Genomic DNA, 48,336 nt, shown 5'->3' on the forward strand with positions numbered 1-48,336 from the left:
GTCGCGGCCCCTGACACGCCGACACCGGCCGTGGTCGACGAGCGCGGGCGGTCCGCCCAGACCTTCCTCGTCGACGTCGTCGTGCGCTCGGGCGGGGCCGAACGACGCGTCGTGGCCCGCGGTCAGGACATCTACGCCGTCACCGCGCCACTCGTGGTGGAAGCCGTCGACCGCATCCTCACCGGCCGGACCCATGCGCTCGGCGTCGCCTCGGCGGGAAAGGTCTTCGACGCGCCCGACTTTCTTCGCGCGCTGTCCCCGCACATCACCCTGGAACCGCGTCCATAGCCAGCCGACCGGCGATTCCCAGTACCGGTCTTGTTCAGGTCGCCCATCGAAGCGCTCAGTCACACGAAAGCAAAAGTCCCGACCGCCTCTCGGCGGCCGGGACTTTTCTATTTCTGCGAGCTCTCGCGTGAATTCACCGACGAAAGGGCGAGCCGCTCTCCGTCGTCACGGTGCTGGTGATCGGCCCGGTCGCCTGTGTCCCGCGCCTGCCCGGCCGCAGCGGCCCGCCGCGTCTTCGTCGCCTCGTCGAGAGCAGTGTCGAGGCCTGGTGGATCTGTTGGAGGGGCCGGTCAGTCGGGCCGCCGGGGCGTTACCCGCGCCCGGCCGTCTTGGGCTCGGCCAGCAGCGTGGCCACGGTCTGCGGGCTCGGGCTTTCCGGGACCGGGGCGGTGGTCTCGATCCGTTCGCGTGTCTCGGTCGGCGGGTCGCGGGCCGTGGCGGCGGGCTGGTCGAGCCGCGCGGTGCAGGCCGGAGGCGGGGTCAGGTCGTCGTCCATGCCGCGATGATGGCTCGGGCGGGTGCCGTCCAAGCTGGAACGCCGCAGGACCGCGGCGGGGGCACCGAGCGGGTGGGACGATGCCCCCATGAGGATCCTTCAGGAGCGCTCGCGGATCTGGCGCGGTGAGGGCGGCCCGTAGACGTGGTGTGCGGGGTTGGGCCGTATACGCGACCTGCTCGCCGGCCGCTGGCCGGACGGGCACTTCCGGTACGAGCACGACGCCGGCCGTGGGGTGCTCGCCGATGGCGTCGCGTGCTCGCCACCGCCCTGTACCTCGTCGCCGCCGAGCCCGGCACCGACCCTGCCGACGCCACCCGCGACCAGGTCGAGACGCTGGCCCGGCGCCAGGACGGGGAAGGCGCCGGCGACACCGTGCGCCGCTGGGAGGAGCGCCTGGTCGCGCTCGGCCACGACCTCGCGGACGGGCGCGACCCGGTCAGCGCCCGGTGGCGCGTCCTGCGCACCGACAACAGCCCGGCCGACCGCCACGCCGACGCCCTCGATGACCCCCATGCCCTCGATGAGGATGTCCTCCACCGCCAGGGTCGCGGAGTCGTCGAAGGCCTCGACTACGTCCTCAGCGCCGACCTCGGCTTGCGGTTCTGACAAGCGCTGCTGCGCCGGTCGGGCCTGCGCCACGGCCACACAGTGAGGCACTGTCGGCCGGCTCGCCGTGCCCGGCCTGCCGCAGGCTCGACCCGCAGCCGTCTACGAGAGCGTGGGCCGGCGGCGGCGGGAACGTGCGGCGTGCTGCATCTCGGCTTCGGCCACAGGCCGGCGCCCCGCGGCCGGGTCCTGGCGGACCCGCTCCTCCAGGGCGGTGGACACCCGGTAATAGGTCTCGTCGTACGCCTCGATCAGCTGGTGGGTCCACATCCCCGGGACGACGTCCCGGCCGAGGAGCTCCCGCTCGACCCCGTCGGCCTGCTCCCCGTGCCCGGCCTGGCGCAGCATCCGCACCGCCTCGGCGAGCATCCGGTCGGCGCCGCCGGTCATCTGGTGCACCGCGTACAGGTGGCCGCGGGCCCGCTCGGTGTACTCCAGCGTCTTCGACAGCATCCCCAGCGCCTCGACGGTCGCGTCGTCCATCCCCGCCGGCCGGCGGTGTGCCTCGTCCGGCTCGTCCGGCTCGTCCGCCCGGCTCCCGCCATCCCCGGCCTCGCTCACCGCCGTCTCCTGCCGCACTCGGCGGTCCGATCTGCCGGATCGGCACGGGAAATGGTCTGTCTGTCCCGGCCGTTAGGATTCCAGGGCCCGCACCCGCGTTCCGTCGAGTGAGCACCTCCACGAGCAGCGGTGCGGGGCTGTGGATTCATTTGCGAGAGCCCATGAGACGGTCCGCAGGTCGCGGGCCGTCCGTGACCAGTGGAGTTCGAACAGCATGAGACCTGGACGTCTGCGCCCCCACATGTACATAGGAGCCCTCCTCACAGTCGGGTTCCTGGCTGGCTGCTCCTCGTCGGACGGGTCGGCCGAGCCGACGCGTCCGGAGTCGTCGTCCGGCCGGCCCGCGCAGGGGAGCGCCGGCCCGAAGGAGTCGTCCCCGGCCTTCGCCACCCCGGCCGAGTGCGACGGTCTTCAGCTCAAGGGCGGTACGACCTTCGCCGGTTCGGCCCTGTCGAAGTGTCTGGTGGCCGCCCTGAAGGCCTACGGATCGGGAACGGAGTCCGTGCAGTCGGGGGACGAGGCGGGGACCTCGCGGTTCGTCTTCGGGGACCATCCCGCGTTGGCCGGATCGATGGCGGGGCCGGAGGGGGAGAAGGCGTACGTCTTCAAGGGCGAGGACGAGTGGATCAGGACACCAGGGCTCGGCAAGTGGGTCAAGGGGGACAAGAACAGCAGCGACCCGCAGGAGCAGATCGTGGCTGCCACGGGGAAGCTCTACCGCGCGCTCGCCGATCCGGAGGTGACGGCCCAGATGGTCGCGTCGGCGCCGGAGTGGACCGTCGAGCAGGAGCGGCCTGTGATCTCCCTGGAGAACGGGGAGGACGTCACAGCGTGGCGGATCGTGAACATGAAGCCGTACACGTTCCTGGGCGCGGCCGTGCGGGAGCACATTCTCTGGTTCGGGGACGACTTCACGCCCTACGGCGGTCAGGCCGAGTCCCGGACGGGCGGCGTGCTGAGCACGACCACGCAGCACTTCTACGACCTGGGCAAGCCGGTGACGATCGAGGCGCCTGAGTAGGCCCGCGGGACCGCGGACCTGTCACGTCCTGCGCCCGGCGTCCCGGGGCGCGGGACGCCGGCGGACAGGCTCCTACAGCGGGACGACGACGAGGGCCGTATCGTCGTCGGCGCCCGCCGCCGGCAGCAGGGCGTCGGCGGGCGCCTCGGCCCCGCCCTGGCCCCGTGGTGGCGGGTCAGGGCGGCGGCGAGCCTGGAGAGGCCGGTGTCGATGTCCTCCCTGTTGACGGAACGGGATGCCCCGCCGGTGTGGTGATGGTCCCCCAAGACCGGCGCCACCTCGGACGACGTGGACCGTTTCCGGCAGGCGTTCTCCGCCGCTTCGATCTGGAGCACACCTTCCGCTTCGCGAAGCAGACCCTCGGCTGGACCGCTCCGAAACTCCGTACTCCTGAGGCGGCGGACCGCGGGACCTGGATCCTGATCACCTCCGATCGGCTCACCCCGGCCCGGGTCCGCCGGGGGTCCAGGAACATCCGCGCTCACCTCGCCTGCCCGACCCGTGTTCCCAAACCCCGTTGGCGCCGGGCCCGGACGGCCACCCGGCGCCAAGAACAAACACCGGGCACCCCGCTACGACGTCGGCAAGACCGTCAAACGCCCCGAGACCCTCAAGGCCATCGGCAAGCCTGGAAGACCGTGGCAGATAAAGAACAAGCCCACCGTTCCTCGCCGTGCCGGGCGAGGATGTCGCGGGCCCTGCGGGCGCGGTAGTCGTCCTCGACGGCGCGCCAGTCGCCGGTGATGAGGTACCGGCGGCAGGCCAGGAACAGCTCCGGGTCCTCCCCGATGTCGTCGGCGTAGACCGCCAGGACGGTCAGGGCGCTGCGGTCGGAGAGGTGCGCGGGCACGAGGCGTAGGGCGATCTCGCCCAGTGCCCGGTCGTTCTGTTGCTGCTCGGCGGCCAGGGTCCGGCCGGTGGTGACGTGGCGCCGCCATGTCTCGGTGTCGTATCCGTCCGGCCCGCCGGCGACGGCGAGCTCGGCGATCGGCACGTCCGGGCGCTCGCGTAGTTCGGCGACGGCGCCGGCGACGATCTCGCCGACCCGGCCGGGCTTCAGCGGCGCGGCGCCGGCCTCGGCCTGGGCGTCGGCCAGGCGCTCGGCGATCAGGGCGGTGAGTTCCGCGATCCGGCCCTTGAGGTCGACGACCGCCCGCACCGGTAGCACCAGGCCGGTGTCCCACGCGTGGGACAGCTCGGGGCCGGCTTGGCGGGCGACGACGCCCTCGATCGCCTCGGCCGCGGCCGCCAGGTCGAGCAGCCGGTAGGCGGTCGATCGGCTCACCCCGAACTCGGCGCTCGCGTACGCGGCCCATCCGCCGTACCCGGGGGCGGTCCACACCCGTGCCCGGTGCGCGGCGCGCACCCGCGCGGCCAGGACCAGGACGGCGGAGCGGACCTCCTCGATCGCATCCCGCAGTTCCCCGGTCAGCCGCCGGGCCTCGGCCTGCGAGACCGGGCCGACGAGCTCGCGGTGCCGGTCGCGCTCGCCCATACCCGGCACCTTCCCCGGACCGGGCGCCGGAACCCGCCGCGGACGGATCAGGCTGTGGCCGGGTCCTGCGCCGGGTCCGCCGGCCGGGCGGCCTGCTTCAGCTTCATGGCGGCCTCGTGCCGGTTGCCGGCCTTGGCCCAGAACGAGTGGGCGTACGGCTCGGCGCCGACCTCGGCGAGCGCGAACCGCTTCTCCTCGGTCGGGTCGCCGGTCCAGGCGGACTCGGCGGCGTACCACCGCCGCTGAAGTTCCAGCAGGTCAGAGGGGAACTCGGTGTCGGATACGAGCCCATCGAAAGATCGCACATCCGTGCGGCCGGCGGTGCGGCACCCCGTGTCGGGCACGGGGTGCCTGCGGTCAGCCCGACTCCGGCAGCAGCGGACCCGTGGGCCAGGCGTGGCCAAGGGCGAGCATCCCCCGGCGTACCGCTTCCAGGTCCGCCCGCGCGCCGTTGAGCCGCTCGGCCATCGCGGTCAGGTCCTTCGGGTGAGGTCCCTGCTTGCACAGCCGGCCGAACTCGGCCCGCACGTGCACGCCGACGGCCAGCGCTTCGCCGACGGTCACCGGCTCCCCGCCGCGTACGTCGGCCCACCGCTGCCGGGCACTTTCGGCCCGCTGCCGAGCGGCCTTGAGGGCGGCGTCGGCCGCGTAGGACTCGTGGAAGAGGAACTTCTCGGCGGCGTCGAGCGCAGCCCGGGTGTCGGCGGCCGTGGCCTGCTGGCCGGTCACGGTGCAGCCGTCCCGCGGCCGGAGCTCGACACCTTGAAGTTCCCGACGTAGCGATTCGCCGATCCCCGGTCGAGCGTGATGCCGTAGGTGAGCAGCTCGAGGAGCAGCGCCTCGGCGACAGCGTTGCGGTTGCGCGGGTCACCAGGCCGTACGCGCAGGCGATACAGCAGTTCCAAAGCGCCCTTCTTTGTCGCACAGGCCGCCAACCGCTTCCCCAAGGTCTCCTCGTCGTCCGGGGTTCGGGCAGGTGGCACGGTGACGGCTGCCGGGCCGGCAGGAGTGGCCGTCAGACGACTGAGTTGGGCCTCGATCACTGCGAAGGCGACGCCGGCCGGGGCGGCCAGGCTCAGCTGCACGCGCAGCTGCTCCTCCGCGTCGACCACAGCCACGCGGGCCTCAAGCACGCGGTCCACGCTCCGGACCAGCTGTTCTCGGGCGTTCTCGACCGGGGTGTCGGTTGCTGTCACGACCGACGAACGAGCACGGTCCTAAGAGGACACCGCCTGCGACCCGTCCGGAGGACAGACCCGGGTTGCCGGGCTCGGCCCACAGAGGCGGCCGGGGCCGCTGCCGTCGACACCACAGGGCCCGGCCCGGCGCTGGGAGATGCCGACAGGGAGAAGGTGGTGGGGATGAGCGCCCAGCCCGCCGAACACGGGCACGGCGGTGGCTTCGGGCTGCCGCCGATGAACACGGTGCGGGAACTGCGCGCCGCGCTGCGCGCCGGCCACGGCTACCCCGGCGACGCCGAGCGCCTGGACGCCGAACTCGCCGAGCAACTGCTGCGCCGCGTGCCGGTCGACCGGCTCGGCCAGGTCCCCGCCGTGGTGGACCTGGTCGCGGTCGCCGAGATCGTCGCCGCCTACCGCAGCCGCGTGCTGCTGGCCGCCGCCCGGACCGCCCGCCGACCCGGGCCCTGACCCGTGTTCCGCGAGGCGCGGCGTCGTTGGAGCGGGCATGGATGACGGCCTCGGGTTCGACCGGGTCCAGGTGCGCCCGGAGCTGGGCGCCGGCCCGCTCGGCTGCACGGGCTGCGCGCGGACGCTGCTGATGTTCCAGATGCTGGCCGGGCCGGGGGAGTCGGCCGCGCCGGGCGCCGGCCTCGACTGCGGGACGCTGACAAGCGACGTCGCCGCCCTGGTCGACCTGCCTCCGCCCTGGTCGACCTGCCTCCGCCCTGGTCGACCTGCCCCCGCTCGACGGCCGCCCGGCCCGGCCGACCGGACGCCACCGCCGAACCTGACCCGGCGGCACTCGCCACCCGCCCTGTTCCAGCACCGCTGGTGCGCCGCTGACCTTTGCCAGGTGACCTTGACCTGTGGGTGGGGCGAGGAGGCCAGTGGCCGCGTCAGGAGCGTCGCCGGCGGCGGACGGGTGTGTCGTGGACGGCGGCGGCGATCTCCGCGACGCAGGTCAGCGCCGGTTGTGCTGCTGCGGGGACTTCCCGGTCGGTCCAGCGGTGGAAGTAGGCCTGTGCGTGCGCGGCGAGTTCGTCAGGCCTGGGAACCCCTGTCGGGCGCAGGGCGATGACCTGTCCCTTGCCGACCAGGTGCAGTTCGAGCGGGCGGGCCGACGAGTCGAAGGCGGCCACGATGTCGTCGATGAAGTCAGGTTCGGTCAGCCCCTGGAGTTCGTTGTCGTCCGCGCACGGCATCACCCAGCCGTCGTCGTCCACCAGCAGGCACGGAAACCCCACAGGACTGATGTGTTCAACCGGAGGACGTCGGCGGCGGTGCAGGTGTTGCAGCAGGCGAGGACGGCGGATCGGCATAGCCCGATCATGACGGACCTCGGCCTGCCCCCTCCACTGGCGGTCACGATCAGGTGGCAATTGGTCACGATCGCCTGTCAGAGGTCAGTGACCGACCAGCAGGCCACCAGCGGGAGCCGGCATGTCGTCGAGGCCGTGACCGGGCTGCTGGCGTGCCACGAGCACCTCGGCGACGAGGTGCTGGCCCTGTGGGCCGCCGAGAAGGCGACCACGGCCGAAGGCCGGCTCGCCGCCATCCGGTGGATGCGGACCGGCCTGCGCGACGCCGTCGACCTCCTCGCGGAGGGTATCCAGTTGCTGACCGCCGTCCACGGCAGCGCCGTGCTCGCCATAGACGGCGTGGTGATGGCGCCGACGGCACTCCCGTGACCCTGCTGCCCGCTCTGCGCCCGCAGCAGGAGCTGCTGCTGGAGGCCTGGGAACTCGTGCATGAGTCGGTGGACCGCCTCGAGGGCAAGGTCTTCGCGGCGACGAAGCGCAGTCCGGGCCTGGCCGTCGCGCGGGTGCCGGGCCGGACCAGTGTCGCGTTGCTGAGGCTGCGGGACGGTGTCCTCGCGATCGGCTGCGAGCTGGCCGGGCGAGGTCTCGATGAAGACGCGGCGGAGTGCCGGCATTCTGCTGAGGTTCTGGCGCGGCTGGAGGCCCGAGTCTGCCCGCCGCCCGCCGCCGTTCCCCGGCCCGCGGCCGAGCAGGTGGTGGCCGCGATCCGGGCCGATCCCGCCATTGCCCAGGCCGCGGCTGGCGCCCTTCAGAGCGCCGACGGCTGAACCATTCACCAGGGGAGGGCGGCCCCGGTCGCCTACCGCCCCGGGGCGGCGCCGTCGATCGCGGCGAGCAGCCGGGCGTGGACGGCGGTGGCCGCTTCCCGGGTGGCCGGTCCTCGCTCTTCAACTGGGGGCGCGATCAGCTCGGCGGCCGCGGCGAGGACCGGTACCGAAACGGTCGCCTCGCGCAGGTGTCGGAGCGGGTAGGCGTCCCGCCGAGGTGGCCTGAGCACGGGTCGGTTGACTTCATCTCATATGGGATGAGTACTTATACGGATGGGAATCGGCTGATCACCGCCATAGGCTTTTCGCTGACCGAGGAACTGTCGGGAGGGGAACGCAGTGGGGCATCTCAAGGTCGATACAACGGAGATCCACATGTCCGCGGGGGTGGCGAAGGCCATCGGTGAGGATCTCCGGAAGCCTTGTCAGGCGGCCGTTACGGCCAGCCAGGCGGCCGCCGGTCAGCTGGCGGGCTGGTCGGTGGCGGCGCGGCTTGGCCGGGTGGCGGGGGAGTGGGCGCCCGTGCTGACGGGCGTCAGCGATCGCCTCAAGCAGACAGGCGACAACCTGACCGCCACGGCGCTGGCCTACAAGAGCAACGAGAACGCCGTCGCCACTGTGTGGACGACGCAGAAGATCAGCGAGGCATGGGAGAAGCCGGGACAGTGAGCAGCAACAGCAGCAACCTGTTCGAGCTTCTGATGCGCTTCGACCCGACCAGCCTGCACGATGCCGCCAAGGCGTGGCGCGATCTGTCCAACGGAGCGCAGTCCGCCGAAAACAGGCACCGTAGTCAGGTGAACGGTCCGCTGCGGCAGGCGAAGTGGGAGGGAGAGGACGCGCAGAAGGCGTTCTACGCCCTGGGCCGGAACGAGCAGATCCTGGAGATCCTGAGGGTCGAGTCCGGCGCTGTCGTGCTGACCTTGGACACGGTCGCCGAGCGGATGTACCAGGCGCAGACCAACCTCAAGAACGCGGTGCACCGCGCCGAGGAATGGGGTCTGACGGTCGGTGCCGACGGGACGGTGAACCTGCCGCCGCTGGGCGAGGGCGAGCGGAACGACCCGGATGCCGCATCCAGCTCTGAGCGCAGGGCGCTGACGACCCTGCGGGGGGACGTTCAGGAGCGGATCAACAAGGCACTGGCCGACGCGAAGCAGGCGAGCGAGCAGGGCGACCGCGCCCTCGGCAGGCTCGATGCCAGCATCCTGACCCGCCCGCGTGTGTTCGGCTCCGCTGCGGAGACCGCCAGCGATGTGCGGGAGGTGGCGAAGGACCTCGGTCTGGCCGACCCGTACGTCCCGGACAACAAGGACCCGCAGAAGTCCGCCGACTGGTGGAAGTCGCTGACCCCCGAGCAGCAGAGCACCTACGTTGCGCTCTACCCGGACCGGATCGGGCAGCTGGACGGCCTGCCCGCCGAGGCACGGGACGAGGCCAACCGGCTCGTCCTCGACCAGCAGTTGGACGAGCTGAAGGCCGGCAACGCACGCGGGAGCGGACTGACCGCGGATGAGTACAACGCCCGCGAACAGACGTTGATGAAGCTCAAGGACCAGCTCGACCAGCACGACAACGCGGCCGAGGACAAACGAGTGTTCCTGCTCGGTCTCGACGCCACGGCCTACGGCGGCGATGGCAAGGTGATCGTCGCGATGGGCAATCCCGACACCGCCGACCACACCGCCGTTCTGGTGCCGGGAACGGGAACGACGATCGGCAGTACAGGAGGCCAGCTCGGGCGCGCCAGTGACCTGCAGGAGGCCGCGAAGAATGCGTCGAAAGGGACGAATCAGAAGGTTTCGGTGATCTCGTGGCTGGGTTACGACGCTCCCGAGGTCCCGGTCGTGCAGGAGCAGAACCTCTCCGTGGCCTGGGATTCCCGGGCCAAGGACGGGGCGGAGGCCCTGCGCCAGTTCACCCACGGCACCCGGGTCGCCCAGGGCGACCATCCCAGTCACCTCTCGGTGTTCGGCCACAGCTACGGAACGACGCTCGTCGGTGCGGCCGCCGCAGGCGGGCAAGGACTCGGTGCTGACGAGATCGTCGCTGTCGCGAGTCCTGGAATGACCGTTGACCGTGCCTACAAGCTCCAGGTCGACCCGAACCACTTCTGGACCGGCAGAGCCGAAGACGACCGTATCGCTTGGGTCTCGGGGTACAGCCTCGGCTTCGACCCGATACGCGGCGAGTTCGGCGGGCAGCAATTCGAGGTCGACACATCCGGGCACAGCGGTTACTGGGACGACGGCAGCAAGAGCGTCGACAACCAGGGCCGCATCATGGTCGGGAAGAAGCCGACCATACTTCCCCGGCTGACCGCCAACCCGCCGGGTCCCCTGTGATCACCGGGTCGGGCCGGCCACGGCCCGGCTGCTCGGTCCTCACCCTGGTTCCAGCCGCAAGGAATTCCACTGTGCCATTCCCCCTGCCGCGACCCACTGACCGACCCGTGGGAGCCCGGCGACTCGGCGTCGCCGCGCTGGCGCTCTGCCTGCCCCTGCTCCTCGGAGGATGCATGTCCACCACGTCCGGCGCCAACGATCCGCTGCCCGTCAAGGCCCGCCAGGAGGTCCAGGACTGGGCGCAGCACATGACCGAGTACATGGCGCAGAGCGCCGGTGTCGCCCTCGACGCCGGCAGCGCCGAGCCTTTCTTCAACGACTGCGTCGGCAAGAACGACGAGGTCGCCCAGGACGGCCGGTACAAGATGTCGTACGCGGTCTACAGCTCCGCCCCGCTCGAGCAGCACCCTGAGGCGGTGCGCAAGGTCCGCACGATGCTCGAACAACAGGGCTTCGAGATCGACGGCTATCGGGAAACCACGGACGGCAAAGTGGACACGGTCCTCGACGCATCCCAGACGTCGAGCCGATACCTGATCACTGTCGAGACCACGACCGGAGGGCTACTGCTCTTCCGGGTCAAAACCCCCTGCCTGATGCCTCCCACAGCACCGGGGACGACCGGCTGACTTCTATGAGGCGTTCAGCCGGGACGTCGGCGGGAAGGGGGGACGATCCTCCTGCGCGGAGGGCTGTTTCAGTCCTAGGACTGTCCCACCCCGTTTTGCCTGGTCGAAGCATGCAGTAGCGGGCTGGGACAGCAGATCCGGGCGGTTACCGCCCCGGGGCGGCGCCGTCGATCGCGGCGAGCAGCCGGGCGTGGACGGCGGTGGCCGCTTCCCGGGTGGCCGGGTCCTCGCTCTTCAGCTGGGGGCGATCAGTTCGGCGGCCGCGGCGAGGACCGGTACCGGGACGGTGGCCTCGCGCAGGTGGAGGAGTTGGGAGGCGGCGCGTTCGCCGGGGGTGGCCTGGGCGCGTCGGGGATCAGGGAGGTGAGGCCCCGGGGCAGGGGCTGGCTGCTGGTCACCCGGCTCATCCTTCCGTGCCCCGGGTACCGGTGATCACCACGGCCGGTCGTCGGGTTCCTCGTCAGGCAGGGGGCCGTGGTGGTGGCGGGCGATGGCCTCCAGCAGTGTCCGGCGGGCCTGGCGCCGGCGGATGTCCTCGGTGCGGCCGGCGTCGGCGGCCCATTCGGGCAGCGGCCGGTCCTGCGCGGCCGCGGTGAGCGCGCGGCCGAGTTCGCCGATCGCGTGCTGCCAGGCGGCGAGCCGGCGGCGGAGCCCGCCGACGAGGTGGTCGACGGCCGCCGCCGGATCGGCGCCGAACGCGCGGGCCTCGGCGGCGGTCTCCGCCAGCACGTCCTCGTCCAGGCCGTCGAAGGCGTCCCGCCACCCAGCGGCCTCGGCTGCCGCCTCGAACCGCTCCAGCACGCCGCGCAGCGTGGCGTCGACGGCCTGCGGCGACCAGGGCGGCGGGGTGCGGGGCGCGCGGACGGCGTCGGCGAGTACCCGGGCGGCGCCGGGGCCGAGTGCCCGCCGGGCGCGGCGGGTGGGTGGAGGCGTTGTCACGCCGGTCGCGGGAGCGTGGGGTCGGGGGTGCCGTCGCCGTTCGCGCCGCCCAGGTCCTCGGCCACACGCAGGTCCAGCTCGGCGGCGATGAGGTGCAGGTGCTCCCACTGGTCGGGGTCGAGGCCGAGCGCGGGATCGCCGGCCACCCGCAGCAGGGCGGCGGCCGCGATGCCGGGGCCAGCGGCGGCGAGCGCGTTGTGCAGGGCCTGCGCGCGCGCCCGCTCGCCGTACCCGTCCTGGTAGTGCAGGGCGATCTCGAAGGACTCGGCGGCGTGGTCGAAGACGCTCTGGTAGGTGAGGTGGTCGAGCGGATCGGCATGGTCATAGCCGAGAGTCCTGGGCCGCCGCGCGGGGCACGTGCCGGCGGCGCCGGCGGCGGTGGCGATCCGGCCGGCCTCGGTGGCGGCGGCCAGCTCGCCGGTGAGCGCGGTGAGCGCGGTGAGCTCGGCCGTCAGGTCGCCCAGCACGCAGGACGGGAAGGCGGCGGCGATCGCGCAGACCGTGATCAGCGGCATCCGCTCGCCAGGGTGGAGCTCGGGCCGGGTGCCGGTGGTGTGTGAGGCGCCGAGCACCACGCCCGCCGCCAGCGTGTAGCGCAGATCCTCGGCCGGCAGACCGTCACTGCCGGGGACGATCTCGCGGCTGCTCGCCCGGACGATCGCCTCGGCCGCCCGCTCCAAGGCCTGGGCGTGCTCTTCCTCGCCTTGGCGGCCAGCCCGCGCACCCACGCGGCCGCCGCCTCGCCCGCACCGGCGGCCCGCTGCAGCGCGCTGCGCCTGGTCCTCGCCGTCAGGGGCCTCAGTCTGGTCGGTTGATGGGTGTGGGGCTGGCGGGGTCTGGTGCCGGATGGTCCGGGGCTTGGTGGTCGGGCGCCGGGGGGATCCGTGTCGAGGCGGGCCGTGGGGTGGTGGGGGTGTTCGTCCCGTAGGCCCGACGCCCTGAACCCCCACCCCCACCCCCGCCCCCTCCCTCGCGAGCCGGATCCGGAGCCGGAGCCGGAGCCGGAGCCGGAGCGGGATCCGGATCCGGAGTGGGAGCCGGAGCGGGATCCGGAGCGGGGCGGCCGGGGGAGGTGTGGAACGCGCCGTGGCGCGGGGCGGGGGTTCCGCCCTGCGCCACGGTTGTGCGTGGGGTGCCGCTCAGATCAGGCCGCTGACGGAGGCGAAGTTGCCGCTCGCGAGCATGGAGTAGCCGCTGGTGCTCACGGTGCCGTTGCCGTTGCCCGCCCACATCAGCAGCTGGCCGTCCGAGAGCTTGCCGGCGATGTCCGTCTTGCCGTCGTTGTTGAAGTCCCCGGCGACCAGGTCGCTGACGGAGGCGAAGTTGCCGCTCGCGAGCATGGAGTAGCCGCTGGCGCTCACGGTGCCGTCGCCGTTGCCCGCCCACATCAGCAACTGGCCGTCCGAGAGCTTGCCGGCCACGTCCGCCTTGCCGTCGCCGTTGAAGTCGGCGGCCACCATGTCGGTGACCGAGGCGAAGTTGCCGCTCGCGAGCATGGTGTTCCCGGCCGCGCCGTTGACCGTGCCGTTGCCGTTGCCGGGCCACATCAGCAGCTGGCCGTCGGAGGTCTTGCCGGCGATGTCCACCTTGCCGTCTCCGTTGAAGTCGGCCGCGAGCAGACCGCTGACCGCGCCGAAGCCGGTGCCGGGCCACATCGCGTAGCCGCTGGTGCTCACGGTGCCGTTGCCGTTGCCCGCCCACATCAGCAGCTGGCCGTCCGAGAACTTGCCGGCCACGTCGGTCTTGCCGTCGCCGTTGAAGTCGGCGGCCACCATGTCGGTGACCGAGCCGAAGTTGCCGCTCGGGACCACGGAGTAGCCGCTGGTGCTCACGGTGCCGTTGCCGTTGCCCGCCCACATCAGCAGCTGGCCGTCCGAGAGCTTGCCGGCGATGTCCACCTTGCCGTCGCCGTTGAAGTCGACCCTGGAGGCGGCGCCGCCGTTCGGCGGGGTCACCGCGTCGTCGACGATCTTCTTGTAGCGGAACGCCTTGTAGTCGCTGTTGGGGTGCGAGTCGAAGGTGGCGGCGTTGATGGAGATGTTGGAGTAGTGCTTCACCGGGGTCGAGCCGAAGGAGTAGTACGAGAACTTGGTGTGGGCGGCGTCGTCCCACTTCTCGAACAGGATGACGTGGTCGTAGAAGCTGTTCAGGATGTCGCCGGGCTTCAGGTCGGCGCGGGAGATCTCGGTCGAGTAGCCGGGCAGGGTCTGGGTGGTGAGGCTGGTGCCGAGGTGCCAGGCCATCGAGACGTATCCCGAGCAGTCGGTGCGGTAGTTGCGGCCCGAGGAGTCCGGGTAGCTCCCGCCCTGGTTGTACGTCAGCCCCTTGTCCAGCCAGTACTGGGCCCGGGCTATCACCTCGCTGCGGGTGATCTGGCCGTCCACCGTGGAGGTCGCGGCCACCGCGGCCGTGGTGGTGAACGCCGTGACGGCGACCGCGCCGGAGGCGGCGATGGAGGCGGCGAGAGCGATCCGGACGAGCTTGGAGACCTTCGAAGACATGGCAGTACCCCTGGGTGGCGTATACGGGTGAGTGGAGCCGGCCCGGCTGTCCTGCAGGAACAGCCGTGCCCGGTGGCCTGCGGAGGCTTGCGGCCGGTGTATCCGGCCGGCCTCCCTGGCGGCGTTCTCCAGCTTCGTCGCGGCTCAACGGGCGCGGAAGAGTCTTCGGCTGGACGGAACGGGCCCTGACCCGTTTCGTCCAGCCGGACGGCTGCCGGCTGCCGGCCCGGGGCGGTTGCCCGCCCCCGCACCCTGCCGGGTGAACGGACGGGCCGTCACGAAGGATCGAGGACAGGGGCCCCGGATGTTCCGATCCACCCGTGGGAAAGAAGGACCGCGGCAGCCGGAAATGTGGGCGGCCGGGACTTCCCGCAGGCTGCTGGAGGTTCTGACGGCCGTCACGTCCTTGAAGGATCGCCTCACAGGCCCTCAGGAACCGACTTGTCCCCAGCCCCGTGATCTTGGACGATCGCCTCATGCCTGAAGCCCCTGACACCCCCACCGCCTGGCGACAGCTACTGGAGTGCACTCCGGGGACCCGGCAAGGGGACCCGCTAGTCGTCGAAGCCGCGCATGCCCAGCCAAGACTCCGCAGCCTCTACCCATGGCCGAGCCACGGCACCCTGAAGTTCCTGCGATCCGCCCCGTCCTGGGATCGCTCGGACCCCGACGACCTGCCGTTCATCGTCTGCGGTGGGCCGCCCTACAAGGTCTACTCGACCGGATACGCCACCCTGCTCGGCGAAGCAGACACACCAGAGGAAGCCGCCGCCCTCGTGGTCGCTCATCTCCCGTCCGACGGCGCGAAATCAGACGAGTAGACCAGGCCAGCACCTGGGGAATTCCCTGACCGACACCCATGGGGAATTACGTGACCGTCCACACGGGTGCACCCTGGAACGGGCCTGTGGGGCGGTCGTCCTGCCCGCTGCCCGCTGCCCGCTGCCGCTGCCGGGTCCGCGCGGGCGCGCAGGAGCAAGGCAGCGCGTGCCGGTATTTGCGTTCCCCTGTGGCGTCCGGGGCGCGCGGACGAGCCGTTTCACCGGCGCGGAGCCGGCCGGCCGGCGGCAGCGCTCTCCGCCCACCTGAAGGCGGCGCCGGCCGGCCGGACGGCGGTGAGGACCCGCTGGGGCCCGACGGCCGACGCCCGGGAACGGGAGGCGACGCAGCGGCCGGCGGCGGGCTGCCCCGACGAGCGGCCGACCGTCACCCCGGCCCGCTGACCCGCCCGGCCCGCAGATTTGCGAACCATGTGCTTGGGACGGCTCTTTCCCCAGGTCGCCGACGGTGCTGGGGTGTTCGTCCGGTCACCTCGGAGAAAGGCCCCCGCGGCGCGCACGATCGTCGACGCGTTCCTCTGCGACTCCACGCGGGGCGATGACGGTCCGCCGGCGCACGGGCCCGGACCCGATCACCCTCCCCTGCACGCCTTCGACCGGATGCGGCGGCGCAAGATCCCGCGGGACAACCTCGACGGAGAGCCGAGCATCGTCGTGAACGCGAACGGCGACGTCCGCCTGCGCGTGGTTCCGGCCGCCCTCGGCGGCCTTCCACGGCCAGGATCCGGCGGAACGTGCCCCCTCTGCCTCCCAGAAGCCGGCCGCTGCGCTGTGCCGCTCGGCCGTCCCTGTGAAGCCCGTCCGGGTCGGGGGAGGACCGTCGGCGGGACCGGCCGTCGACGCCGGGCGCTTCGGCCGGTGGCGGCCGAGGAGTGTTCAACGGCCGCGTACGTGATCAGCCGCCGTCCCGCTGTTCCCGGCCTGGTGCTCCTGTGCGTTTCGCGCGCTCGGACCGGTCGCCTGCCGGTGGCCGGCGCCTTCTGCCGTCCCGGCCCGTCCGGTCCGGTCCCGTCCGGTCCGGTCCCGTCCGGTCCGGTCCGGTCCCGTCCGGTCCGGTCCCGTCCGGTCCGGTCCCGGCCCGTTCCGGCCCGTCCGGTCCCGTCCCGGCCCGTCCCGTCCCGTCCGGTCCGGTCCCGGCCCGTTCCGGCCCGTCCGGTCCCGTCCCGTCCTGTTTCGGCCCGGGGGCTTGTACCTCGTTCCGTCTTCCGGGGGGCGTGGGACGACGGACGCTGTCCGCGCTGACCCGAACCCCTGCTTGGGGTGGGACCGGCGGCGGCCGTGCACCCCGGGGAGTATCGCCCCGGGACCGGGTGCCAGGCGAAGCCCGGCCCGCGTGCCGTGACGGGCAGTGGTGCGCGCCGAGCGGGCCTGTCGGGTACGCGTGGATGCCGATGGCCGGGGCACCGGTGCCGGTGGCCGGCATCCCCCGGCCGAGCCGAACCGAGCCGAGCCGAACCGAGCCGAGCCGAGCCGAGCCGAGCCGAACCGAGGCCGAGCCGGGGCGGCTCGGCTCGGCCTCGGTCATGGGTCAGGGGGTGAGCCAGCCGGCGTGGGCGGCGCGGACGCCGGCCTGGAAGCGGCTGCGGGCGTCCAGGCGTTCCATGAGGTCACCCGCGATGCGGCGGGCAGTGCGCGGGGAGACACCCAGGCGCTTGGCGATGGCGTCGTCGGTGTGACCCTCGCCCAGGAGGGCGAGGGCGACCCGTTCCTGCGGGGTGAGGCCGTGGATGTCGGGCCGGGCGGTGGAACCGAGCGGCTGCGCGCTCTCCCACACCGTCTCGAACAGGGCGCACAGCGCGGTCAGGGTGCCCTGCCCGGTGAGGACGACGGCCCCGGCGGCGGTGTCGTCGCTGCGGATGGGGATGACAGCGGTGGCGCGGTCGACCACGATCATCCGGGTGGGCAGCGCGGGCGCGGTGCGTACCCGGCCGCCCTGGGCGGCGAGCCAGTTGACGTACTCGACGGTGTGCGGGCTGTTGCGCACGCTGTCCAGGTAGACGGTGCGCATCCGCACGCCCCGGCCCAGCAGGTCGAGGTCGAGGGGTTTGGCGGCCTTGATGTTCTCGGGCTTCTGCCCGCCGTCGGGCGCGAAGGTCATCACCTCCTCGCGCACCTGGCGGGTCAGTGCGGCGAGCCGGTCGCGGATGCGGTCGAGGCCGACCAACTGCTCGACGCCGGGGTGGCCGGTGGCCGGGCGCAGATCGGCGTACTCGGCGATCAGCTGCGCGGCCGCTGCCCGGGAGGCTTCGATCCGCTGCTGCTGGGCGGCCAGTTCCGCCTGCTGGCGGGCCATCAGGATCTCCATCCCGACCTCGGGGGAGACGGCGCGCAGTTCGCCCTCGCGGTCGGCGGAGGGGTGCAGCAGGCCCAGGGCGCTGAGGGTGTCCAAGCTCTGTCTGACCTGGGCCTCGGGCAGGGCGAGTCTCGCGCCGAGGGCGGCCACGCCGTCCTGCGGGTGGGCGAGCATTGTGCGGTAGACCTGCTCCGAGAGGTTGTCCAGACCCAGCGCGGTGAGCATCCCGTCCCCTGTGATGAACCCGTGTTCGATATTCACCTGATCATTTCACAATTGGTTCGGGGGCGGCCAGACGGCCTCGGTGGACGGTTCCGGCCAGGGACGCAACCGTCCATGTCCGTCCCCTTACAGGGCGATTGCCCGCTTCGGCATGATCGATCCATGTACCTCGTTCACGCCGCGCTGCGGCCCGTTTCGCGGGGCCGTCGGCTGCCCCGCGACGCCCGGGAACTCCTGCTGGCCGCCGCCCGCCCCGAGGAGGGGATCGAACACCTCGTCGTCCACCCGGACGCGGTCCCGGACCCGGTGCTCGGCATCTACCTCCTCGCCCGATCCCTCGCCGAGGCGGAGGAGCGCGGTGCCGTGTTCTGCCGCCGCGCGCTGGCGGCCGTGCCCGAGCTCGCGCACTGGAGGCCGGCCCGGGCGGCGGCCCCGCTCATCGCGCCGTTCTACGAACAGCTGCTGACGTGCCCCGCCGGTCCGGACGGTCCTGGCCGGAACGGTCCAGGGACGCTTCCGTCCAGTCGGGATCCCTTCCACCGGCCCTGACCAGCGACCAAGCTGGTGGTCGTCGGAAGGGAACACCGCCCGGACGACACGCCGGGAAAGCGTCACCGCGGGACGCCCACACCGGAACCACCCACCTGCGTCCCGTCGAGAGAGGCACCTCCATGTCCCGTACCACCGTCGTCGCCAAGGCCGCCGCGGTCGCCGCCCTCGCCCTCGCCGCCCTCGCCCCCGCCACCTCGGCCTGCGCCGCCGACCCGGCCGACACCGTTCAGCCGGCCGCCACCGCCCCGGCCGCCGCCCCGGCCGACACCGTTCAGCCGGCCGCCACCGCCCCGGCCGACAACATGATCTGGGGCTGACCCCGCCCGCCTTGGGGCATCACGCCGACCGGCCGCTTCCGCAGGGCAGCAGCCCCACCCCCGTGGCCGCTCAACTCCCCCCGCCGTAGCGCCCGCCGCCGCACCGCATCGCGGGAATCCTGATGGGCTGGTCCGCCGTCACGTGGGTCAGGTGTCCGTCCATCGGCAGGGGAGAGGACCTGGGACACCGTTGGCCGGGCCCGCGCAGCCGCAGGGCCGATCAACGACGCGCCGACTGCCTGCCCACGCCCACTCCACACCGTGCTCGGCGAGCTGTGTGACCCGGCCCGGAGTGAGCTTCGTCCGGCGGGCCTTCCGGCCGGTTGTCCGGGCCAGGTCCCCAAGGCGAAGCACGACACCACCATCTGATCCTCCCCTCCGCAGCCGGCCCCACGGCCCCCACCGGCTCCTTGCACGAGCGGGGGACCCGGGGCTCTCCCGCTCGACGAACTGGGCGAGCGCGGCCAGGCCCCGCCGGAACCGGTCGATGCAGGACAGTTCCGGCTGCGCCCCGGCGGCGGCCTTCGCCGCCACCAGCCCCTGGTCCTCCCCGACGCCGATCGCGGTCACCACGTCCTGGCCGAGCCCGGCCCAGCCGGCCCGCTGCGCCAGCACCCACCGGCCGAGCGGCTCGCCTTCGAAGACGACATCCCCGGGGCAGCTGCGCCCGGTCGACGCGGCCGTCGGCCTCCAGCCACCAGCGGCGGGCCGTGGCGTAGGCGCACTGCCAGGCGATCGGCCAGGCGGGGCACCACCAGGGGTCGATCTCCTCCAGCAGCCGCCCCCGGTGCGCGGAGAACGCCCCGGCCCTGGCGTGCGGGCGTGTTCGGCGCGCGGTGAGAGCGCCCGAAATCCTTCAGCGCAGGATCCGCCACCCGCACGGCCGCTGGTGCCGGTGCAGGCCCCGTACCCGCAGCGCTGCGAGGACGCCGACCAGGCGGGCGTCCTCGGCCAGGAACCGCGGGTAGTCGGGGTGGACGGCCTCGCAGGCGTCGCGGTCCACCCGCACCGCACCGCCCCGGGCGGCGAGCGCGGCGTGCACCAGGTCCACGACGAGCGTCTTGCCGCTGTCGGCCTGCCCGGCCACGAACACCACCACCGGCCGCTCCTGCCGAGCGGCCCCGGCCAGCACGGCGGCCAGGATCCCCTCGGTGAGAACGCGCACGCCCTCCCCGGCGGGGAGCCCGTCCCCTCACGCCCCCATCGGCACCTACTGCTCCAGCCGGGGGTCGTCGATGTTGACGGCGACGATCCCGGGCGGGTACAGCTCCGGCCGGGCCGTCAGGATCAGGTGCTGCTGCGGACGCACCGGAGTGGGCAGGCTCACGGCGATCGCGTGCGCCAGGTCCTGGCCCCGGTAGCCGTCGCGGACCATCGTCGCCACCACCACCGCGGCCGCCGCGTCCAGCGGCTCGAACTCGACCGCGGGCAGCGCCAGGACCGCGTGCGCCGTCCCCTCGTCCTTCACCTCGGCCTCGACCACGCACAGCGCCGGCACCAGCAGATGCTGGAACGGGCTCCCCAGCGCGGAGTCCACGATCCGGTGCAGGCGCTCGTGACCGGCGGCCAGCGCGGACAGGGCGCTCGAATCCACAATGATCACGTGCTGCGCCTCGGGGCGACCTTGGCGCGCGCGTCCGCCGCGGCGATGTCGTAGACCCGCTGTAGCAGGTCCGGGCCCTCGTCCAGTTCCGTGTCGGTGAGCGTCATCCCGAAGTGCTCCCGCATCAGCCGGCGGCCCTCGGCCACGCGCTCCGCGATCTGCTCCGCCGTGGGCTGCGCCTCCACCAGCAGGGCTACCTGGGCGCCGATCGTGGTGCCGCGGGACGCCGCGAGAGCGGCCAGCCGGTCACGTGTATCAGGGGAGACCTTGATCGTCGCATCGGCCATACCGCGGTCGTACACCGCTGGTACACCAGCGGTGTACCGACGTGGCGGTGCTGGATCGCCGGCTCCACGTTGGAGGGGCGGTCTGCCGATCGGCCGGAGCGTGTCGGTGGTGCTTTGTACGCTTCCCGTGCATGCCCGTGGGGGAGCGGGTCTTCGGGGAGGGATAAGGGTCATGGCGGTGCGCAGGCCGGTCGACGGTGAGGTGCATGTCCACTACGGGCAGATCTATGTCGAGAGTGATCCCGACAGTGTCGGCCCCGGTCTGGCGGAGGCGTTCGCGGGCCAGGACGCGGGGCTGTGCGGCGCGGCGATCCCCGGTGCGCTCTTTCTGGTGACCGGTCTGCATACCGGCAGTGTCCGGTTCACCGTCGAGGTGCACGACGCGGCGCCGGCGCCGGATCCGGTCTGGGAGGACGTCGTCGAGGTCTCCTTCCGCCCGGCCTCGCACCGCAGCAGGCTGATGCAGTGGGCGGGCGAGGCCTCCTGGGAGCTGGACCTGGGGGAGCGCGACTACCGGGTGCGGTACTGCGCGCACGGCATGGACGCGGGCCGAGGACGGGACACCAGGCTCGCCGGCGAGCCGCACGTGGACCGGTACCTCCTGCAGTTCTGGCCCGCCCCGCCGGGGCCGGCGCGCGTCCTGCGGCAGACCGCCGAGGCAGCGGCCCACTGGCACGACTACGCCCGCCGGCTCCCGCCCCCTCCCACCGAGCAGGAGCGCGCGCAGGAACGGCACGCACAGGACGCCGCCGCCCGGCAGCGGCGGGAGGAACTCGAACGGTGGCAGTGGGGCGGAACCGTACCGAGCCAGGCCCTGCGCGGTGTCGGCGGCAACGTCCACGGCCTGCTGGCCTTCGACGCGTCCCTGGTGCACGCGCTGGACGCCGCCGGCCCGCGGGTCCAGCGGCAGGTGGCGCTGCTCGCCGCCCGGCGGGCGTGCACGGCGGCCGGCCTCGCGGATCTCGACTGGGTCGCCGGCGCGCTCACCGCCCTCACCGAAGGCAGGCCGCTGCCGCCGCCGTTCGACGATCCCGCGCGCATGTGGGACGCCCTGGCCGGCGACCCGCGCGCTCCGCGCCACACGGTCGGCCTGGCGGTGCCGTCCGAGAACGCCCGGTCCACCGGGACCGTGATCTACTCCACGGCGGGTACCGCCACGGTGCCCGACCCGCCGCAGCGGGTGTCGCAGCCGCACATGGCCCTGCCCGCGCTGCTCGGCGCCGCCGCGCCGGACCCGCTCCGGGCATCAGTGGATGCCGTCTTCGCGGCCGTGGCCACGTACGGGGAAGAGCACTCGGTCCTGCTGGAGGAAGTCTGGTCGGTCGTCAGCGCGCAGTGACCACCCTGACGGTGCCGCACGCCGCGCCCGAGCCCGGGGAGGGCTGACTTGGACACCATGCACCTCGGTGCCGCCCCGGGAACCACCTGGGCGCTCCTGGTCCAGGCACCGGCGGCCCGGACTGCGGTTGTACCGGCCGGGCCCGACCGCCTGCTGGCCGAAGCCGCGGTGCGATGCGCGCTTCCCGTGGTGCTCGGCGGCGGGCGCGGCATTGCGGGGCGCTTGAACACGTGACTACCCCTAATTCTTCCGGGTGTCGCGGCCGTGCCGGGCTGCCATCGTCGGGGGCCACGAGAATCAGCTGGGTGATCACCTTGGGGCGGTCGGCCCGGTATTCCGGCTCCCCACGGTGAGCGGGGCCATTGCGGCGGCTGCGGGCGCACCTGCCGCACGCCACTCTCGTGGCCTTCCCGGTGTGCAGCGGCGACGACGAGCCCTCACTGATCGACATCAAGCGCCACTGCGCCGGGCAGCTGCCGCGGCATTCGATCGTCGACTTGTGCACGTCCTGCCGGAGCTGCCGCGTACCACGAACGGCAAGGTCGATCGCCGTGCACCGGCCACAATCGCTCCGCTGACGTAGTCACCGCACCGTCGATGGCTGACGAACGATCCCGCAGCTGAACAAGCGGAAGAACCCCAGGTCAGAGGCCCGACCCGGGGTTCGCCATGGATTCGCGTGCGGGATTCGAGCGAGGAGGTGGCGGCAGGGGAAGCGGGGATCGGTGGGCTTCTCCCTGGTCAGGACGTCTACTTCGAGGAGGCGTCGTATCGCCGCATCGCCCGCAGGCCACCGAACGCCGCGGCGACCGTCCAGAGCGCCATGATCAGCAGACCGGTCCAGTGCCCGTAGTGGACGCCGGCCTCGGTCTGCAAGCGCATCGCGTAGAGACCGCCCCGGTCGGGCAGGAACTGGCCGGCCTCGCGCACGCCGGGAATCGCGGCCAGCCAGGTGGTGCCCAGGAAGACCATGGGCGTGAGCAGGCCGAGCGCGGCAGTGAAGTTGCCCAGCATGGAGGTCAGGCCAAGGCACAGCACCACCATCAGCGGGTGGTAGAGCACGCCCGCCACGAAGCTCCGCGCCAGCCCCGGGGTGCCGAAATCCAGGCCGGCCGTCGCACCAACGGCGAGGAACGATACGCCGGTTGAGACCAGCCCGAGCAACAGCCCAAGCCCTGCGCCGAGCAGCAGCTTCGCGAGGTACAGGTGCCCGCGCCGGGGGATGACGGTGAGCGACACGCTGATCATCCGGGTGTTGAACTCCTGCCCGATCAACAGGATCCCCAGGCAGGCGATGGCCACATGGCCGAAGTTGAGGCCGTAGTAGATCGTGCTGGCCGGGTCCTTGCCGGACAGCCCGCCTTGTCCGGCCGCGGCGCCGAGAGCGGCGGAGATGCCGACGTTCAGCACCAGGGCGACCAGCGGGGCGGTCCATTGGGAAGGCAGGGTGACGAACTTGATCCGTTCGGCGCGTAGGACATGTGCCATGGTCATCGGTTTCTCGCTTCCCAAGAGGGGACGGCATCCCACGGGGGTGGTCCGGAGAGGCGGCTCGGACGCGTCGGGCGTTCGCCGAGCGGTCAGCGCGCACGGCGCAGTGCGAGCAGGCCGCCGTACGCCGCCGCGCCCGTCCAGAGCGCCATGATCAGCAGACCGGTCCAGTGCCCGTACGCGATCTGCGGGTCGTCGGCGTAGTGGAGCGCGTACTGGCCGGCCCGGTCGGGCAGGAACTGCACCACCTGCCGCGCCCCGGACACACCGCCGAGCAGTGGCGAGAGCAGGAAGACGGTCGGTACCAGCACGCCCAGGGCGGCGGTGAGGTTGCCGAGCATCGTCGTCACACCGAGACAGAACACCACCAACAGGACGGGGTACAGCACGCCGGCGGTGGCACTGCGAGCGAACGCGGGGCCCTCCCAGTCGCCCGGGACGGTGGCCGCGTACCCGGCGAAGGCACCCGCCGTACCGCCCGCACCGACGCCGAGGGCAACCAGCGCGCCGAGAACCACCTTGGCTCCGTACAGTTGCCCGGGCCGTGGGACGGCGACGAGCGAGACATCGATCATCCGGGTGTTGAACTCCTGCCCGATCAGCAGGACCCCGAAGCAAGCGATCGCGGCCTGACCGAAGGTGAGGCCGTAGTGGACGCCGACGCCCGGGTCGTCGGTGAGGTGGTGCTCCGTACCACCGAGGGCGGCGCCGACCGCGGTGGTGACGCCTGCGGTGAACAGCAGGGCGAGCACAGGGGGGAGCCAGAGCGAGCGGAGGGTGGCCAGCTTGATCCGCTCGGCGCGCAGGGCGAAGGTGAAAGAACGGAGGACGGGGACAGGCCCGGGCGCGATCCCGTGAGGTGCGCTCACGCCGTCGCCTCCGCCCGGTACTCGACGCTGTCGGCGGTCATCCGCATGAACGCCTCCTCCAGAGAGTCCTGCTGGACGGCGATCTCGAACAACACCACCCTGCGCTCGGCCGCGAGCGCTGCGATCTCCTCGGACGCGGCGCCCGTCACCTCCCAGGCTCCGTCCTCCGCGGGCTCGGCGGTGGCCGTTCCGTCGCCCAGTTCCCGCAGGGCGTCGCCGGTGAGCAGGGCGGCCAGCTTCGCCGAGTCCACCCCGCGCACCCGGATCCGGGTGCGGCCGTGGCGGTCGATGAACTCGCTGGTGGCGGCGTCCGCCAGCAGCCGGCCGCGGCCGATCACCACCAAGTGGTCGGCGGTGAGGGCCATTTCGGTCATCAGATGGGAGGAGACCAGCACCGCCCGGCCCTCGGCGGCCAGTTCGCGCAGTAGGGTGCGGATCCAGCGGATGCCCTGCGGGTCCAGGCCGTTCACCGGTTCGTCCAGCATCAGCACCGGCGGGTCGCCGATCAGGGCGGCGGCCACGCCGAGGCGCTGGCGCATGCCGAGCGAGAAGCCGCGGATCCGGCGGCCGGCCGCGTCGGCCAGGCCGACCTGGGCGAGCGCCTCGTCCACCCGGCGGTCCGGGAGACCGTTGCTCGCTGCGATCCAGCGCAGGTGGCCGTGCGCGGTCCGGCCGCCGTGCAGGGCCTGGGCGTCCAGCAGCGCGCCGACCCGCCGAAGCGGATCGGTCAGCTCGATGTACGGGCGGCCGTCGATCAGGGCGCGTCCGGCAGTGGGCCGGTCCAGCCCGAGGACCATCCGCATGGTGGTGCTCTTCCCCGCACCGTTCGGGCCGAGGAAGCCGGTCACAACCCCGGGCCGGACCTCGAAGGAGAGGTCGTCGACCACGCGCTTCCCGTCGTACTCCTTGGTGAGGCCCTGGAGCTCGATCACGGTCGTACTGCCCTCCACTTACGGCTGTCCACCATCGACGACCTCATTCGACCAGGGTGGGCCGCTCCGCCGGATCCCGCCGCGGAGTGGACTCGCCTCCCTCCCGAGAGGGAGGCGAGTCGCCGGAGGCCGCGGGAGAACGGCCGGACCAGCGCCGGTCTGACAGGATGACCGAGTGCCCAGAATCCTCGCACCGCTGCTGGCCGGCGCCACGTACGCCCGCTGGCTGCACCTGCTGATCGGGTGGATCTTCGCGGGCGTCGTCCTGATGATCTACCCCGGGACGTACCACAAGAGCCTCACCGAGGTCCTGGTGCCGAGCGTGGCGGTGGACGTCGTGCTGCTCACGCTGATCGCCATGCTGCCCGCGGCCCGACAGGCCGAGGGCATCCAGGCGCGCCTGCTGCTGGTCCCCGACCGGGCGGAGGACATCGCCGCCGAGCCCGCCCGCACGTGGGCCGACCGGCGGCGCACGGCACTCTGGTTGATCGGACGGATCGCACTCGGCTCGGCGGCCGGGCTCGTCTCGGTGTTCACGCTCACCCTCTTCTATAGCCTCCTGATCGCCCCCCAGACCATCCTGGTCGGTGTCCAACTGGCCCCCGTGGACAGATCGTTCTGGTACCTGCCCGTGGTGCCACTGCTGCTTTTCGGCTACCTCTGGCTGATGGTCTGGGCGGGCCGTCTCCAACTCGCCATGGCGGTAAGGCTGCTGGGACCGTCCCGGGAGGAGCGACTGGTCGAAGCCGAGTTGCGGGCCGAACAGCTTCTGGAGCGCAACCGGCTGGCCCGCGAGCTGCACGACTCCATCGGCCACGCACTGACCGTGACCGTCCTCCAGGCCGGCGCGGCGCGCGAGGTCGACGACCAGGCGTTCGTTGCCAAAGCGCTCGAAGTCATCGAGGAAACCGGACGCCAGGCCATGGAGGACCTCGAACGCACCCTCGTCCTGCTGCGCGAGGCCACCGACGGCGCGGCCACCGAGCGCCCCGGCGTCGAGCAACTGCCCGACTTCTTCGACGCCGTGCGAGCGGCCGGCAGTCTGGTCGAGGCGTGGATCGACGTGCCACCCGGCAAACTGCCCAGGGTGCTCTCCCACGAGTCCTACCGGATCGTCCAGGAGGGCGTCACCAACGCGCTCAAGTACGCGCCCGGCGAGCCGATCGGCATCCGGATCACCGTCCGGGACGGGCAGTTGGAGATCCGCTGCGCCAACGCGGCGCAGACCGGCGGCGTGCCGCCTCCCACCGGGAGCGCGTCCCGTTCCGGCGGCACGGCACAGCGCAAGGGCGGCAAGGGACTCCGCGGCATCCGCGAGCGTGCTGCGCTGCTCGGCGGCGAGGCCACGGCCGGTCCCGAGTCCGGCGAGTGGGTGCTGGCCGTACAGATGCCCCTACGCTTGGGCACGTGATGATCGACATTCTGCTCGCCGACGACGAGGAGCTGGTCCGGGCCGGGCTGCGGGCCGTCCTGGAGGCGCAGGGTGACCTGAGAGTGGCCGGCGAGGCCGGCGACGGCGCCGAGGCGGTGGCGCTGGCCCGGGCGCTGCGCCCGCATGTGGTGCTGATGGACGTCCGGATGCCCACCATGGACGGCCTGGCGGCGACCCGCGAACTCCTCCGGTCCGGCTCGCCCGGCGAGCAGCCGCCCAAGGTCCTGGTCGTCACCACCTTCGAGAACGACGACTACGTCTACCAGGCGCTGCGCGCGGGCGCGGACGGCTTCCTGCTCAAGCGCTCCCGCCCGGTCGAGATCGCCCATGCGGTGCGGCTGGTCGCGGCCGGCGAATCACTGCTGTTCCCGGCCGCGCTCCGCCGCCTCGCCGCGGGGCGGGGCAACCCGGCCGCGCGCGACACCATGGCCCGGGCGGCGCTGACCGAGCGCGAGGCCGAGGTGCTGCGGCTGATGGCCAGCGGCCTGACCAACGGCGAGATCGCCGAACGGCTGTACCTCGGCGTGCAGACGGTGAAGACCCACGTGAGCAGCGTGCTGGCGAAGCTCGGCGCGCGGGACCGCACCCAGGCAGTGATCGCCGCGTACGAGTCCGGCTTCGTCGAGCCATCGGGGTGACGCGGCGGGGGAGCGCGGAGCGTCTCGTGAGCAAGATGGCTGCGTGGGCAGGTCCTGATCCGGTAGACCATGTTGCGTGACGCGAGCGCAACTATCGGATGCCGAGCGGGAGTTCATCGGTCCGTACGTGCCGATCGGCGAGTACGGCCCGTACCCCGAGCGGCTGCGGCAGCAGTTCGAGGGTGTGATCTGGCGCTTCAGGACGAGCGCGCAGTGGCGGGAGACGCCGCGCGAGTTCGGTGCCTGGTCGACTGTCTCGAACCGGGTCCTCATCCCCCGCAAGGTCCGACCACGCCGAGAAGATTGGCGATGTAGACTACGTTCTCGTCACCAGTGAGCGTCGGTACCGCGGCGCCGCCGCCGCTGGCAACCCCATCCTGAACTGCGTCGTCGATGACAGCCTGGCCAAGGACCACAAGGTGTTCATGGAGGCCGTGGTCTCCGAGACCGTCGACCGGCAGAACTTCAACCCCATCGAAGAGGCGTACGCCGTCCGAGCGCTCGTTGCCGAGTTCGGCTCCAACCGCGGCGCCGTAGCCCAGCACGTCGAGCGGGTCGACGGATGGGTCACCCAGCGCGTTCTCCTCACCCACCTGGCCCCGGGGCACAGGACCTGGTGCGGAAGAAGATCATGCCGCTCGAAGCTGCCCGGTCGCTGGGCAAGCTGGCCCGGGACAACGAGTGGGGCCCCTCGGAGCAACTGGCATGGTGGAAGGAACAGCAGAAGAAAGTTTGACCGTACGACGTTCGCGGGTAGGCGTGGTCGCGGTCGCGGGTGAGGTGGGCGAGGTCGCGGATCGCGGTCGCGAGGGCGGCTTGGTTGTCGGGGTCGTCGAGGACGGCGTGGTGGAAGCACAGGGCGAGGGCGAGGGTGGTGCGGGCGGCGCGTACGCCGGAGGCGCGGACCTCGGCGTCCAGGGCGTCGGCGTGTTCGGGGATGGTGTCGCCGGGGGTGCCGGCGTCCCGGATGAGGGCGGCGATGCGGGTGGTGAGGGTGGTGGCGCGCGGGTCGAGGCCGGTGAGGAGTTGGTCGGCGAGGTGGAGGTTGTCGTCGGCGCGGCCCACGCCCAGAGCTGGGACCGGCTCCACCCCGAACTGCAAGGGCGCGCCGCCTGGCGGGAACGCCCCGGCCCGCTCCCGGTCATCGAGGGCCTCGCCGACCACGTCGATGCCGGTCGGCTCCCATGGCTCGGAGGAATTCCCCCGGCTGGTGCTGCCCTGGACCGGCAGAATGTCCTGGTGACACTCTTCACCTGCGCGAACTGCCGGCATCCACTCACCGGAGATCTCAAGAAAGCACGGCCCTCGCGAGACACCGACCAGCGGTCCGGCCATCGGATCGCCCCTCCGCGGATGGCCCGTGGCACCTATGCGATCAGCCAGGACGCCAGTCTCTTCATCCTGCATCCCGACGACGTACCGGGAACGGCTCCGCACCCGGACCACGGGCGCCGCAACGGTTGCTGCGGACTCGATGGCCAGGATGGTCCCAATCTTGTCTGCGTAGCCTGCGGCGCCGATGTCGCCACCAAGCAGTCAGACTGCTGGACCCAGAACCTCGTGGCGCTGACCGCCGCCGCAGTCGTCAGCGGAGCCGAATCTCCAGCCTGAACCCGTTGACTTTCGGTGCCACCTCGCACACGTTCGCCGGAACATGTGCGCTTTGGCGAACGACTCGTTTGAGGCGATGGCGACGCTGTTCTTCTCCTCCCGTTCGGTCGGCACCTGGAGTAGCAGTTCGGCGCCGCGGCGGTCGAGTTCCATGTAGCCCAGCTCGTCGATCTATGCCGATATCCGCATGGGTTGACCTATGCCGAGACCGCGACTATGCGGAGAAGGATTTGGGCGGGCATGATCGTGGGCAGCGTGACGGCTGCTCTGCTCGGCATAGTCGACGGCGGGGAGGGGCTATCCGGCCCAGGGGTTCGGTCCCTGCTTGAGGACGGCCAGCTCGCGCGCCTGGCCGGTGGGCCAGAGGTCGATCCGGTAGAGAAAGTGATCGCCGGGGCCGCCGTTGGTGTCGCCGGCCGGTGGGTCAGAGGGGATGTAGGAGACCCGGACTCGCAACAGCCCTGCGGGGACGGTGATACTTGGCCCGTCCTCCGGGTGGACCCCTGGACTGGAAACGGCGAGTTGGCCAGTCGGGGCAGCCAGGTCCACCTCCACGATGTGCTCAGCCGTCGGCTCGACCACGGGCGTGGACGCGTGGACGGTGATCAGCGATTCGACCATGTCGTCCCGCGCGGTGCCGACGGAGATCGCGTGCGGTTCCACCCCGATGCGGTGAACGTGGACCGCTTCCTCGGTCCAGCCGGCTGGCGGGAGGTTCGGGTCCGTTGCGTGTTCAGCCATCCACGCGTCATAGGGCTCAAGATCTTGGACATAGAACTGCCCGTGATCGGCATCGATCAGGAACTTCAACGAATCATCAGCCACCGCCGCAGGCTATCGAAGCGGACTGTCACTGCCGGCTCACCGCCCCGCGGCTGATTCAGGCGTGGGACGGGCACGACTGGGTGGCGATCGCCCTCACCGACGAACCACCGACGAACCACCGACGACCGCGGTGGCGACCGGCCCCGGCCGCCACCGCCGGCCCTGACCACCACACCGGCACCATCCACCCGATCCACGACAGCCAGGCGAGCCTGAGCCGCCGCCGGCCGACCCCGTTGCCGACCGACCGGCTGCTCGTTGGACCCGCCGAGCGCCCCGACCAGGGCGCGCGGCTGCGCCTGCTCCACACCGCCCGGCCCGGACACCCCCACCGGATCGGGCGCAGCACGGTGAAGCCCTCGGGCGGCCGGGCCCGTACACAGCCCGGCCGCCCGGCCCGTGCCGAGCGGCAGGAGTCCGTCCCTATGCCCGTCCCCTCGTTCCGCATCCGGTGCGGCCTGTGCAGCAGGCCGATCGCGCTGGCCGATGACGTCTGGGCCCTGGACGCCGAGTGGCAGCGCCGCTACCAGGCGATGCGGGGCGTCCTGGCGTGCCACAACTGCACGCTCTACAAGGGCTGGGGCACCTGCGAGCAGCCCACCGGAGAGTTCGCCGAGGGGCACATCCCGGTGCAGGGGGACGACCCGGACCGGGGAGACGGCGACTCCTGGTGCCGCGTCCTCGGCTACGGCACCCGCAAGGCCATGGCCATGCCGTACCCGCGCTCGGGCCTGCTTCAGGGCGCCGAGGAGTACCTGCGGTACACGGCGCGGCGCAGTGGTGTGGCGCCGGCGGTGGCCGAACGGCTGCGCACGCTTCTGGCGGAGTGGGACGGCACCCCGTCCGGTCGGCGGCCGGACGTCTTCGGGGCCCGGCAGGCAGCGGCGGCGCCCGGCGTCGACGTGCATTAACAGTCCCAAAACGTCGTACCGGATCGTGGTGCTACGCCCCAGGCCATAGACGTTTCTGCGCGCGGGTCCTGTCTGTTGGACTCTGCGCACCTCGAAGGGGTAAAGGAACACACCTCTTCCGAAGGGGGGGCGTCATGACGCCCGTTCAGACCGCTCTGCAGTTCCTCGCCGAGGCCCTCGTCGACCCGGTAGGCCCGCAGGCCGACCAGCTCGCCCACGCCGTCCGCAACTTCGGCTCCGTCCTCTCCACCGCCTCGGCTGCCGTGAACACCGCGGCCGCCGTCCGCAAGCTGCGCACCCCCAAGGCCCCGGCCACCCTGACCGCTCCGGGCTGCTGCGGCGCGTGCCCGGTCCAGCGCCCGGAGGCCGGCGCCGAGTAGGGGCGGGGAAGCGGTCCGGCCCGGCCACCGCGAGGGTGACCGGGCCGGACCGTGCGGGCCGTGCTCAGGCGTTGCGCGGGGCGAACGCGACGCCCGCGCTCAGCGCGGCGAGCTGCGCCCCGCTGAGGCCGAGTATGCGGGCCTGGCTCGTGGCGGCGTTGCCGAGCACGTAGGTGCCGACCAGGGCCGGGCCCAGGATCACCACGGCCTTCTGCTGGCGAGGAGTCATCTTCTTCACCTCCTTCCGGGGTTGGTAACCGATCACGGTCTCACTCGGCACCGGCAACGGGGGGCGTGCAGCCATCCGGGCATGCTTGTATGACTTACTGAAAAGGCGTGGATCGGTGGGGAGGGCGTAGAGTCGCCCTAGCGTTTCAAGTGAGATGAATAGGCGTGGAGGTTGTGGGTGTGTTCGTGACGACCGGTCAAGCCGGGACGGCACTGGGGTGCTCGATCCCGACCGTGAAGAAGCTGATGGCCACCGGCGTGGTCCCCGGCGTGCGCGAGCAGGGCCGGCAGGTGTTCCCGCTGGCCGCTCTCCAGCAGTTGCAGGCCCGGCCCGCCGCCGACCTGACCGCGCTCGGCGCGGCCGAGGTCGCGGTGCTGCGCTCGGACGCCCCCGCGAAGGTCGACGAGCCGGACCGCGAGTGGATCGGCTTCGGCACCGGCCTGGACCAGGCGCAGCTGCTGGCCGCGCTGTCCGGCTGGTGGCGGTGCGACCCTGCCCGCGTCTCGGCCGGCGCCGTTCTCCCGGTGACGGTCGCCGGGTTCGTCGTCGCGGTGCTGACCGGCCTGACCGAGTGGGAGGCCGACGGCACCGCCGGCACTGCGGGCCGGTACCGCTTCCCGAAGGCCAGGCTGGCCGGCTACCTGACCGACCTCACCGCCCCCGTCAACGCCGCCGACCCCCAGGACCCGGAGGACGCCCGCCTGGCGGGCCTGCTGCTCGGTACCCGCCTGGCGTCCGTGTCCGGCGGCCCGATCGCCTACGTCACCACCAACCCGACCACCGACACCGCCGACGAGGGGGAGTAAGCCTGATGGACCGCAAGACGTACACCGCCGAGCTCGCCGGTCTGCGCGAGCTGCGCGCCGAGATCACGGCCGCGGAGAAGACGGTCGCCGCCGTGCAGAAGGAGCTGGACAGGCTCACCGCCCAGCGCTCGCGCCGCGTGGCCGGGCTCGCGGGGTACGAGGGCGCCCAGGCGCCGGCCATCGCGAAGGCCTCCGGGCTGTCGGTCGGCGACGTCGTGCGCCTCGCCCCGCTGCTGGACCCGACCCCGGCCGCCGTCCGCGCCGCCAAGACCGACGACCAGGCCGCCGCCGCCGCCGCTGTACCTGCCCCGGCCCCGGAGGCCGAGCCGGTCGCCGAGCCCGCCGTCGCGGTCGCCCCGGCGCTGACCCGCCCGGCCCCTGTACTCGAGCAGCCGGCCCCGGCCGCCCCGGAGACCGAGGCGCCGACCGGGGTCGAGGACCAGGCCGTCGCCGAGCAGCCCGCCCCGGCCGTTGCTGCGCCGGTCGTCCCGGCCGCCTCGGTCGCTCCGGTCGCTGCCGCTGGTCCGCGTGAGCTGCCCACTCTCCCGGAGGGCCCGGCCGGCGCCCGGTTCGAGACCGTCACCACGGGCCTGGTGTCCAAGCGCCCGAACTTCACGCAGCAGGCCCGCTCGACGGTGTTCCTGGACGCCGCGACCGGCGACCTCGCGGTGCGCGACCGCGTGGTGCGCCTGGACCTCGGCGCCCGCACCCCGGGCGAGATCCTGGACGCGGTGCTGGCCACCGCGCCCGGCACCGAGCGGGTCTACATCACCGCCGGCGCCCCGTGGCACGACGGCGCCGAGCGCTACTCCACGCTCAAGGACGCGGTCGCCGCCTGGCTCAACACCCCCAGCGAGCGGTGGACCACCGCCGTCGGCTCCGGCCGGGACAAGCTGGCCGGGCACTTCGTCCACCAGCGCCAGCCCGTCGGCCGCTACGCCCCCACGGCCGCGCCGGACAGCGCCACCACCGAGATCCGCAGCATGGGGGAGTGGTTCGACCCGGACGGCGCCGACGTCGTCACCTGCCGGGACGCCTTCCGGCTGCTGTGGCAGGCGCTGCGCCGCCACTGGGACGACGCGGTGCTGATGGGCTCGCCCAGCCAGACGGGACGGGACCTGTGGTCGCGCACCATCCCCACGACCGGCAAGTGGGCGGGCGGCTACCCGGTGCTGTCCGAGGAGCTGCGGGGCCTGCTGCACGCGACCGGCGGCCAGGGCCGTACCGAGCTGATCCTGCCGCCCCGCGTGCCGGAGCAACTGCCCGCCCTGGTCGAGTACGACCGCACTTTCGCCTACGCCAAGCACCTGTGGAAGTCGCCGGTGGGCACGCCGCGGCGGATCACCGCCGCCGCGTTCGCCGCGATGACCGAGGCGGAGCAGGTCAAGGCGCTGATGTCCTGCTCGCACTGGAACGTCCGGGTCACCGTCCCGGCCGGGTGGAATCACGTCGGCCTGCTGCCCGCGCCGGTGACTGGGGACCGCGCCTGGGTCTACCCGGCCACACCGGGTGCCACGTTCACCACCTGGGCGGGCGGCGCCGAGGTCCACCTCGCGCTGTCCAACCACCTGATGCCGTGGAAGGTCGAGGTCCTCGGCGGGCTGCTGTTCGAGGACGGCAAGCCGCTGGACGAGTGGGGCAAGCGCCTCAAGGCCGCGTGGGCGGACCTGACCAACCTCTCCAAGCTGCATGGCGACGAGCGCCAGCGGCAGGCGGCCTACCTCGCCAGCCGCGCCGTCCGGTCGGTGCTGCTGTTCGGCCTGGGCGGGTTCGCGCAGCGCCCGCGCCTGGTCTCCGGCACCACCCCGCTCGGCGGGGCGCTGCCGGCCGGGGTGGAGATCCTCGGCCAGGACGACCAGGTGGTCACCTGGCAGCGGCAGGCCGGCTTCTCCCGCGACCCGTACGCGCACCCCGAGTGGGCGGCGTACGTGTGGTCGGGGGCGCGGGCGGCGCTGCTGGACATGAAGTACCGCCAGGGCAAGGAAGTCATCGGCCACGCCGGCGCCCTGCACGCGAAGCCTGGGACGGTCGTCTACTTCGGCACGGACGGCATCGCGCTGACCGAGCGCCAGCCGTGGCCGTACCGGGGCGAGCCGGGCGACTACCTCCTCAAGGGGCACCTCACCGGCCCCATCGAGCACCCCGAGTCCCAGGAGGAATACCTGAAGCTGCGCGGTCTGGGCCGCGCCGAACTCGCCGCCGACCAGGCGGCCGGAGGTGACCGGTGAGCCCGGCCGACCCGAACCAGCCGAACGAGGCCGCGCGCCTGACCCAGCAGTTGCTCGACGAGGGCTTCACCAAGCGCCAGGTCGCCGGGATGCTCGGCCGCGACGCCTCGCTGGTGTCCCAGTTCTTCACCAAGGGCAAGGGAGCGGCGTTCGTCGGCGCGCTGCGCCAGGTGGTGCGGGCGGTGCGCGGCGGTGAGCGCGACACCGAGGCGCTCGGTGCGGTCGCGCAGGAGAACGTCGAGCGGCGCCGCACGAGGACCGGGCAGAAGGCCAGGGTGCGGGGCAAGGACGTGATCGGCACCCCTGGCGGCAGCATGGCCGGCCGCGCCGGAAAGCAGGCCATCAGGTCCGGCGCCGCGCACCTGGCGAACGTGATCCACGCGGCCGCGGCCGCGGACGGCCGGGTGGCGCTGACGGTGCGTATGCGCTCGCGGTACTTCACGCTGTCGGCCGGCTCGAGGCAGGACTCGCCCGGTATTCGGCGTGGCGTGGTGCCGCGCGCGGACGGTACGGAGGAGCGCACCTACGGCTCGTCCGCCACCGGCGGCTTCCCCGCGGCCGAGTGGTCCCGCAGGGTGGCGGCCTCGCACGGCGACGTCGTCCACGCGGTTCTCACCTGGCTGGTGGAGACCGGCCGTGCCACCGAGGACGCCGAGATCGTCTACCTGGAGATCCGCACCTGGACCCCCACCGGCCACCAGAGCACCCAGGTCCTCATCAACGAATAGCCCCCGGCCCGTACCCGCCCCCCTTACAACCCCGCCCGCGCCGCCCCGCCGTCTCAGCATCCGAAGGAGAAGCACTGCCGTGGAGACCACCACCGCCACCGAGGCCGACGTGCCGGCCGCGTTCCGCGCCGCAGCCGCTCAGCCGGTCCCGCAGCAGCCGACCGGGGCGCTCAACCCCTTGCCGCTGCACTGGTTCCAGAAGGACGCGGTGGCGGCCGCGGTGCGCGAGGTGAAGGACGGCGGCCGCGCCACCGTCGTGGCCGCGACCGGCTCCGGCAAGACCCTCATCGCGGCGGGCTGCGCCCGGCGTCTGGCCGCTCGGGGCCGGGTGCTGGTGCTGGTGCCGACGATCGAGCTGCTGGAGCAGACCGCCGAGGCCTGGTCGCTGCGGGGCGGCCGGCGCGGGCTGGCCGTGGCGGCGTGCTCGCGCGAGGAGGCGCTGGAGAGCGCGGAGGCCGGCGGCCGGATCCACGCCGAGGTGACCACGCAGGCCGTCCGGATCACCGACCTGGTCAACGGCGCCCCGGCCAATCAGCCGGTCACCGTGTACGCCACCTACGCCTCGCTGGAGCGCATCGTCCGGGCCCACCAGCTGTACGGCCTGCCCGAGTGGGACCTGGTGGTCATCGACGAGGCGCACCGCACGGCCGGTTCGGGGGGCAAGGCGTGGGCCGCGATCCACGCCGACGACCAGGTCCCGGCGAAGCGCCGGCTGTACTTCACCGCGACCCCGCGGATCGCCGACGACCGGCGTGCGAAGGACGGCCTGGCCGACCTCACCGACACCGACGGCCAGGCGCTGCCCGTGCTCTGCTCCATGGACTCGGAGGAGATCTACGGCAAGACCGTGTTCACCTGGACCCTCGGGCAGGGGATCGAGCACGGCTACCTCGCCGACTACCGGGTGCTCGTGCCGGTGGTCACCGACGAGGACTTGCGTGAGCTGCTGAACCTCCCGGCCGTCGCCGACCTGCGTTCCCAGCGCAGCAACGAGGAACTGCTGCGCCTGGCCCTGCAGATCGCGGTGCTGCGCGCGGTCGCCGACCTCGGCCTGCGCCGGGTGATCACGTTCCACTCCCGGGTGGCCGGGGCGCGGGAGTTCGCCGGCAGCCTGCTGGAGGCCTCCCAGCTGCTGGAGGACAAGGACCGCCCGGAGCGGATCTGGGCGAAGGCGGTGGCCGGCACCGACCGCCTCAAGGACCGTCGCGCCGCGTTCACGGAGTTCAAGGCCCACACCGGCGAGGACGGCGAGGAGTGCGGCATCCTGTGCAACAGCCGACTCCTGACCGAGGGCATCGACGTCGCCGCCGTGGATGCCGTCTGCTTCGCGGACCCCAAGAGCTCGGTCATCGACATCGTCCAGGCCGTCGGCCGCGCGCTGCGCCAGTCCCACCGGCAGGGCAAGGTGTCCTGGGTCGTCATCCCGGTCTACCTCCCCACCCCTGAAGCGGGAGACGACACGGCGGCCGCGGACCCAGCCGAGGTCCACGATGCCGGCGAGGCCGTGAAGGCCGAGGCCGACGCCGGGATCGAGGCCAGCTCGTTCCGCACGATCTGGCGCGTGCTCCGGGCGCTTGCGGCGCACGACGCCCGGGTGGTCGGCCGGATCACCGAGCTGCGCGCCCACCGCTCGCAGGGCACCGCGCACACCATCGCGGCCAAGCCCGCCGAGGGCCAGGCCGCCGAGGCCGGCGGCGAGGGGGAACAGCAGCCGCCGGCCCCGGTGGCGTCGCCGATCGAGTGGCTGCGGATCAACGCGCGCCAGCACGCGGCGCGGATCCTGCAGACCGTGAAGCTGCGGGCGTTCAACCCGCGTGCGGTCGAGTGGCAGCGGATGCACGCCGTCGCCGCCAGATTTCACATCGAGCACGGCCACCTCGACCCCACCGACAAGGGGAAGCACGCCGAGCTGGTCTCCTGGCTCACCCGCCAGCGCCACCTGAACGGCCAGCACCTGCTCGACCCGGCCCGAGTCAGCGAGCTGGACGCGCTCGGCATGATCTGGTCGAAGAACGCCAACGCCTGGGAACGCGGGGCCGCCTACGCCGCCGCCTTCCACCGCCGGCACGGCCACCTCGCGATCCCCGCGACCGCGAAGCTGGACGACTACGCGGTCGGCGCGTGGATGCGCCGCCAGCGCAAGGCCGCGGGCCTCACCAAGGACCAGGTCGCCAAGCTCGACGGCCTGGACGAGCTGTGGCGCCTGGAGCCGGACTGGAACCGCTCGTATCGCCGTCTGCTCGCCTACCTCGCCGCCGGCGGCACCCTCACCGGCCCCGCCAATCGCACCGGCCTCGGCGACGACCCGGCGTTCCGGCCTGGCGCCTGGCTGCGCAAGCAGGCTGCGGCCCGCACCGAGGGCAAGCTGACCGACCACCAGGCCGCGCTCCTGGACGCGCTCACCCGGCACACCGAGACCGTCGCCGGCTGAACCCGCCCCGCGAGACCCCGCCGTCCCGGCCCACCCGGGCCGGGACGGCCGTCCGCACCTTGTTCCAGACTTCCGGAGGCACCGCGCGATGACCGACACCACCCGACCCGACCCGGACCCCGCCGTGACCGGGCGGCTGGAGCTGGCCCGTCCCGGAGCCGGCCCGCGCCTGCGGATCGGGACCTGGGACGCCCGGTTCTGGACTCGCCACTGGTGCGCGGCGCGGTATGGCTGCGCTGGTCCGGCCACGACGGCATCCGCACCCTGCACCACGGCGCCGCCCCGGCCCGCGGCTGGACCGAGTGCGACGTCGACGGCCTCGACGGCTGGGTGGCCCTGGTCGAGGGCCGGATCGTCCCCGGCGCCCGTCCCGGCGGCGTGCCGGAGCCGGTTGTGCACGCCGAGGCCTGGCAGGCCGGATCGACGCTGCACGCCGCCCTCGCCCAGCACTCCGCCCGCACCCCCTTCCCCTAGGACGAGGACGGGGACGACGACCAGGAGCCTGGGCTGCTCGGCGCCGTCCGCCGCCGGGTCCGCGCCGGGTCCGCCGCCGAGCGGCCGGGATGGCCCTGGACAGTATCCAGCAGCACCTGGACCGGGTCCGGGCGGACGAGCGCCCCGCCGGCCGGCATGCCGACGCCGGGGACGAGAGCGCCTTCGCCACCGCGGCGGACGCCCTGGCCGAGTGGCAGCGCGTACGCGACCACGCCGTCGCGACCCGGCCGGAACGCTACGACCCCGACCACGACACCGCCCTCCAGCACGCGCCGCGCCGTGAACGCCACCACCGCGACGTCGCCGCATGCGCCCGCGAAGCCGCCCACCAGGCACGCCAGACCACCGACACTGCTCACCGTCGGCTCGCGGGCACCGCCGCCCAACCCCTCTACACCGCCCTGGACCGCGCCGGCCTGAACACGCTGACCGACGACGACCACCAGGCCGTCCGCGACCTCGCCCGCCACGTCGACCCCGCCACGCTGCGCCAGGTCGCGAGCCGGCTGGAGCGCACCTGCACCGCAGCCCTCGCACTGCGCGGCGCCGAACAGGCCCGGTCCGCCCGGCCCGTCGTGCGGCGCAGCCGCCTGTGACGGCCGTTCCCTGGTGAAAGGTGTTGACCTTGCTGGTCAGCGGGCGTTGGATGGGCGATCCCGGGCCGTGCCCCGCCCCCGGCCCGCCGTGCAGGAAGGAACGTGTCCTGTGACCGACGCCCACGCCGATCGTCCCACCCGCCGCTACCGCGAGTGCGAGGACTGCCACGCCGGACCGGCCCGCGAGAACGCCCGCATCACCGCGGTCGAGCGGGACCTGAGCCTCAGCGAGATCTGGCACACCGACCAGTGCCCCACCTTCACGTTCGAGCGGATCCTGTTGGAGGCCGGCGCCGCGACTGTGCGGGAGCAGGACGCGTGGGCCAAGGAGGCCTTCCCCGCCGCCCACAGCCGGCTGCGCGAAGCTGCGGCCGCGCTCCCGGCTGGCACCGTCGCGGCGGCCCTGCTCGGCGGCCCTGCTCGGCGGCACCCTGGGCATCAACATCCAGCACCGCCTGGACCCGGACCTGGACCGACGGGCCGTGACGGCGATGACGGGCATCTATACCGACGCGCTCTCCGGCACCGAATCCCACACCTCGTCGGACACCTGACCCCCGCCTGCGCCGGGGCGGCCGCTACCGAGCCGGAGCGCCCCCGGCCCGCCTGATCCTCCGGCTCCGTGAAGCGGCCGGAGGATCAGGGAGTCGGACAGGCCTCAGTCCGCGGCCTCGCAGGCGAGATGCGTGATGCGGCGCCGAGCACGAGGCCGGAGCCCGGCGGTGCCGAGCCGCCCGGCGAGGAGCAGGGCCAGAGCCGCGGGCACCAGCGCCCAGGCGGGCAGATCACCCGGATCGACGTGGCCGGCGAGCAGACCGCTGCCCGCGGCGGCGCCCGCGGCGGAGCCGAGGTACATCGCGGCCATCTGGAACGCGACGACCGGCATCGCCTGCTCGGGCCGGTCCCCGGTCAGGGCCTGCTGCAGGGTGGGGACGCCGGCCCATCCCGCCGCTCCCCAGCACGCCGCCGCGACGAGCCACACGGCCGGGGAGGTGAAGACCCAGAGGGCGGCGAAGCTCCCGAGCAGCGCGGCGGGCAGGACGATGAGCAGCGCACGGGGCCCGTGGGCGTCCAGAGACCTGCCGACCAGGGCGGAGCCGGCGACTCCGCCGATGCCCCAGGCCCACACCAGCGCGAAGCCCCAGCCCTGGAGTCCCCGGGCCTCGGCCATGGGCAGCAGGTAGGTGTAGAGCCCGAGGCTGGCCACGCCGAGGAGGAACGCGGCAGCGACCCCGATGAGGGTCCTCGACGACTTCAGCACCGCGAAGGCGGGACCGCGCGAAGCGGGCAGTGGGGGGATCGTGCGCGCCTTGACGGCCAGCGCTCCCATGCCGAGGAGGCCGACGGCGACGACCAGGCCCATCGTCCACCGCCAGTTCAGCTGGTTGCCGATGACCATCCCGACCGGCACTCCGGCGACCGTCCCGGTGGACAGCCCGAAGGTCACCATGGCCATGGCGCGCCCTCGTTCGTGTTCGGCGGCCATCGCGGCGGCGGCCGCGGTCGCCACTGCGGTGAGCACACCGGCACCGGCGCCCGCGATCACCCGCGAGGCGAGGAAGACCTCGATCCCCGGCGCGACCGCGGTGATGAGATTGCCGAGATTGAACACCCCCAGCGCGATCAGCAGCGCCCTGGCGGTACTCCCACGGACCAGCGTTCCCGACAGCGACGGCCCGGCCAGGGCGTACGCCGCGGTGAAGCCCGTCACGCCCAGGCCGACCGCCGCGACCGTCGTGGCGAGCGAGTCGGCGATCGAGGGCAGCACTCCGGCGAGGACGTAGGCATCGACACCCAGCGCGATCGCGGCCGCGACAAGGGGCCAGACGCGGCGGATCACGCGTCCTCCTCGGCGGGAGTGGCCTCCTGGTACCCGTTGAGGACCGTGCCGATCAGGCCCGGGAAGCGCGTCTCCAGGTCGTCCTGGCGCAGCCGGATCATGCACTTGCGTCCTTCGGCTCGGACGAACACCACCCCGGATTCGCGCAGCAGGCCGGTGTGGTGCGTGAGCGTCGACCGCGGCAGGCCCGGCCCCAGTTCGATGCTGTCCACCTCGCCGCGCTCCGCGAGCACCCGCACCATCGACAGCCGCAGCGGCTCGCTCAGCGCGAAGAGCACCCGCGGGATCGCGATCTCGTCAACCTCGGGATGCTCGTACACCCGTGACGGCGACATCGGCACCACCTTCAATCGTTCGACTATTTCCGCACGAAAATAGTGCGGGAATTCTCGAACGATCAAGCCGACCGCTCACCCCTCCGGGTCGCCGGGGACGAAGCGGCCGGCGTTGGCGCGGATCCAACTGCGCAGCTGGGCCGGCGGGCCGGCCGTGTTCTCGTGCGGGTGTCCCGGCCGGCCTGCGGTCGTGCCCCGCGGCCGGTCCGCGGCGGGCTCGGGCGGTCCTATCGGTGACGGCCGGTGTCCGGGGGCCGTGCGGGCGGGTCGCCGGGTTGTTCGGGCCGGGCCGGTTGGGCCGCCACTACTTGAAGCGTCCGCGCGGCCGGGCGGGCGTGTTCGTGTCGGGATCCGGCGGGATCGGTCGGTTTTGACACCAGGTCGGCTTCTAAACCTCGGAATGTGACTCCGGCCACCGAACACAACGGAGCGTCACACCGGGCCTCCCTGCCCCCTGTCCGCAAAGGAACCCAACGCTCCATGCCCACCCCCGCCCCCGTCCCCACGACCCCCCTCGGCAGGCCCTGCCGCCCCGCCGCCGGTCTCCTCCGCAAGGCCGACCGCACTCCGCGCCCGCGCGCGAGCGTTCCGCCGGCGGGGGAGGCGTGATGAGCGAGCCGTCCTTCACCGACGCGGCCGGCACCACCCCGCGCACCGACCTGCCGATAGCGTTCCGCGCCTTCCAGGAACTCCACGCCCAGCCCTACTTCGACTTCGCCCTCACCGTCCTCGGCGACCAGACCCTCGCCCAGCACACCGTCAACGAGGTCTTCCTCTCCCTCGTCGACCGCTGGGACCGCGTGCTGACCGACCCCAACCCCAACCCCCACGCCTACGCCTGGGCCGCGCTGCGCTGCGCCGTCGAGGCCCAGCGGGCCCGCGACACCGAGCACCGCCTGCTGATCGAGCGCCTGGTGTTCTCCGCCGTGGTGCGCCGGGAAGCGGAGCCGCTGATCGCCGACATCCACGCCGACGCCCTGGCCGACCGCAGCGACGAGGAGGTGGGCGTCTCGGTGGCGGCCGCCGTCCTGGAGCTGTCGGGCGCGAAGTTCGACGTCATCGTCCTGCGCTACCTCAACAAGTACTCCGTGGCGCGCACCGCCCAGGCGATGGGCGTCGACGAGATCACGGTCCGCTCGCTCACCTCCCAGGCCAAGGCCAAGATCGAAGCCCGCCTCGCCCCGCGTCGCCTGCTGCGCCGTGGCCCCGCCAAGCACGACCAGGAGTGATCCCGGTGATCCATGACATCGACCGCCTGCTGGAGGGCGCCGTCCCCCGCCGCGCCGCCCGGCCCTGCTACGACCTCGAGGCCGGCCGCCGGTACATCGCCGACCGCCTCGCCGCCCGCCCGACGACGCCGTCCCCCGCCGCGCCGCCCGGCGGGAGCGTGCCCGTCCCCGCGTCCCTCTGGCCGCAGGTCCAGGCGGGGATGCTGATCGACGACGCCGCCCGCGACCTGAAGGCCCTGTCCAAGGGCGTCATCCACGAGCCCGACGCCGGCACGTGGGTGAACGGCCTGGTCACGCGCTGGGAGCCGCACGGCGGCCTGGTCTTCGGCTGCCTCTTCGACCTCACCGGCCGCCCCTACCACGCCCAGTGGTGGTGGCAGTTCGCCGCCGGCGCCGGAGAATCCCTCGCCGCGTACTGCCTCTACCTCCACCATGTCCGCGCCGGCGAACTGCGCGACGCCGAGCACTGGTTCCACCAGGCCGCCCGCCTCGGCGAAGGCGCCGCCCCGCAGCCCCTGCAGCCCACCGCCCCCGACGTTCCCGGCTACCCGCACCTGGCCCTGCTCCTCGCGCCCCCGATCCCTGACGCCACCACCTTGCCGAGCCCGGACCCGGCCCTGCGCGAGGCCCTCGACGGCCTCCCCGCCGCGGTCGACGAGATGTGCGGCCCCTTCACCCTGCCCACCGGCGACATCGCCCACCAGCTCCAGGAACTCGCCACCCACTGACCCGCCGCCGCGCAGGCCCGGCCCGCCGCCGCGGGCCCGGCCCCGCACCGAACCCCGGAGACCTCGTGCCCACCCGCGACCCCGCCGCCCTCGCCCTCGCCACCTCCGCCGCCGGCTACCTGCTGACCCTCACCGCCCTCGCCATCACCGCCATCGCCGCGCCCACGCCCGCCCGCCGCCGCGAGGCCCGCACCGTCCTCGCCCTCCTCCTCAACCGCCGCCCCTGACCGGCGCCGAAGCCAGGGTGGTATTCGGCACAGCTCGGGTCTATTCCACCCACGGCACCGCGGTTGCGAGCCGTGCCGCTGGCCGGACGGTCAGGACGGTCCGGCCAGCGGCACCGACCGCCTTCAGCATGGTTGCCCGGTTTGTCGGTGGTGGCCGATAGCCTCACGCAGGGGGAGAGGAGAGGGAGGAGTCGCCGTGGGTGCGATCAAGTGGAACAAGAGCGCCATCGACCGGTCGATGCGGGAGTTCCAGCGGGAGATCAACCGGCACGCGATCAAGGTGGCTATCGGTGCCGACCTGAATGGTGCTGACGGGGGCCTCGAAGAGGACCCGGTCCTCTCGAAGGCTCTGCTCTGGCTGGACGAGCGAGCAGCGCAGCAGCCGTCGTACTACCAGGACTTCGTCGTCTTCGCCGAGCGCGAAGGCACCCCTGTGGGAGAGGCCGAGAACATCGCTCTGCAGCTGGAGCAGCACGGCTTCGTACGTCGCGCCCCCACGATGGTGCCCGACGCCACGGCCATCCTGACGGACGAGGGCCGGGTCGAGGTGGGCCGGCTCAAGAAGCTCGCCGGTGACCGTGCCGCCCGCGCCAACTACGCCTCCAACGCCGTCCTGCGGTGGCTGTACGACCATGACGCCCCGGTCAAGCCCGACGACTTCGCCGCCGCCCCGACGGCGTTCTTCGCGGGTGCCGCCCTCAGGGCCAACGAGATCACGGGCGCCGTCACCGAGCTCGTCGGTCACGGCCTCGTCGAGCGCGAGGCCGACCAGGCCGGCACCGATCTGGACCGGCTGCGCATCACCGCGGCCGGCACCGCCTGCATCCGCAGCGGCCACACTGTGAGGAGCTACATGGACAGCCAGAACACCGCCACCACCACGAACAACTACCACGGCAGCACGGTCGTGCACGGCGAGGTCAACGGCGGCGTCATCTCCACCGGAGACCACAACACGATCAACGCGGGCAACGGCATCGATGCCCAGGCCCTCGCCGGTCTCGTCCAGGGACTGCGGGACGTCGCCCCGCAGCTCGGCCTCGACCCGGTCGACGCCGAGGACTACGCGGCCGACGTCGAAGCCCTCGAACGCGACGGTCGGAACCCCGAGCAGGGCGCCCGTATCTGGCGCAGGCTCATGCGCCTGGCCGGTCCGGCGCTCACCACGACCGTCGCCACCGGCGTCGGCCAGCAGCTGGTCGAACTCGGTACCGGCCTCTACAACTGACCACCAGGCACCCGCGCCGCCACCCTCGGGCTGCGCGGCACCGGGCAGGCCCCGGTCCTGCCCGGCCAACCGCCGTGCTGGTCCTGAAGAGCCACAAGGCGCTGGCCACCCTCATCAGGTGGCCGGCGCCTTGTGTTGTTCCTGGCGGCGGAGCAGGGGCTCGGTTCAGAGAGTCCTGAGTGCCTCTTCGGCGGTGGCAGCTTGGACGAAGGCGTCGATGTCGACATCGAGGGAGAGGGCGTCGGGGTCGCCACCGCCCCAGCGGATGTTGGAGGAGAGCCAGCCGCTGGTGAAGACGGTCGGGATGCCGTACTGGTTGAGGGCCCTGTAGGCGATCATGCCGTAGGCGACGGAGGCCGTCTCCTTCCGCTTCGAGAGCAGCCACCTCAACGACCACGCGAGGTACATGGAGGAGTCAGGCGCCATGTTTCGGGCGCGCGTGAAGTCGGGCCGCTCCCTCGCCCAGCGCTCGCGTACTTCTGTGGTCAGGTCGTCGCTTAGGGACCGGATCGCTGAGTCCTCGACCAGGTCGCGGAAGGTGGACAACGGGATCTCGGCGGTCTGCTGGTCGAACAGGGAGTGCGCGAAGTCGCGGCCGATCACGCCTGGTCTCCGATCTCGTAGAGGCCTGACCGAGCAGCCGGTCAGGACCCAGCGGCAGGTGCCGCAGTTTCTGATCAGCGCCCGGACGATGCGGAGTGGTACTGCATAGACACGCTATGTCGCCGGAGGATCTACCCGCACATAAACGGGCAGATTCGTCCGTGTGACCTGTTGGCCGGTGTGGGCGTGAAATAGCCGCTTCTGCCGTGTTGTCTGGACCTTTGGTTGTCCCTGTTGGAGGCTCCGGTAGGGTTGGCGCCGTCCGGGGTTGTCAGGGTCAGGGGTGGTAGTTCTTCGTCCGATCGGGGTTGGCGTCGTTCGGTGAGCCAGAAGAGGTAGCCGCGGAGGTAGGCGGCCAGGTCGGCCTCCCAAGCGGTCCAGTGGTGTCCTGCCTCGGCGTATCCGGATTCCTCGTCGTCGAACCACTCCCGCAGTGTGTGCCGGTCGGCCCACCACTGGCGGACGGTCTGAGGGGTCCAGTGGTCGTCGCCGTCGCAGGCGTAGCCGCCGGTGGGCTCGAGTGCGGCCGCGCCGTCCAGCAGTGTCCGGACCTGCTCGGGGGTGCGGGGCTGTACGAGGATCACCTCCATGAAGGAGGGGCAGCACCCGACCAGCTCGGCCGCGTACACGGGGCCGGGGCCGCCGGTGTCGGTCCAGCCGGTGTAGAACGGGCCGGGGACGTTGTACGGGTTGCGGTTCTTCCAGGTGGCGACGCCGAAGCCGCTCGGTCCGGCGAGCAGGCGGGCGGTCGGCAGGGGGTCCCAGTACGCGAGGCCGGCCGCGGGCTCGTCCCATCCCTCTGGAAGCTCCGGCGGCCATGGGGGCCGCGGTTCGGATCGCAGCAGGTTCTCCAACCATTTCCATGCCATGGGCGGAGGCTACCGCCAGGTCGACGCACCACAGACTGTGGCCACAAGAGACTCGGGTCCGCTGGCGCTTCGGCCGTTCGGGCCGGCACTCCCTCGTCGAGGCGCTGGAGAACCCGAACAGCCGGGCCGCCTACGCCCTGCGCCAGGCCGCCCGCGAGGACGAGCAGCAACGGGTCCACCAGGAGCTGATGGACTCCCTGGCCTGCATCGACTGCGGCGACGTTCCCGGGGAGGAGAGCACCTGGGAGTACGGCCCCGATGGACGGGTGGAGTGGATCCGCCGCCCGGGCGGCCGTTGCTGGTCCTGCCACCGGGACCGCGAGGAGCGCCTGGAACGGGAGGCCGAAGAACAGCTGGAGGCCGCCCGCACGGCCAACGCCGCGCTGCGCCCGTGCTGGACATGCCGGGGTTCGATCGGCGGGAAGGCCGGCTCCTTGCTGGAGCTGCGGGAGAAGGCCGGGCCGGACCGGCTGGAGTGCCCCGACTGCGTACAGGCCCGTGCCGCGAAGGACTTGGGCCCGCTGATGCTGCCGGTCCCGACCCGGCGCGAGCTGGTGGCCGCGCTGGTCTCCACTCCGGACGATCCGTGGTGGGAGGACCGGGTGCTGCACGCCAAGCTCTATCCGGCGAGGGGCCGTAGGGTGTGACCTGTTGGCGGGTTTGGGGGTCTTTTGGCCTCGTTCGCTGGGTTGTCTGGACCTTTGGTTGTGCCTGTTGGGGGTGTCCGTCGGGTTGGTGGTCGGGCTGCTTTGGTGACTGTGTGTGGTGGTTGGTGGGGTCGGGGGTCGGTCCGGGGGCGGGTGGGATGTATGGGCTATTTTCTGGGGTGAATTCCGTCTGGTATTCCGCTCGGGTGTTTTGGTGGATTGGTTGCTGGTGGTGGTGTGAATTTGGGTCGGATTTGCGGGGTGGGGGTGCTGGCGGGGGTCGGTGTTCGGTTTCGTCCGGGGCGTGGCGGCCGGGCTCCTGCGCCGTTCGGGCCTGCTGCGTTGTGCTCGGCCGCCGCGTTCCCGGGTCCCGCTGGCCGGGGAGGCCGTCTGAGCCTCCCTTCTGTGCCGTCTTCGCGTCCCGCCTGGCTGCGCCGCGGTCCGGGCCGGGTGCGGGTGGGTTGGGGACGAGGACCTCTAGGAGCGGGACCTGGCCGGCGCCGCCTTGTTTGGTGCGAGGGACTCTGTGGTGGGGGTGCCGTTGGGTGGGGGCGGTGTTGAGCAGGGTTCGGAGTGTGGTGGTGCGGGTGAGCCGGGGGCCGTGGCGGGCCTGCCTGCCTGTGCTGCGCCGGCCGTCCCGGGTCGTTGCCGGGGCCGGCCTTTCCCTGTCCGGGGCCCGTGCCGCGCTGCGTCCTGGCCGCCGTTGTGGGCGGCTGCCGGGCCGCCCTGCTGCGCCTGGTCCTGTCCGCTGTCCAGGCCGTGTCCTTGCCGGTGCCGTGGTGGCTGGGGCTCGCTGTGGTGGCCGGCTCGCTGTCCGGGCCGGTGCCGCCGTTCTGGCTGCCGGCCCGTCGTTTTGGTGTTGCGCGGTTGGTCCGGGGTGCCGGCCCGCGGGCTGCCGGCTGTCGTGGGTGCAGACCGTGCGCGCCCGCGGTCTGCACGACCAGGAACATCCCGGGCACGGGGTTTTCAGTGGTTGAGGAGCCAGTGGATGAGGGTGGCGGTGGTGACGCTGGCGGTGGTGGAGGCGGCGGCGAGCAGGGCTCGGAGCGCGGTGGCGCGGGCGAGCCGGCGGGCGCGGGCCAGTCGGCGGGCGCGGGTGCTGCAGGGAGGCGTGGTCGGTGCCATGCGAAGACTCCTGTGAGGCGAGGGGCCGGGTTGGACCGGGCTGTCGATTCGTCAGGGTCGCACAAGCAACTTCCTCGGCCGCCAGGCTTGTTGGCCGGCCGTCCGGACCTTGCTGTGCCGCCGTCGCCGTCCCGGGAACTGCTGTTGCCGGGTGCGTCTGACTTGGCCGTCCGGCCGCTGTGCCCGTGCCCGTCCTGGCTGCCCGGTGCCGTGCCCCGCTGCGCCTCGCCCTGGTGGTGTCCTGGCCGCCGTCCAGGTCCGGTGTTCGGTTTGGTGTCGCTGCTCCGGGAATTGCTCGGTTGACGCTGGGCGGGATTTCCTGTGCGGTCGGGAAGGGCGGTTGCCGTGTCGAATGTGGGGGCCGTAGGCCCATTTCCAGCACGCCTGAATTCGATTCCCCGCCGCTGCGCCCCGAAATGGGTTCGGATTGCTGCTCGAAAGGGAGCGGGAGTGAATTCGGATTCCCGCCTGGAGTGCGGCCTGATAGAGCCGTGAGGGACGGTTGCCGCGAGGTTGCCCGTTCACGTCTCGGGCCCGTTCGGGGACCGTTAGGATAGAGCTGTAGCGAAGCCGGTGAAACGCTGCCTGAAACCCCTTGAAAACTCTCCAGATTCCTGTCCGGAGTCTGCGGTTGAGGGCCCGCCAGGGAACGTCGCACGGGGCGTCCGTGAGGGCCCGCCACCGGGGCCGGGGAGACTGAGCCGGACCGGAGGCCCACCGGCGCCCTCCGAGGGCCGCAGGCCCCGCGCCAGGGGCGCCGGATGGGCCGCCAGCCCAGCAACCGCAAGGCGGGACCGGCCATCGGCCGGGACCGGGGGAGGGCCGCCGGGGGTGGGGTTGTGACTGATACCGGAAGTCCGCGTCACATCGTCAACGCCAAGGGCCGCAGGCCCCGGCCGGCACCCCCGCCTGTCCGGAGGGATGGGCCGCTACCCGAATTTCGCGTCACATCGTCAACGGCCACCCCCGGGCGTAGCCCGGGAAACCCTGCCAGCAAACCGGCCCGTAAGGGCCGTGAAAACGCCAGCCCAACGAGACTGGAAAGCCGACCGATTGACGGGCCGTAGGCCCGGAACAATGCCCCCGGTAGGCGGAGCGTAGCGACGCCAGAGCCCAGCCACCAATCACCCTTCACATGTCCTCGAATTCGCCACCGGCGAATTCCCCCAACCACCCACCACCCGCCGAGGCGCAGCCGAGGCCAACGCCACGCACGGTGACGGCGTAGCCGGCACCCCCCGGCTGACGCCGCGTCAGCGGCGCCCCGGCCGCCAGGCCGGGGGTAAGGCCCGTTAGGGCC

General features: G+C 72.6%; 56 protein-coding genes and 4 pseudogenes. 32 read left to right on the forward strand and 28 right to left on the reverse strand.

Annotated features, from left to right (window positions below):
• Positions 1 to 288 (forward strand): annotated as a pseudogene (locus tag ABZW10_RS33700) (saccharopine dehydrogenase); the annotation flags it as partial.
• A 310-nt stretch (positions 289 to 598) separates the two neighbouring features.
• Here the strand turns inward: ABZW10_RS33700 and ABZW10_RS33705 are convergent.
• Entirely contained in the window at positions 599 to 784 is a 186-nt protein-coding gene (locus ABZW10_RS33705) for a hypothetical protein (protein ID WP_355373816.1), read from the reverse strand.
• Positions 785 to 1,039: 255 nt separating this feature from the next.
• Here ABZW10_RS33705 and ABZW10_RS33710 point away from each other — a divergent pair, with 255 nt between their 5' ends.
• Positions 1,040 to 1,393, forward strand: a complete 354-nt coding sequence (locus ABZW10_RS33710) for a hypothetical protein (RefSeq protein ID WP_355373819.1) — start codon at positions 1,040 to 1,042, stop codon at positions 1,391 to 1,393.
• Between the two features lie 102 nt (positions 1,394 to 1,495).
• Here ABZW10_RS33710 and ABZW10_RS33715 read toward each other — a convergent pair whose 3' ends face one another.
• Positions 1,496 to 1,876, reverse strand: a complete 381-nt coding sequence (locus ABZW10_RS33715; RefSeq protein ID WP_355373958.1) for a hypothetical protein — start codon at positions 1,874 to 1,876, stop codon at positions 1,496 to 1,498.
• Between the two features lie 292 nt (positions 1,877 to 2,168).
• Between ABZW10_RS33715 and ABZW10_RS33720 the strand changes: the two genes are divergently transcribed.
• Positions 2,169 to 2,975, forward strand: a complete 807-nt coding sequence (locus tag ABZW10_RS33720) for a hypothetical protein (RefSeq protein WP_355373821.1) — start codon at positions 2,169 to 2,171, stop codon at positions 2,973 to 2,975.
• 243 nt (positions 2,976 to 3,218) lie between these two features.
• A pseudogene (locus ABZW10_RS33725) lies at positions 3,219 to 3,557 on the forward strand (transposase); the annotation flags it as partial.
• A 28-nt stretch (positions 3,558 to 3,585) separates the two neighbouring features.
• Here ABZW10_RS33725 and ABZW10_RS33730 read toward each other — a convergent pair.
• Genes ABZW10_RS33730 through ABZW10_RS33745 form a run of 4 tightly spaced genes read right to left on the reverse strand, consistent with a single transcriptional unit; the run spans position 3,586 to position 5,666 of the window.
• Positions 3,586 to 4,470 (reverse strand): hypothetical protein, encoded by an 885-nt coding sequence (locus ABZW10_RS33730; RefSeq protein ID WP_355373824.1) that lies wholly within the window; start codon positions 4,468 to 4,470, stop codon positions 3,586 to 3,588.
• 47 nt (positions 4,471 to 4,517) lie between these two features.
• A complete protein-coding gene (locus ABZW10_RS33735; RefSeq protein WP_355373827.1) occupies positions 4,518 to 4,775 on the reverse strand; it encodes a hypothetical protein in 258 nt (85 codons plus the stop codon).
• A 52-nt stretch (positions 4,776 to 4,827) separates the two neighbouring features.
• Complete coding sequence (locus ABZW10_RS33740) at positions 4,828 to 5,199, reverse strand: hypothetical protein (RefSeq protein ID WP_355373830.1); 372 nt, start codon at positions 5,197 to 5,199, stop codon at positions 4,828 to 4,830.
• Positions 5,196 to 5,666: a hypothetical protein gene (locus tag ABZW10_RS33745; RefSeq protein WP_355373833.1), complete on the reverse strand. Its 471-nt coding sequence runs from the start codon at positions 5,664 to 5,666 to the stop codon at positions 5,196 to 5,198. Before ABZW10_RS33745 ends, ABZW10_RS33740 begins: the two co-directional genes overlap by 4 nt.
• A gap of 165 nt (positions 5,667 to 5,831) precedes the next feature.
• On the opposite strand from ABZW10_RS33745, the gene ABZW10_RS33750 reads away from it, so the two are divergent.
• Positions 5,832 to 6,119 (forward strand): hypothetical protein, encoded by a 288-nt coding sequence (locus tag ABZW10_RS33750; protein WP_355373836.1) that lies wholly within the window; start codon positions 5,832 to 5,834, stop codon positions 6,117 to 6,119.
• Positions 6,120 to 6,547: 428 nt separating this feature from the next.
• Here the strand turns inward: ABZW10_RS33750 and ABZW10_RS33755 are convergent, their stop codons facing one another.
• Complete coding sequence (locus ABZW10_RS33755; RefSeq protein WP_355373839.1) at positions 6,548 to 6,895, reverse strand: hypothetical protein; 348 nt, start codon at positions 6,893 to 6,895, stop codon at positions 6,548 to 6,550.
• Between the two features lie 162 nt (positions 6,896 to 7,057).
• On the opposite strand from ABZW10_RS33755, the gene ABZW10_RS33760 reads away from it, so the two are divergent.
• Together ABZW10_RS33760 and ABZW10_RS33765 are read left to right on the forward strand one after the other, a co-directional pair.
• Positions 7,058 to 7,339, forward strand: a complete 282-nt coding sequence (locus ABZW10_RS33760; RefSeq protein ID WP_355373842.1) for a hypothetical protein — start codon at positions 7,058 to 7,060, stop codon at positions 7,337 to 7,339.
• Positions 7,336 to 7,737 carry a hypothetical protein gene (locus ABZW10_RS33765; RefSeq protein ID WP_355373845.1) on the forward strand — a complete coding sequence of 134 codons (402 nt, stop codon included), beginning with the start codon at positions 7,336 to 7,338 and terminating at the stop codon, positions 7,735 to 7,737. The genes ABZW10_RS33760 and ABZW10_RS33765 overlap by 4 nt, the downstream gene beginning before the upstream one ends.
• Before the next feature lie 32 nt (positions 7,738 to 7,769).
• Here ABZW10_RS33765 and ABZW10_RS33770 read toward each other — a convergent pair whose 3' ends face one another.
• Positions 7,770 to 7,967: a hypothetical protein gene (locus tag ABZW10_RS33770; protein ID WP_355373848.1), complete on the reverse strand. Its 198-nt coding sequence runs from the start codon at positions 7,965 to 7,967 to the stop codon at positions 7,770 to 7,772.
• Positions 7,968 to 8,076: 109 nt separating this feature from the next.
• On the opposite strand from ABZW10_RS33770, the gene ABZW10_RS33775 reads away from it, so the two are divergent.
• From ABZW10_RS33775 to ABZW10_RS33785, 3 genes are all read left to right on the forward strand, one after another.
• Complete coding sequence (locus tag ABZW10_RS33775; protein WP_355373851.1) at positions 8,077 to 8,406, forward strand: hypothetical protein; 330 nt, start codon at positions 8,077 to 8,079, stop codon at positions 8,404 to 8,406.
• A complete protein-coding gene (locus ABZW10_RS33780; protein WP_355373853.1) occupies positions 8,403 to 10,082 on the forward strand; it encodes an alpha/beta hydrolase in 1,680 nt (559 codons plus the stop codon). Before ABZW10_RS33775 ends, ABZW10_RS33780 begins: the two co-directional genes overlap by 4 nt.
• A 173-nt stretch (positions 10,083 to 10,255) precedes the next feature.
• On the forward strand, positions 10,256 to 10,711 hold the full coding sequence (locus ABZW10_RS33785; RefSeq protein WP_355373856.1) for a hypothetical protein: 456 nt from the start codon (positions 10,256 to 10,258) through the stop codon (positions 10,709 to 10,711).
• A gap of 432 nt (positions 10,712 to 11,143) precedes the next feature.
• Here the strand turns inward: ABZW10_RS33785 and ABZW10_RS33790 are convergent, their stop codons facing one another.
• Positions 11,144 to 11,650, reverse strand: a complete 507-nt coding sequence (locus tag ABZW10_RS33790) for a hypothetical protein (RefSeq protein WP_355373859.1) — start codon at positions 11,648 to 11,650, stop codon at positions 11,144 to 11,146.
• On the reverse strand, positions 11,647 to 12,330 hold the full coding sequence (locus ABZW10_RS33795; RefSeq protein WP_355373862.1) for a hypothetical protein: 684 nt from the start codon (positions 12,328 to 12,330) through the stop codon (positions 11,647 to 11,649). The genes ABZW10_RS33790 and ABZW10_RS33795 overlap by 4 nt, the downstream gene beginning before the upstream one ends.
• Positions 12,331 to 12,339: 9 nt before the next feature.
• On the opposite strand from ABZW10_RS33795, the gene ABZW10_RS33800 reads away from it, so the two are divergent.
• Positions 12,340 to 12,465 carry a hypothetical protein gene (locus ABZW10_RS33800; protein WP_355373864.1) on the forward strand — a complete coding sequence of 42 codons (126 nt, stop codon included), beginning with the start codon at positions 12,340 to 12,342 and terminating at the stop codon, positions 12,463 to 12,465.
• Between the two features lie 324 nt (positions 12,466 to 12,789).
• On the opposite strand, the gene ABZW10_RS33805 is transcribed toward ABZW10_RS33800, so the two are convergent.
• Positions 12,790 to 14,151 (reverse strand): VCBS repeat-containing protein, encoded by a 1,362-nt coding sequence (locus ABZW10_RS33805; protein ID WP_355373867.1) that lies wholly within the window; start codon positions 14,149 to 14,151, stop codon positions 12,790 to 12,792.
• A gap of 476 nt (positions 14,152 to 14,627) precedes the next feature.
• Here ABZW10_RS33805 and ABZW10_RS33810 point away from each other — a divergent pair, with 476 nt between their 5' ends.
• Entirely contained in the window at positions 14,628 to 14,972 is a 345-nt protein-coding gene (locus ABZW10_RS33810) for a DUF6193 family natural product biosynthesis protein (protein ID WP_355373870.1), read from the forward strand.
• Positions 14,973 to 16,518: 1,546 nt separating this feature from the next.
• Here ABZW10_RS33810 and ABZW10_RS33815 read toward each other — a convergent pair.
• Complete coding sequence (locus ABZW10_RS33815; RefSeq protein ID WP_355373961.1) at positions 16,519 to 17,508, reverse strand: LuxR C-terminal-related transcriptional regulator; 990 nt, start codon at positions 17,506 to 17,508, stop codon at positions 16,519 to 16,521.
• Between the two features lie 159 nt (positions 17,509 to 17,667).
• Between ABZW10_RS33815 and ABZW10_RS33820 the strand changes: the two genes are divergently transcribed.
• Positions 17,668 to 18,054, forward strand: coding sequence for a hypothetical protein (locus tag ABZW10_RS33820; protein WP_355373873.1), 387 nt, complete (start codon positions 17,668 to 17,670; stop codon positions 18,052 to 18,054).
• Positions 18,055 to 18,176: 122 nt separating this feature from the next.
• Positions 18,177 to 18,374: a hypothetical protein gene (locus ABZW10_RS33825; protein ID WP_355373876.1), complete on the forward strand. Its 198-nt coding sequence runs from the start codon at positions 18,177 to 18,179 to the stop codon at positions 18,372 to 18,374.
• Positions 18,375 to 19,230: 856 nt separating this feature from the next.
• Here the strand turns inward: ABZW10_RS33825 and ABZW10_RS33830 are convergent.
• The 3 genes from ABZW10_RS33830 to ABZW10_RS33840 are packed head-to-tail and all read right to left on the reverse strand — an operon-like array spanning position 19,231 to position 20,264.
• Positions 19,231 to 19,539 carry a zeta toxin family protein gene (locus tag ABZW10_RS33830; protein ID WP_355373879.1) on the reverse strand — a complete coding sequence of 103 codons (309 nt, stop codon included), beginning with the start codon at positions 19,537 to 19,539 and terminating at the stop codon, positions 19,231 to 19,233.
• Positions 19,540 to 19,584: 45 nt separating this feature from the next.
• Positions 19,585 to 19,977: a hypothetical protein gene (locus ABZW10_RS33835; protein ID WP_355373882.1), complete on the reverse strand. Its 393-nt coding sequence runs from the start codon at positions 19,975 to 19,977 to the stop codon at positions 19,585 to 19,587.
• The gene (locus ABZW10_RS33840) at positions 19,974 to 20,264 is read right to left on the reverse strand and encodes a hypothetical protein (protein WP_355373885.1); all 291 of its coding nucleotides are present in this window, start codon (positions 20,262 to 20,264) and stop codon (positions 19,974 to 19,976) included. Before ABZW10_RS33840 ends, ABZW10_RS33835 begins: the two co-directional genes overlap by 4 nt.
• A gap of 172 nt (positions 20,265 to 20,436) precedes the next feature.
• Between ABZW10_RS33840 and ABZW10_RS33845 the strand changes: the two genes are divergently transcribed.
• Positions 20,437 to 21,603, forward strand: a complete 1,167-nt coding sequence (locus ABZW10_RS33845) for a hypothetical protein (RefSeq protein WP_355373887.1) — start codon at positions 20,437 to 20,439, stop codon at positions 21,601 to 21,603.
• Positions 21,604 to 22,353: 750 nt separating this feature from the next.
• On the opposite strand, the gene ABZW10_RS33850 is transcribed toward ABZW10_RS33845, so the two are convergent.
• The 3 genes from ABZW10_RS33850 to ABZW10_RS33860 all read right to left on the reverse strand — a co-directional run bounded on the left by ABZW10_RS33850 (position 22,354) and on the right by ABZW10_RS33860 (position 24,895).
• Positions 22,354 to 23,097, reverse strand: coding sequence for a hypothetical protein (locus ABZW10_RS33850; RefSeq protein WP_355373890.1), 744 nt, complete (start codon positions 23,095 to 23,097; stop codon positions 22,354 to 22,356).
• An 86-nt stretch (positions 23,098 to 23,183) separates the two neighbouring features.
• Positions 23,184 to 23,963 (reverse strand): hypothetical protein, encoded by a 780-nt coding sequence (locus tag ABZW10_RS33855; RefSeq protein ID WP_355373893.1) that lies wholly within the window; start codon positions 23,961 to 23,963, stop codon positions 23,184 to 23,186.
• The gene (locus ABZW10_RS33860; RefSeq protein ID WP_355373963.1) at positions 23,960 to 24,895 is read right to left on the reverse strand and encodes an ABC transporter ATP-binding protein; all 936 of its coding nucleotides are present in this window, start codon (positions 24,893 to 24,895) and stop codon (positions 23,960 to 23,962) included. The genes ABZW10_RS33855 and ABZW10_RS33860 overlap by 4 nt, the downstream gene beginning before the upstream one ends.
• Before the next feature lie 175 nt (positions 24,896 to 25,070).
• Here ABZW10_RS33860 and ABZW10_RS33865 point away from each other — a divergent pair, with 175 nt between their 5' ends.
• The 3 genes and pseudogenes from ABZW10_RS33865 to ABZW10_RS33875 all read left to right on the forward strand — a co-directional run.
• Positions 25,071 to 26,306 carry a histidine kinase gene (locus tag ABZW10_RS33865; protein ID WP_355373895.1) on the forward strand — a complete coding sequence of 412 codons (1,236 nt, stop codon included), beginning with the start codon at positions 25,071 to 25,073 and terminating at the stop codon, positions 26,304 to 26,306.
• Positions 26,303 to 26,965, forward strand: coding sequence for a response regulator transcription factor (locus ABZW10_RS33870; RefSeq protein ID WP_355373898.1), 663 nt, complete (start codon positions 26,303 to 26,305; stop codon positions 26,963 to 26,965). The genes ABZW10_RS33865 and ABZW10_RS33870 overlap by 4 nt, the downstream gene beginning before the upstream one ends.
• Positions 26,966 to 27,041: 76 nt before the next feature.
• Positions 27,042 to 27,221, forward strand: a pseudogene (locus tag ABZW10_RS33875) (transposase); the annotation flags it as partial.
• A gap of 13 nt (positions 27,222 to 27,234) precedes the next feature.
• Here ABZW10_RS33875 and ABZW10_RS33880 read toward each other — a convergent pair.
• Positions 27,235 to 27,558, reverse strand: coding sequence for a hypothetical protein (locus ABZW10_RS33880; RefSeq protein WP_355373966.1), 324 nt, complete (start codon positions 27,556 to 27,558; stop codon positions 27,235 to 27,237).
• Positions 27,551 to 28,030 (reverse strand): hypothetical protein, encoded by a 480-nt coding sequence (locus tag ABZW10_RS33885; protein WP_355373901.1) that lies wholly within the window; start codon positions 28,028 to 28,030, stop codon positions 27,551 to 27,553. Before ABZW10_RS33885 ends, ABZW10_RS33880 begins: the two co-directional genes overlap by 8 nt.
• On the opposite strand from ABZW10_RS33885, the gene ABZW10_RS33890 reads away from it, so the two are divergent.
• The gene (locus ABZW10_RS33890) at positions 28,004 to 28,576 is read left to right on the forward strand and encodes a hypothetical protein (RefSeq protein WP_355373969.1); all 573 of its coding nucleotides are present in this window, start codon (positions 28,004 to 28,006) and stop codon (positions 28,574 to 28,576) included. The genes ABZW10_RS33885 and ABZW10_RS33890 overlap by 27 nt on opposite strands.
• A 57-nt stretch (positions 28,577 to 28,633) precedes the next feature.
• On the opposite strand, the pseudogene ABZW10_RS33895 reads toward ABZW10_RS33890, so the two are convergent.
• A pseudogene (locus tag ABZW10_RS33895) lies at positions 28,634 to 28,747 on the reverse strand (ATP-binding protein); the annotation flags it as partial.
• A 126-nt stretch (positions 28,748 to 28,873) separates the two neighbouring features.
• Positions 28,874 to 29,401 (reverse strand): hypothetical protein, encoded by a 528-nt coding sequence (locus ABZW10_RS33900; RefSeq protein WP_355373904.1) that lies wholly within the window; start codon positions 29,399 to 29,401, stop codon positions 28,874 to 28,876.
• Between the two features lie 80 nt (positions 29,402 to 29,481).
• Between ABZW10_RS33900 and ABZW10_RS33905 the strand changes: the two genes are divergently transcribed.
• Together ABZW10_RS33905 and ABZW10_RS33910 are read left to right on the forward strand one after the other, a co-directional pair.
• Positions 29,482 to 30,312, forward strand: a complete 831-nt coding sequence (locus ABZW10_RS33905; RefSeq protein ID WP_355373907.1) for a hypothetical protein — start codon at positions 29,482 to 29,484, stop codon at positions 30,310 to 30,312.
• 134 nt (positions 30,313 to 30,446) lie between these two features.
• The gene (locus ABZW10_RS33910) at positions 30,447 to 30,692 is read left to right on the forward strand and encodes a hypothetical protein (protein WP_355373910.1); all 246 of its coding nucleotides are present in this window, start codon (positions 30,447 to 30,449) and stop codon (positions 30,690 to 30,692) included.
• 64 nt (positions 30,693 to 30,756) lie between these two features.
• On the opposite strand, the gene ABZW10_RS33915 is transcribed toward ABZW10_RS33910, so the two are convergent.
• Complete coding sequence (locus ABZW10_RS33915; RefSeq protein WP_355373913.1) at positions 30,757 to 30,921, reverse strand: hypothetical protein; 165 nt, start codon at positions 30,919 to 30,921, stop codon at positions 30,757 to 30,759.
• Between the two features lie 185 nt (positions 30,922 to 31,106).
• Here ABZW10_RS33915 and ABZW10_RS33920 point away from each other — a divergent pair, with 185 nt between their 5' ends.
• The 6 genes from ABZW10_RS33920 (at position 31,107) to ABZW10_RS33945 (ending at position 38,205) form a co-directional block, all read left to right on the forward strand.
• Positions 31,107 to 31,727, forward strand: coding sequence for a DNA-binding protein (locus ABZW10_RS33920; RefSeq protein WP_355373915.1), 621 nt, complete (start codon positions 31,107 to 31,109; stop codon positions 31,725 to 31,727).
• Between the two features lie 5 nt (positions 31,728 to 31,732).
• On the forward strand, positions 31,733 to 33,955 hold the full coding sequence (locus tag ABZW10_RS33925; protein ID WP_355373918.1) for a hypothetical protein: 2,223 nt from the start codon (positions 31,733 to 31,735) through the stop codon (positions 33,953 to 33,955).
• Entirely contained in the window at positions 33,952 to 34,683 is a 732-nt protein-coding gene (locus tag ABZW10_RS33930) for a helix-turn-helix domain containing protein (RefSeq protein WP_355373921.1), read from the forward strand. The genes ABZW10_RS33925 and ABZW10_RS33930 overlap by 4 nt, the downstream gene beginning before the upstream one ends.
• Before the next feature lie 79 nt (positions 34,684 to 34,762).
• Positions 34,763 to 37,114 carry a Helicase associated domain protein gene (locus tag ABZW10_RS33935; RefSeq protein ID WP_355373924.1) on the forward strand — a complete coding sequence of 784 codons (2,352 nt, stop codon included), beginning with the start codon at positions 34,763 to 34,765 and terminating at the stop codon, positions 37,112 to 37,114.
• 213 nt (positions 37,115 to 37,327) lie between these two features.
• A complete protein-coding gene (locus tag ABZW10_RS33940; protein WP_355373927.1) occupies positions 37,328 to 37,588 on the forward strand; it encodes a hypothetical protein in 261 nt (86 codons plus the stop codon).
• An 89-nt stretch (positions 37,589 to 37,677) separates the two neighbouring features.
• The gene (locus ABZW10_RS33945) at positions 37,678 to 38,205 is read left to right on the forward strand and encodes a hypothetical protein (RefSeq protein ID WP_355373930.1); all 528 of its coding nucleotides are present in this window, start codon (positions 37,678 to 37,680) and stop codon (positions 38,203 to 38,205) included.
• Positions 38,206 to 38,863: 658 nt separating this feature from the next.
• Here the strand turns inward: ABZW10_RS33945 and ABZW10_RS33950 are convergent.
• The gene (locus ABZW10_RS33950) at positions 38,864 to 40,045 is read right to left on the reverse strand and encodes an MFS transporter (RefSeq protein ID WP_355373933.1); all 1,182 of its coding nucleotides are present in this window, start codon (positions 40,043 to 40,045) and stop codon (positions 38,864 to 38,866) included.
• Positions 40,042 to 40,380, reverse strand: coding sequence for a helix-turn-helix transcriptional regulator (locus ABZW10_RS33955; protein WP_355373936.1), 339 nt, complete (start codon positions 40,378 to 40,380; stop codon positions 40,042 to 40,044). Before ABZW10_RS33955 ends, ABZW10_RS33950 begins: the two co-directional genes overlap by 4 nt.
• A gap of 608 nt (positions 40,381 to 40,988) precedes the next feature.
• Here ABZW10_RS33955 and ABZW10_RS33960 point away from each other — a divergent pair.
• From ABZW10_RS33960 to ABZW10_RS33975, 4 genes are all read left to right on the forward strand, one after another.
• Positions 40,989 to 41,609, forward strand: a complete 621-nt coding sequence (locus ABZW10_RS33960; RefSeq protein WP_355373938.1) for a sigma-70 family RNA polymerase sigma factor — start codon at positions 40,989 to 40,991, stop codon at positions 41,607 to 41,609.
• Positions 41,610 to 41,614: 5 nt separating this feature from the next.
• Positions 41,615 to 42,337: a hypothetical protein gene (locus ABZW10_RS33965; RefSeq protein ID WP_355373940.1), complete on the forward strand. Its 723-nt coding sequence runs from the start codon at positions 41,615 to 41,617 to the stop codon at positions 42,335 to 42,337.
• A gap of 65 nt (positions 42,338 to 42,402) precedes the next feature.
• Complete coding sequence (locus ABZW10_RS33970; protein WP_355373943.1) at positions 42,403 to 42,564, forward strand: hypothetical protein; 162 nt, start codon at positions 42,403 to 42,405, stop codon at positions 42,562 to 42,564.
• A gap of 196 nt (positions 42,565 to 42,760) precedes the next feature.
• Positions 42,761 to 43,792, forward strand: a complete 1,032-nt coding sequence (locus ABZW10_RS33975) for a hypothetical protein (protein ID WP_355373945.1) — start codon at positions 42,761 to 42,763, stop codon at positions 43,790 to 43,792.
• 165 nt (positions 43,793 to 43,957) lie between these two features.
• Here ABZW10_RS33975 and ABZW10_RS33980 read toward each other — a convergent pair whose 3' ends face one another.
• Both ABZW10_RS33980 and ABZW10_RS33985 read right to left on the reverse strand, forming a co-directional pair.
• Positions 43,958 to 44,395, reverse strand: coding sequence for a hypothetical protein (locus ABZW10_RS33980; RefSeq protein WP_355373947.1), 438 nt, complete (start codon positions 44,393 to 44,395; stop codon positions 43,958 to 43,960).
• A 131-nt stretch (positions 44,396 to 44,526) separates the two neighbouring features.
• The gene (locus tag ABZW10_RS33985; protein ID WP_355373950.1) at positions 44,527 to 45,264 is read right to left on the reverse strand and encodes a hypothetical protein; all 738 of its coding nucleotides are present in this window, start codon (positions 45,262 to 45,264) and stop codon (positions 44,527 to 44,529) included.
• Here ABZW10_RS33985 and ABZW10_RS33990 point away from each other — a divergent pair.
• On the forward strand, positions 45,258 to 45,911 hold the full coding sequence (locus ABZW10_RS33990; RefSeq protein ID WP_355373953.1) for a hypothetical protein: 654 nt from the start codon (positions 45,258 to 45,260) through the stop codon (positions 45,909 to 45,911). The two genes, ABZW10_RS33985 and ABZW10_RS33990, sit on opposite strands and share 7 nt — an antisense overlap.
• Positions 45,912 to 46,877: 966 nt before the next feature.
• Here the strand turns inward: ABZW10_RS33990 and ABZW10_RS33995 are convergent.
• A complete protein-coding gene (locus ABZW10_RS33995; protein WP_355373955.1) occupies positions 46,878 to 47,036 on the reverse strand; it encodes a hypothetical protein in 159 nt (52 codons plus the stop codon).
• Between the last annotated feature and the right edge of the window lie 1,300 nt (positions 47,037 to 48,336).

Source organism: Kitasatospora sp. NPDC004723 (assembly GCF_040609255.1).
Lineage (GTDB): Bacteria > Actinomycetota > Actinomycetes > Streptomycetales > Streptomycetaceae > Kitasatospora.

Bases quoted from the DNA above. Each gene is read 5' to 3' on its own strand.
- ABZW10_RS33705 (WP_355373816.1), bottom strand. From the start codon at position 784: ATGGACGACGACCTGACCCCGCCTCCGGCCTGCACCGCGCGGCTCGAC.
- ABZW10_RS33715 (WP_355373958.1), bottom strand. From the start codon at position 1,876: ATGGACGACGCGACCGTCGAGGCGCTGGGGATGCTGTCGAAGACGCTG.
- ABZW10_RS33720 (WP_355373821.1), top strand. From the start codon at position 2,169: ATGAGACCTGGACGTCTGCGCCCCCACATGTACATAGGAGCCCTCCTC.
- ABZW10_RS33730 (WP_355373824.1), bottom strand. From the start codon at position 4,470: ATGGGCGAGCGCGACCGGCACCGCGAGCTCGTCGGCCCGGTCTCGCAG.
- ABZW10_RS33750 (WP_355373836.1), top strand. From the start codon at position 5,832: ATGAGCGCCCAGCCCGCCGAACACGGGCACGGCGGTGGCTTCGGGCTG.
- ABZW10_RS33785 (WP_355373856.1), top strand. From the start codon at position 10,256: ATGTCCACCACGTCCGGCGCCAACGATCCGCTGCCCGTCAAGGCCCGC.
- ABZW10_RS33805 (WP_355373867.1), bottom strand. From the start codon at position 14,151: ATGTCTTCGAAGGTCTCCAAGCTCGTCCGGATCGCTCTCGCCGCCTCC.
- ABZW10_RS33810 (WP_355373870.1), top strand. From the start codon at position 14,628: ATGCCTGAAGCCCCTGACACCCCCACCGCCTGGCGACAGCTACTGGAG.
- ABZW10_RS33815 (WP_355373961.1), bottom strand. From the start codon at position 17,508: ATGCTCACCGCGCTGGGTCTGGACAACCTCTCGGAGCAGGTCTACCGC.
- ABZW10_RS33820 (WP_355373873.1), top strand. From the start codon at position 17,668: ATGTACCTCGTTCACGCCGCGCTGCGGCCCGTTTCGCGGGGCCGTCGG.
- ABZW10_RS33825 (WP_355373876.1), top strand. From the start codon at position 18,177: ATGTCCCGTACCACCGTCGTCGCCAAGGCCGCCGCGGTCGCCGCCCTC.
- ABZW10_RS33840 (WP_355373885.1), bottom strand. From the start codon at position 20,264: ATGGCCGATGCGACGATCAAGGTCTCCCCTGATACACGTGACCGGCTG.
- ABZW10_RS33845 (WP_355373887.1), top strand. From the start codon at position 20,437: ATGGCGGTGCGCAGGCCGGTCGACGGTGAGGTGCATGTCCACTACGGG.
- ABZW10_RS33850 (WP_355373890.1), bottom strand. From the start codon at position 23,097: ATGACCATGGCACATGTCCTACGCGCCGAACGGATCAAGTTCGTCACC.
- ABZW10_RS33910 (WP_355373910.1), top strand. From the start codon at position 30,447: ATGACGCCCGTTCAGACCGCTCTGCAGTTCCTCGCCGAGGCCCTCGTC.
- ABZW10_RS33915 (WP_355373913.1), bottom strand. From the start codon at position 30,921: ATGACTCCTCGCCAGCAGAAGGCCGTGGTGATCCTGGGCCCGGCCCTG.
- ABZW10_RS33925 (WP_355373918.1), top strand. From the start codon at position 31,733: ATGGACCGCAAGACGTACACCGCCGAGCTCGCCGGTCTGCGCGAGCTG.
- ABZW10_RS33945 (WP_355373930.1), top strand. From the start codon at position 37,678: ATGGCCCTGGACAGTATCCAGCAGCACCTGGACCGGGTCCGGGCGGAC.
- ABZW10_RS33955 (WP_355373936.1), bottom strand. From the start codon at position 40,380: ATGTCGCCGTCACGGGTGTACGAGCATCCCGAGGTTGACGAGATCGCG.
- ABZW10_RS33960 (WP_355373938.1), top strand. From the start codon at position 40,989: ATGAGCGAGCCGTCCTTCACCGACGCGGCCGGCACCACCCCGCGCACC.
- ABZW10_RS33990 (WP_355373953.1), top strand. From the start codon at position 45,258: ATGCCATGGGCGGAGGCTACCGCCAGGTCGACGCACCACAGACTGTGG.
- ABZW10_RS33985 (WP_355373950.1), bottom strand. From the start codon at position 45,264: ATGGCATGGAAATGGTTGGAGAACCTGCTGCGATCCGAACCGCGGCCC.
- ABZW10_RS33995 (WP_355373955.1), bottom strand. From the start codon at position 47,036: ATGGCACCGACCACGCCTCCCTGCAGCACCCGCGCCCGCCGACTGGCC.